The organism is Streptomyces sp. NPDC041124, assembly GCF_055592385.1.
In genome coordinates, this window is the sequence record NZ_JBVIYR010000003.1 from 45,911 (window position 1) to 101,408 (window position 55,498).

The 55,498-nt window shown below is 71.9% G+C and carries 51 protein-coding genes, 9 tRNA genes, 1 other RNA gene and 1 pseudogene; 31 read left to right on the forward strand and 31 right to left on the reverse strand.

What is annotated here, in order from left to right:
- The 3 genes from ACZ6A9_RS08380 to ACZ6A9_RS08390 all read right to left on the reverse strand — a co-directional run.
- A partial coding sequence (locus tag ACZ6A9_RS08380) for a DEAD/DEAH box helicase (protein ID WP_468980848.1) occupies window positions 1-1,811 on the reverse strand: 1,811 nt, incomplete at its 3' end.
- 248 nt (window positions 1,812-2,059) lie between these two features.
- Complete coding sequence (locus ACZ6A9_RS08385) at window positions 2,060-2,602, reverse strand: hypothetical protein (RefSeq protein ID WP_468980853.1); 543 nt, start codon at window positions 2,600-2,602, stop codon at window positions 2,060-2,062.
- 73 nt (window positions 2,603-2,675) lie between these two features.
- Window positions 2,676-3,026, reverse strand: coding sequence for a metallopeptidase family protein (locus ACZ6A9_RS08390; RefSeq protein ID WP_468980856.1), 351 nt, complete (start codon window positions 3,024-3,026; stop codon window positions 2,676-2,678).
- 84 nt (window positions 3,027-3,110) lie between these two features.
- Here ACZ6A9_RS08390 and ACZ6A9_RS08395 point away from each other — a divergent pair, with 84 nt between their 5' ends.
- From ACZ6A9_RS08395 to ACZ6A9_RS08425, 7 genes are all read left to right on the forward strand, one after another.
- Entirely contained in the window at window positions 3,111-4,748 is a 1,638-nt protein-coding gene (locus ACZ6A9_RS08395) for a metallophosphoesterase family protein (RefSeq protein WP_468980858.1), read from the forward strand.
- Between the two features lie 80 nt (window positions 4,749-4,828).
- A tRNA-Glu gene (locus tag ACZ6A9_RS08400) sits at window positions 4,829-4,901 on the forward strand.
- Window positions 4,902-4,938: 37 nt separating this feature from the next.
- Window positions 4,939-5,013 (forward strand) — tRNA-Asp (locus tag ACZ6A9_RS08405).
- 24 nt (window positions 5,014-5,037) lie between these two features.
- A tRNA-Phe gene (locus tag ACZ6A9_RS08410) sits at window positions 5,038-5,111 on the forward strand.
- A gap of 107 nt (window positions 5,112-5,218) precedes the next feature.
- Window positions 5,219-9,199 carry an ATP-dependent RNA helicase HrpA gene (hrpA, locus tag ACZ6A9_RS08415; RefSeq protein ID WP_468980860.1) on the forward strand — a complete coding sequence of 1,327 codons (3,981 nt, stop codon included), beginning with the start codon at window positions 5,219-5,221 and terminating at the stop codon, window positions 9,197-9,199.
- A 93-nt stretch (window positions 9,200-9,292) separates the two neighbouring features.
- Window positions 9,293-9,367 (forward strand) — tRNA-Asp (locus ACZ6A9_RS08420).
- 194 nt (window positions 9,368-9,561) lie between these two features.
- A complete protein-coding gene (locus tag ACZ6A9_RS08425) occupies window positions 9,562-9,750 on the forward strand; it encodes a DUF6274 family protein (protein WP_468980862.1) in 189 nt (62 codons plus the stop codon).
- 438 nt (window positions 9,751-10,188) lie between these two features.
- On the opposite strand, the gene bldC is transcribed toward ACZ6A9_RS08425, so the two are convergent.
- Both bldC and ACZ6A9_RS08435 read right to left on the reverse strand, forming a co-directional pair.
- Window positions 10,189-10,395: a developmental transcriptional regulator BldC gene (gene bldC / locus ACZ6A9_RS08430; protein WP_003949541.1), complete on the reverse strand. Its 207-nt coding sequence runs from the start codon at window positions 10,393-10,395 to the stop codon at window positions 10,189-10,191.
- A gap of 540 nt (window positions 10,396-10,935) precedes the next feature.
- Window positions 10,936-11,778, reverse strand: coding sequence for a DUF8083 family protein (locus tag ACZ6A9_RS08435; protein WP_468980866.1), 843 nt, complete (start codon window positions 11,776-11,778; stop codon window positions 10,936-10,938).
- A 219-nt stretch (window positions 11,779-11,997) separates the two neighbouring features.
- On the opposite strand from ACZ6A9_RS08435, the gene ACZ6A9_RS08440 reads away from it, so the two are divergent.
- Together ACZ6A9_RS08440 and ACZ6A9_RS08445 are read left to right on the forward strand one after the other, a co-directional pair.
- The gene (locus ACZ6A9_RS08440) at window positions 11,998-13,086 is read left to right on the forward strand and encodes a Leu/Phe/Val dehydrogenase (protein WP_468980868.1); all 1,089 of its coding nucleotides are present in this window, start codon (window positions 11,998-12,000) and stop codon (window positions 13,084-13,086) included.
- Window positions 13,087-13,404: 318 nt separating this feature from the next.
- On the forward strand, window positions 13,405-13,644 hold the full coding sequence (locus ACZ6A9_RS08445; protein WP_189598370.1) for a DUF3073 domain-containing protein: 240 nt from the start codon (window positions 13,405-13,407) through the stop codon (window positions 13,642-13,644).
- 132 nt (window positions 13,645-13,776) lie between these two features.
- On the opposite strand, the gene purM is transcribed toward ACZ6A9_RS08445, so the two are convergent.
- From purM to purS, 9 genes are all read right to left on the reverse strand, one after another.
- Window positions 13,777-14,844: a phosphoribosylformylglycinamidine cyclo-ligase gene (gene purM / locus ACZ6A9_RS08450; protein ID WP_468980872.1), complete on the reverse strand. Its 1,068-nt coding sequence runs from the start codon at window positions 14,842-14,844 to the stop codon at window positions 13,777-13,779.
- A 33-nt stretch (window positions 14,845-14,877) separates the two neighbouring features.
- Window positions 14,878-16,404, reverse strand: a complete 1,527-nt coding sequence (gene purF, locus ACZ6A9_RS08455; RefSeq protein ID WP_468980874.1) for an amidophosphoribosyltransferase — start codon at window positions 16,402-16,404, stop codon at window positions 14,878-14,880.
- Between the two features lie 62 nt (window positions 16,405-16,466).
- A complete protein-coding gene (locus ACZ6A9_RS08460; RefSeq protein WP_468980876.1) occupies window positions 16,467-17,252 on the reverse strand; it encodes an META domain-containing protein in 786 nt (261 codons plus the stop codon).
- Window positions 17,253-17,301: 49 nt separating this feature from the next.
- Window positions 17,302-18,099, reverse strand: coding sequence for a maleylpyruvate isomerase family mycothiol-dependent enzyme (locus ACZ6A9_RS08465; protein ID WP_468980880.1), 798 nt, complete (start codon window positions 18,097-18,099; stop codon window positions 17,302-17,304).
- A 9-nt stretch (window positions 18,100-18,108) separates the two neighbouring features.
- Complete coding sequence (locus ACZ6A9_RS08470) at window positions 18,109-18,945, reverse strand: M23 family metallopeptidase (protein WP_468980882.1); 837 nt, start codon at window positions 18,943-18,945, stop codon at window positions 18,109-18,111.
- A 72-nt stretch (window positions 18,946-19,017) separates the two neighbouring features.
- Entirely contained in the window at window positions 19,018-19,500 is a 483-nt protein-coding gene (locus ACZ6A9_RS08475; protein ID WP_468982830.1) for an ArsR/SmtB family transcription factor, read from the reverse strand.
- Between the two features lie 137 nt (window positions 19,501-19,637).
- Complete coding sequence (gene purL, locus ACZ6A9_RS08480; RefSeq protein WP_468980885.1) at window positions 19,638-21,896, reverse strand: phosphoribosylformylglycinamidine synthase subunit PurL; 2,259 nt, start codon at window positions 21,894-21,896, stop codon at window positions 19,638-19,640.
- Entirely contained in the window at window positions 21,893-22,597 is a 705-nt protein-coding gene (purQ, locus tag ACZ6A9_RS08485) for a phosphoribosylformylglycinamidine synthase subunit PurQ (RefSeq protein WP_468980888.1), read from the reverse strand. The genes purL and purQ overlap by 4 nt, the downstream gene beginning before the upstream one ends.
- The gene (purS, locus tag ACZ6A9_RS08490; RefSeq protein WP_006133353.1) at window positions 22,594-22,857 is read right to left on the reverse strand and encodes a phosphoribosylformylglycinamidine synthase subunit PurS; all 264 of its coding nucleotides are present in this window, start codon (window positions 22,855-22,857) and stop codon (window positions 22,594-22,596) included. The genes purQ and purS overlap by 4 nt, the downstream gene beginning before the upstream one ends.
- 353 nt (window positions 22,858-23,210) lie before the next feature.
- Between purS and ACZ6A9_RS08495 the strand changes: the two genes are divergently transcribed.
- The 8 genes from ACZ6A9_RS08495 (at window position 23,211) to ACZ6A9_RS08530 (ending at window position 27,822) form a co-directional block, all read left to right on the forward strand.
- Complete coding sequence (locus ACZ6A9_RS08495) at window positions 23,211-23,528, forward strand: histone-like nucleoid-structuring protein Lsr2 (protein ID WP_468980891.1); 318 nt, start codon at window positions 23,211-23,213, stop codon at window positions 23,526-23,528.
- Between the two features lie 226 nt (window positions 23,529-23,754).
- Window positions 23,755-23,826 (forward strand) — tRNA-Gly (locus tag ACZ6A9_RS08500).
- An 80-nt stretch (window positions 23,827-23,906) separates the two neighbouring features.
- A tRNA-Gly gene (locus ACZ6A9_RS08505) sits at window positions 23,907-23,979 on the forward strand.
- A 125-nt stretch (window positions 23,980-24,104) separates the two neighbouring features.
- Window positions 24,105-25,061, forward strand: a complete 957-nt coding sequence (locus ACZ6A9_RS08510; protein ID WP_468980893.1) for an ABC transporter ATP-binding protein — start codon at window positions 24,105-24,107, stop codon at window positions 25,059-25,061.
- The gene (locus ACZ6A9_RS08515; protein WP_468980896.1) at window positions 25,058-25,834 is read left to right on the forward strand and encodes an ABC transporter permease; all 777 of its coding nucleotides are present in this window, start codon (window positions 25,058-25,060) and stop codon (window positions 25,832-25,834) included. The genes ACZ6A9_RS08510 and ACZ6A9_RS08515 overlap by 4 nt, the downstream gene beginning before the upstream one ends.
- A 28-nt stretch (window positions 25,835-25,862) precedes the next feature.
- Complete coding sequence (locus ACZ6A9_RS08520) at window positions 25,863-27,110, forward strand: sensor histidine kinase (protein WP_468980899.1); 1,248 nt, start codon at window positions 25,863-25,865, stop codon at window positions 27,108-27,110.
- The gene (locus tag ACZ6A9_RS08525; RefSeq protein ID WP_468980902.1) at window positions 27,107-27,727 is read left to right on the forward strand and encodes a response regulator; all 621 of its coding nucleotides are present in this window, start codon (window positions 27,107-27,109) and stop codon (window positions 27,725-27,727) included. The genes ACZ6A9_RS08520 and ACZ6A9_RS08525 overlap by 4 nt, the downstream gene beginning before the upstream one ends.
- Before the next feature lie 22 nt (window positions 27,728-27,749).
- A tRNA-Gly gene (locus ACZ6A9_RS08530) sits at window positions 27,750-27,822 on the forward strand.
- A gap of 91 nt (window positions 27,823-27,913) precedes the next feature.
- Here the strand turns inward: ACZ6A9_RS08530 and ACZ6A9_RS08535 are convergent.
- The 6 genes from ACZ6A9_RS08535 to ffs form a co-directional block, all read right to left on the reverse strand.
- Window positions 27,914-28,813, reverse strand: coding sequence for a phosphoribosylaminoimidazolesuccinocarboxamide synthase (locus tag ACZ6A9_RS08535; RefSeq protein WP_468980906.1), 900 nt, complete (start codon window positions 28,811-28,813; stop codon window positions 27,914-27,916).
- A 68-nt stretch (window positions 28,814-28,881) separates the two neighbouring features.
- Window positions 28,882-30,405: a N,N-dimethylformamidase beta subunit family domain-containing protein gene (locus tag ACZ6A9_RS08540; protein ID WP_468980909.1), complete on the reverse strand. Its 1,524-nt coding sequence runs from the start codon at window positions 30,403-30,405 to the stop codon at window positions 28,882-28,884.
- A gap of 240 nt (window positions 30,406-30,645) precedes the next feature.
- On the reverse strand, window positions 30,646-32,487 hold the full coding sequence (locus tag ACZ6A9_RS08545; protein WP_468980913.1) for a M48 family metalloprotease: 1,842 nt from the start codon (window positions 32,485-32,487) through the stop codon (window positions 30,646-30,648).
- Between the two features lie 290 nt (window positions 32,488-32,777).
- Window positions 32,778-34,040, reverse strand: a complete 1,263-nt coding sequence (purD, locus tag ACZ6A9_RS08550) for a phosphoribosylamine--glycine ligase (protein ID WP_468980916.1) — start codon at window positions 34,038-34,040, stop codon at window positions 32,778-32,780.
- Window positions 34,041-34,186: 146 nt separating this feature from the next.
- Window positions 34,187-36,424, reverse strand: coding sequence for a DNA polymerase III subunit gamma and tau (locus ACZ6A9_RS08555; RefSeq protein WP_468980921.1), 2,238 nt, complete (start codon window positions 36,422-36,424; stop codon window positions 34,187-34,189).
- A 48-nt stretch (window positions 36,425-36,472) separates the two neighbouring features.
- Window positions 36,473-36,571: signal recognition particle sRNA small type (gene ffs, locus ACZ6A9_RS08560), an RNA gene on the reverse strand.
- Window positions 36,572-36,643: 72 nt separating this feature from the next.
- Here ffs and ACZ6A9_RS08565 point away from each other — a divergent pair.
- A tRNA-Ser gene (locus ACZ6A9_RS08565) sits at window positions 36,644-36,731 on the forward strand.
- A gap of 416 nt (window positions 36,732-37,147) precedes the next feature.
- On the opposite strand, the gene ACZ6A9_RS08570 is transcribed toward ACZ6A9_RS08565, so the two are convergent.
- From ACZ6A9_RS08570 to ACZ6A9_RS08580, 3 genes are all read right to left on the reverse strand, one after another.
- Window positions 37,148-38,326: an ice-binding family protein gene (locus ACZ6A9_RS08570; RefSeq protein WP_468980925.1), complete on the reverse strand. Its 1,179-nt coding sequence runs from the start codon at window positions 38,324-38,326 to the stop codon at window positions 37,148-37,150.
- 311 nt (window positions 38,327-38,637) lie between these two features.
- The gene (locus ACZ6A9_RS08575) at window positions 38,638-38,823 is read right to left on the reverse strand and encodes a hypothetical protein (protein ID WP_468980931.1); all 186 of its coding nucleotides are present in this window, start codon (window positions 38,821-38,823) and stop codon (window positions 38,638-38,640) included.
- A gap of 351 nt (window positions 38,824-39,174) precedes the next feature.
- On the reverse strand, window positions 39,175-40,161 hold the full coding sequence (locus ACZ6A9_RS08580) for an SMI1/KNR4 family protein (protein ID WP_468980937.1): 987 nt from the start codon (window positions 40,159-40,161) through the stop codon (window positions 39,175-39,177).
- 108 nt (window positions 40,162-40,269) lie between these two features.
- Between ACZ6A9_RS08580 and ACZ6A9_RS08585 the strand changes: the two are divergent.
- Window positions 40,270-40,437: pseudogene (locus ACZ6A9_RS08585) on the forward strand (maleylpyruvate isomerase family mycothiol-dependent enzyme); the annotation flags it as partial.
- Between the two features lie 15 nt (window positions 40,438-40,452).
- On the opposite strand, the gene ACZ6A9_RS08590 reads toward ACZ6A9_RS08585, so the two are convergent.
- The 6 genes from ACZ6A9_RS08590 to ACZ6A9_RS08615 form a co-directional block, all read right to left on the reverse strand.
- Entirely contained in the window at window positions 40,453-41,022 is a 570-nt protein-coding gene (locus tag ACZ6A9_RS08590) for a DM13 domain-containing protein (protein ID WP_468980942.1), read from the reverse strand.
- Window positions 41,023-41,149: 127 nt separating this feature from the next.
- Window positions 41,150-43,024 (reverse strand): copper resistance CopC/CopD family protein, encoded by a 1,875-nt coding sequence (locus ACZ6A9_RS08595; protein ID WP_468982833.1) that lies wholly within the window; start codon window positions 43,022-43,024, stop codon window positions 41,150-41,152.
- 145 nt (window positions 43,025-43,169) lie between these two features.
- Entirely contained in the window at window positions 43,170-43,937 is a 768-nt protein-coding gene (locus ACZ6A9_RS08600; protein WP_468980944.1) for an SDR family NAD(P)-dependent oxidoreductase, read from the reverse strand.
- A complete protein-coding gene (locus ACZ6A9_RS08605) occupies window positions 43,934-44,413 on the reverse strand; it encodes a cupin domain-containing protein (protein ID WP_468980947.1) in 480 nt (159 codons plus the stop codon). The genes ACZ6A9_RS08600 and ACZ6A9_RS08605 overlap by 4 nt, the downstream gene beginning before the upstream one ends.
- Window positions 44,410-45,018: a GNAT family N-acetyltransferase gene (locus ACZ6A9_RS08610; RefSeq protein WP_468980951.1), complete on the reverse strand. Its 609-nt coding sequence runs from the start codon at window positions 45,016-45,018 to the stop codon at window positions 44,410-44,412. Before ACZ6A9_RS08610 ends, ACZ6A9_RS08605 begins: the two co-directional genes overlap by 4 nt.
- A complete protein-coding gene (locus ACZ6A9_RS08615) occupies window positions 45,011-47,116 on the reverse strand; it encodes a penicillin acylase family protein (protein WP_468980957.1) in 2,106 nt (701 codons plus the stop codon). The genes ACZ6A9_RS08610 and ACZ6A9_RS08615 overlap by 8 nt, the downstream gene beginning before the upstream one ends.
- A 75-nt stretch (window positions 47,117-47,191) precedes the next feature.
- Here ACZ6A9_RS08615 and ACZ6A9_RS08620 point away from each other — a divergent pair, with 75 nt between their 5' ends.
- From ACZ6A9_RS08620 to ACZ6A9_RS08635, 4 genes are all read left to right on the forward strand, one after another.
- Complete coding sequence (locus ACZ6A9_RS08620) at window positions 47,192-47,914, forward strand: siderophore-interacting protein (protein ID WP_468982837.1); 723 nt, start codon at window positions 47,192-47,194, stop codon at window positions 47,912-47,914.
- Between the two features lie 25 nt (window positions 47,915-47,939).
- Window positions 47,940-48,551: an HhH-GPD-type base excision DNA repair protein gene (locus ACZ6A9_RS08625; protein WP_468980962.1), complete on the forward strand. Its 612-nt coding sequence runs from the start codon at window positions 47,940-47,942 to the stop codon at window positions 48,549-48,551.
- Between the two features lie 263 nt (window positions 48,552-48,814).
- A complete protein-coding gene (locus ACZ6A9_RS08630; RefSeq protein WP_003986294.1) occupies window positions 48,815-49,111 on the forward strand; it encodes a type II toxin-antitoxin system VapB family antitoxin in 297 nt (98 codons plus the stop codon).
- Window positions 49,112-49,258: 147 nt separating this feature from the next.
- Window positions 49,259-49,867 carry a LytR C-terminal domain-containing protein gene (locus ACZ6A9_RS08635; protein WP_468982840.1) on the forward strand — a complete coding sequence of 203 codons (609 nt, stop codon included), beginning with the start codon at window positions 49,259-49,261 and terminating at the stop codon, window positions 49,865-49,867.
- A gap of 27 nt (window positions 49,868-49,894) precedes the next feature.
- On the opposite strand, the gene upp is transcribed toward ACZ6A9_RS08635, so the two are convergent.
- Window positions 49,895-50,530 carry a uracil phosphoribosyltransferase gene (gene upp, locus ACZ6A9_RS08640; protein ID WP_228966470.1) on the reverse strand — a complete coding sequence of 212 codons (636 nt, stop codon included), beginning with the start codon at window positions 50,528-50,530 and terminating at the stop codon, window positions 49,895-49,897.
- Between the two features lie 138 nt (window positions 50,531-50,668).
- Between upp and ACZ6A9_RS08645 the strand changes: the two genes are divergently transcribed.
- The 8 genes from ACZ6A9_RS08645 (at window position 50,669) to ACZ6A9_RS08680 (ending at window position 55,142) form a co-directional block, all read left to right on the forward strand.
- Window positions 50,669-50,896 (forward strand): hypothetical protein, encoded by a 228-nt coding sequence (locus tag ACZ6A9_RS08645; protein ID WP_468980968.1) that lies wholly within the window; start codon window positions 50,669-50,671, stop codon window positions 50,894-50,896.
- Between the two features lie 321 nt (window positions 50,897-51,217).
- Entirely contained in the window at window positions 51,218-51,757 is a 540-nt protein-coding gene (locus tag ACZ6A9_RS08650) for a tRNA adenosine deaminase-associated protein (protein WP_468982845.1), read from the forward strand.
- A gap of 65 nt (window positions 51,758-51,822) precedes the next feature.
- Entirely contained in the window at window positions 51,823-52,254 is a 432-nt protein-coding gene (gene tadA, locus ACZ6A9_RS08655; protein WP_468982850.1) for a tRNA adenosine(34) deaminase TadA, read from the forward strand.
- Between the two features lie 45 nt (window positions 52,255-52,299).
- A tRNA-Ser gene (locus ACZ6A9_RS08660) sits at window positions 52,300-52,384 on the forward strand.
- Window positions 52,385-52,484: 100 nt separating this feature from the next.
- On the forward strand, window positions 52,485-52,661 hold the full coding sequence (locus tag ACZ6A9_RS08665) for a hypothetical protein (protein WP_468980971.1): 177 nt from the start codon (window positions 52,485-52,487) through the stop codon (window positions 52,659-52,661).
- Window positions 52,661-52,954, forward strand: coding sequence for a Dabb family protein (locus ACZ6A9_RS08670; protein ID WP_468980974.1), 294 nt, complete (start codon window positions 52,661-52,663; stop codon window positions 52,952-52,954). The genes ACZ6A9_RS08665 and ACZ6A9_RS08670 overlap by 1 nt, the downstream gene beginning before the upstream one ends.
- Before the next feature lie 175 nt (window positions 52,955-53,129).
- Window positions 53,130-53,966 carry an RNA polymerase sigma factor SigF gene (locus ACZ6A9_RS08675; protein WP_468982854.1) on the forward strand — a complete coding sequence of 279 codons (837 nt, stop codon included), beginning with the start codon at window positions 53,130-53,132 and terminating at the stop codon, window positions 53,964-53,966.
- 246 nt (window positions 53,967-54,212) lie between these two features.
- Window positions 54,213-55,142 (forward strand): RNA polymerase sigma factor SigF, encoded by a 930-nt coding sequence (locus ACZ6A9_RS08680; protein WP_468980976.1) that lies wholly within the window; start codon window positions 54,213-54,215, stop codon window positions 55,140-55,142.
- 111 nt (window positions 55,143-55,253) lie between these two features.
- On the opposite strand, the gene ACZ6A9_RS08685 is transcribed toward ACZ6A9_RS08680, so the two are convergent.
- Window positions 55,254-55,448 carry a hypothetical protein gene (locus ACZ6A9_RS08685; RefSeq protein ID WP_468980978.1) on the reverse strand — a complete coding sequence of 65 codons (195 nt, stop codon included), beginning with the start codon at window positions 55,446-55,448 and terminating at the stop codon, window positions 55,254-55,256.
- Window positions 55,449-55,498 lie beyond the last annotated feature (50 nt).

Genomic DNA, 55,498 nt, shown 5'->3' on the forward strand with positions numbered 1-55,498 from the left:
GAGCCGCCCCGGTCGTCACGGCGCTCGAAGGAACGCCCGCCACGGTCACCGTCACGACGCTCGTCACGACGGAAACCACCACGGTCACCGCGGTCGCCCCGGTCGTCACGGCGGAAGCCGCCACGGTCCCGGTCGCGGTTGAAGCCGCCCCGGTCGTCACGGCGCTCGAAGGAACGCCCGCCACGGTCACCGTCACGACGCTCGTCACGACGGAAACCACCACGGTCACCGCGGTCGTCACGGCGCTCGCGCCGCTCGTACGGCGCGGTGGTGGCCTCCGGGCGCTCCGCGCGCTCGGTCCGCTCGACGTCCTGCGCGGTCGGCTGCTCCGGCAGGGTCACCTCGGTCCCGGCATCGGCCGGCGCGACGGCGGCCGTCTCGGCGACCACCGTGTCGACGTCCTCGCCGCGCTCCCGGGCGACCCGGGCGACCAGGCGGTCGGCCTCGCCGCGCAGCTCCGAGGCGCGGCGCTGGGCCCGCTCCAGCTCCTTGGTGAGCTGGGCGACCTCGCGCTCGGCCTGCTGGGCCGCGTTGCCCGCCGACTCGGCCTGGACCTCGGTCATCGACCGGGCACCGGTGATCTCGGCGACCTCCGGCTCGAAGGCCGCGCCGCCCTGGATGATGTGGCGCGTGGCGTCGACGCCCGCGTCCTCCATCAGCCGGAAGATCTGGCGCCGCTGGTGCGGCAGGGACAGGGAGACGACGGTGCCGGTGCGGCCGGCCCGCGCCGTGCGGCCCGCGCGGTGCAGGTAGTCCTTGTGGTCGCCGGCCGGGTCCACGTTCAGGACCAGGTCGATGCCGTCGACGTGGATGCCGCGGGCGGCGACGTCGGTGGCGACCAGGACGTTGACGTAGCCGTCCTTGAAGTCCGCCAGCGTGCGCGTGCGGGCTCCCTGGGTCATGCCGCCGTGCAGGGCGTCCGCCTTCACCCCGGCGTCGCGCAGCTGCTCGGCGACGCGGTCGGCGCCCAGCTGGGTGCGGACGAAGATGATGGTGCGGCCCTTGCGGGAGGCGATGGCCGCGGTGACCGGCGCCTTGTCCTTGGGCTTCACGACGAGGATGTGGTGCGACATGGTCGTCACCGCGCCCTGCGCCGCGTCGACCTCATGGGTCGCCGGGGCGTTGAGGTAGCGGTCGACGAGGGTCTTGATCTCGTTCTCCATGGTCGCGGAGAACAGCATGCGCTGGCCGCCCGCCGGGACCTGGTCGAGCAGCTCGGTGACCTCGGGCAGGAAGCCCAGGTCGGACATCTGGTCGGCCTCGTCGAGGACGGTGATCTGCACGTTCTCCAGCGAGCAGGCGCCGCGGTTGATGATGTCGCGCAGACGGCCCGGGGTGGCGACCAGGATGTCGACGCCGCGCTCGAGGGCGTAGATCTGGTTGCCCATCGACGTGCCGCCGCAGACGACCTTCATCTTCAGGCCCATGACGTCGCCGTACGGCTGGAGCGCGTCGGCGACCTGCATGGCGAGCTCACGCGTGGGCGTCAGGATGACGGCGCGCGGCTTGTGCTTCTCGGTGCGGCCGCCGGCCAGCGTGGCCAGGGTCGGCAGACCGAAGGAGAGGGTCTTGCCGGAGCCGGTGCGGCCACGGCCGAGGATGTCCTTGCCGGCCAGGGCGTCCGGGATGGTCGCGGCCTGGATCGGGAAGGGGGTGGTCACGCCGTTCTGCGCGAGCTTGCGCACGACGCCCTCGGGCAGGCCGAGGGCGGCGAAGGTGTTCTCGGGGGCCGTCACCTCGGTGGTGACGGCGATGTCGGTGTCCTCGGTGTTCTCGGGCACGACGACGTGATCAGTACTGGCGATGGGCATACGAATGCGAAACCTTCCGGAGTCTCTTCGGCACGCGCCCGTCAACTCCGTGATTCGCGATTCGCAATAACGACCGCCTCGATGCGGTCCACCACGGTAAGGGAGAGTACGCGCCACACGGCGCGCTCTGCAGTGGCGCCGGGCAAATAGGATCAAACGATCTGCCACCATACGCACCTCGACCCCCCGGAAGCAAATCGGCAGGTGAGCGCGGGGTCGGGCAGGCAGGGGGAGCGGGACGGGAGATCTCAGGCGGGCGCCCCCGCTTCCGGTGCGGGCTCCCGCCGCTCCAGCTGGGTCCCGGGCGGCTCGTGCGCCGAGGAGGACGGCTCCGCCTGGGTCGGTTCCGGCTGCTGTGACGGCTCGGGCGGCGTCGGTGTGGGCTCCGGATCCGGGGTCCGGGTCGGCTCCGGCACGGCGGGGCCCTCGTCGGGGGCCGGTCCCGGAACGCCGCCGGGTGCGCCGTCGGCCGGTGCCGACCCGCTCGCCCCCGCGGACGGGGACGCCTCGGCCGACGCCCGCTTCCCCGCCCCGTCCTTCCCGTCCTCGCCCTCGCGCCCCCTGCCCCCGCCGCCGTCCGGGCGCTCGCCGTCGGCGGCCGCGGCGCCGTACCCGGACCCGTCGCCCGGACCGGCTCCGCCTCCGTCCGGCGCCCGATCGCCCGTCCTGCCCGCCGAGTGCGACGGCCCGGCGGCCCCTCCTCCGTCCTCACCCACGCTCACACAACCGGCGGCGGCCGCGACGGCGACGAGCGTGACGGCCAGGCGGACGGGTACGTACAAGCGGCGCACGGGGCCACCTCCGTTGGGAGTACAGGGTCAACAACCCCAACTCCCGCCACCCGCGAGAAGACACGCGTACGGCCTAGCCGTACCCGAGCGCGTGCAGCCGGGCGTCGTCGATCCCGAAGTGGTGCGCGATCTCGTGCACCACCGTGATCTCCGTCTCGGCGACCACGTCCTCGCTGGACTCGCACATGCGCAGCGTGGGCCCGCGGTAGATGGTGATGCGGTCCGGCAGCACCCCGGCGTACCACTCGCCCCGCTCCGTCAGGGGGGTTCCCTCATACAGCCCGAGCAGCTCCGGGTCGTCCGCCGGCGGCTCGTCCTCGACGAACACCGCGACGTTGTCCATCAGCCGCGTCAGCTCCGGCGGAATCCGGTCCAGCGCCTCGGAGACCAGCTCCTCGAACTTCTCCCGCGTCATCTCCAGCACAGAGCCATTGTCGGGTACGGGCCGTCCGTACGAGATGCGCGGGACACCCGCATATCCCGCCCGCGGCTTGGGCATACGGGACCAATGGCCCGCGTCCCCTCCGCCGTCACGAACGCCGTCCACCGCATCCGACGGGTCCCGCGGGCCCTCTCCCGCCGCCGCTCACGACGGCCCGCGCCCGCGGCCACGACGGTCGCCCTCGCCCCCGGGGCCCGTCCCTGGACGCGCGCCGCCGGTCTGGTCGCCGTGGTCGTCCTCGGCGCCTGGCTCGGACTCCTCGTCGTCGGCGACGTGCGCGTCCCCGTCGGCCCCATGAACACCACGATGACACTGCGCCCCTCCCTCACCGGCGGCACCAAGATCAACGTCTCCCCGCTGGGCGCGCTCCAGCTCGACAGCCACACCGCCCCCGTACGCCTCGACGTCAACGTCGACCAGCTCGACCCCGAGCGCTCCCAGGCCCTGGTCGACCGCCCCGAACGCCTCTCCGGCCTCCAGGACGAGGTCACCCGGGACATCGCCCACGGCACCGCGGACCTCGCCGTGCGCTCCTGCGTCGCCGTCGTCACCGGCGCCACGGCGCTCGGCCTGCTCGTCTACCGCCGTCCCCGCCGCGCCCTCGCCGCCGGCGGCCTCGCGCTCACCCTGCTGGCCGCCTCCGGCGGCACCGCCTACGCCACCTGGAACCCCGACTCCGTCCTGGAGCCGAGATTCTCCGGCCTGCTCTCCTCCGCCCCGTCCCTGGTCGGTGACGCGCGCAGCATCGTCACCGAGTTCGACGTGTACCAGAAGGAGCTGGCCCGCCTCGTCACCAACGTGACCAAGCTCTACGACGCCACCTCCACCCTCCCCGCCTACCAGCCCGACCCGACCACCCTCCGTGTCCTGCACGTCTCCGACATCCACCTCAACCCGGCGAGCTGGAAGATCATCGCCTCGCTGGTGGAGCAGTACCGGGTGGACGTGATCGTCGACACCGGCGACACCATGGACCACGGCACCGCCGCCGAGAACGGCTTCCTGGACCCCATCGAGGACCTCGGCGCCCCCTACGTCTGGGTCCGCGGCAACCACGACTCCCTCGTCACCCAGCGCTATCTGGAGGGCCTGAAGAACGTCCACGTCCTCGACGGCGGCAGGGCGAAGACCGTGGCCGGCCTGCGCTTCGCCGGGATCGGCGACCCGCAGTTCACCCCCGACCGCTCCACCAGGACCGGCGCCGAGCAGTCGCAGGAACTGGCGGGCGCCCGCCTCGCCTCCGCCCTGCGCGACCAGCGCGCCGCCGGCACCCCGGTGGACGTCGCCCTCGCCCACGAGCCGTCGGCCGCCCGCGAGGTCGACGGCACCGTGCCCCTGGTGCTGGCCGGGCACATCCACCGCGAGGAGACCGAGGTGATGCGGTACGGCACCCGGCTCCGCGTCGAGGGCTCCACCGGCGGCAGCGGCCTGCGCGCGATCGAGGGCACGTACCCCGACCCCATCGAGACGTCGATCCTCTACTTCGACCGCGACAGCCGCCGCCTCCAGGCCTGGGACTCGATCGAACTGGGCGGGCTCGGGCTGACCACGGCGGAGGTCAGCCGCCACCTGCCGGAGGAGAACCAGCCGGGCGCGAAGACCTCGCCCTCCCCCTCGGGCTCCCCCTCGTCCTCCCCCTCCGGCACCCCCGCGACCACCCCGCCGTCCCCCTCCCCCGGGAGCCGCTCGACGCCCACGCCGTAAACCGTTTTGGCGATCCCTCCCGCCATCCCATATGCTTCTCACGTCCCCGACGCGCTGAGAAGCGCCCAGGCGGGCCGATAGCCCTCATCGTCTAGCGGCCTAGGACGCCGCCCTTTCAAGGCGGTAGCACGGGTTCGAATCCCGTTGGGGGCACGCACCACCCTGTGCGACACTGTCGTACGACGCGCTAGGTCCTGTGGAGCAGTTTGGAGTGCTCGCCACCCTGTCAAGGTGGAGGCCGCGGGTTCAAATCCCGTCAGGACCGCTGGTGTTTCACGTGAAACACCACGGCTGGGTAGCTCAGTTGGTACGAGCGATCGCCTGAAAAGCGATAGGTCGCCGGTTCGACCCCGGCCCCAGCCACAGCAAAGGCCCCGATCATCGATCGGGGCCTTGTTGTGCGTCCCGACGACGTGCCCCGTCAAAATCGTTGGCCGCGAATTTTCGCGGGATGAGATCCTGGAGTCCGTATGTCTACGCACTCTGCCCCCGCTCTCGACTCCCTCGCCTCCCGCCTCACCGCACTCTCGCTGCGCGACGCGCACCGGCTCGGACGGCGGCTCGAGGGTGCCCGCACGATCCGTAAGCCGGAGGCCCGCGCCGCCGTGCTGACCGAGATCGGGGCGGAGATCGCCGCGGCCGAGGAGCGGATGACGGGCCGCCGCGCCCGGGTGCCGGAGGTGCGCTACCCGGAGCAGCTGCCCGTCAGCCAGAAGAAGGACGTGATCGCCGAGGCGATCCGTGATCACCAGGTCGTGATCGTCGCCGGCGAGACGGGCTCCGGCAAGACCACGCAGATCCCGAAGATCTGCATGGAGCTGGGCCGGGGCGTCCGAGGCATGATCGGGCACACCCAGCCCCGGCGTATCGCCGCCCGCACGGTGGCCGAGCGGGTCGCCGAGGAGCTGGACACGCCGCTCGGAGAGGCCGTCGGCTGGAAGGTCCGCTTCACCGACCAGGTGAACCCGGACGCCACGTTCGTCAAGCTGATGACCGACGGCATCCTGCTCGCGGAGATCCAGACCGACCGCGAGCTGCGCGCCTACGACACGATCATCATCGACGAGGCGCACGAGCGGTCGCTGAACATCGACTTCCTGCTCGGCTATCTCGCACAGCTGCTGCCGAAGCGCCCGGACCTCAAGGTCGTCATCACCTCGGCGACCATCGACCCGGAGCGTTTCTCCCGGCACTTCGGTGACGCGCCGATCATCGAGGTCAGCGGGCGGACGTATCCGGTGGAGGTCCGCTACCGGCCGCTGCTGGAAGAGGACTCCGACGACGCCGACCGGGACCAGATCACCGCGATCACCGACGCGGTCGAGGAGCTGATGGCGGAGGGCCCCGGCGACATCCTGGTGTTCCTCTCCGGTGAGCGGGAGATCCGCGACACGGCGGACGCGCTGACCAAGAAGCGGTACCGGTCGACCGAGGTCCTGCCGCTGTACGCCCGGCTGTCGCACGCCGAACAGCACCGGGTGTTCCAGCAGCACACCGGTCGCAGGATCGTCCTGGCGACCAACGTGGCCGAGACGTCCCTCACCGTGCCGGGCATCAAGTACGTCATCGACCCCGGCTTCGCCCGCGTCTCCCGCTACAGCCACCGCACCAAGGTGCAGCGACTGCCGATCGAACCGGTGTCGCAGGCCAGCGCCAACCAGCGCAAGGGCCGCTGCGGCCGTACCTCGGACGGCATCTGCATCCGGCTGTACTCCGAGGACGACTTCCTGACCCGTCCGGAGTTCACCGACGCGGAGATCCTGCGGACCAACCTCGCCTCGGTGATCCTCCAGATGACGGCGGCCGGCCTGGGCGAGATCGAGAAGTTCCCCTTCATCGACCCGCCGGACCACCGCAACATCCGCGACGGCGTCCAGCTGCTCCAGGAGCTGGGCGCACTGGACGCGGCGCAGAAGGACCCGCGCAAGCGGCTCACCCAGACCGGGCGGAAGCTGGCACAGCTGCCGGTCGACCCCCGGCTGGCGCGCATGGTGCTGGAGGCGGACCGCAACGGCTGCGCCCGCGAGGTCATGGTCATCGCGGCCGCGCTGTCGATCCAGGACCCGCGCGAGCGGCCGGCGGACAAACAGACGCAGGCCGATCAGCAGCACGCCCGTTTCCGGGACGAGTCCAGCGACTTCCTCGCCTTCCTCAACCTCTGGCGGTACGTCCGCGAGCAGCAGAAGGAGCGCGGCTCCTCGTCGTTCCGGCGGATGTGCAAGCAGGAGTACCTGAACTTCCTGCGGATCCGCGAGTGGCAGGACATCTACACGCAACTGCGGACCGTCGCCCGGCAGATGGGTATCCATCTGAACGAGGAGGACGCAGCCGAGGACCGCATCCACGTGTCGCTGCTGGCCGGTCTGCTCTCGCACATCGGCATGAAGGACGTGAAGGAGTCCAAGGACTCCGGTCAGGGCGGCGGCCGCAAGGACGGCGGCCGCAACGAGTACCTGGGCGCGCGCAACGCCAAGTTCGCCATCTTCCCGGGGTCGGCCCTGTTCAAGAAGCCGCCGCGGTTCGTGATGTCGGCCGAGCTGGTGGAGACGTCCCGGCTGTGGGCGCGGGTCAACGCCAAGATCGAGCCGGAGTGGGTGGAGCCGCTCGCCGGGCACCTGCTCAAGCGCACCTACAGCGAGCCGCACTGGGAGAAGGACCAGGCGGCCGTGATGGCGTACGAGAAGGTCACCCTGTACGGCGTGCCGATCGTGGCGCAGCGCAAGGTGAACTACGGGCGGATCGATCCGGAGGTCAGCCGCGAGCTGTTCATCCGCAACGCTCTGGTCGAGGGCGACTGGCGCACCCACCACAAGTTCTACGCCGACAACCGGAAGCTGCTCACCGAGGTCGAGGAGCTGGAGCACCGCGCCCGGCGCCGGGACATCATGGTCGACGACGAGACCCTGTTCGACTTCTACGAGCAGCGGATCCCCGAACACGTGGTGTCCGGGGCGCACTTCGACTCGTGGTGGAAGCACAAGCGGCACGAGCAGCCTGACTTCCTCGATTTCGAGCGCGAGATGCTGATCCGCGAGTCGGCGGAGGCGGTCACCAAGGCCGACTATCCCGACTCCTGGCGGCAGGGTCCGCTGAAGTTCCGGGTGACGTACCAGTTCGAGCCGGGCGCGGACGCCGACGGTGTGACCGTCCACATCCCGCTCCAGGTGCTGAACCAGGTGACGGACGAGGGCTTCGACTGGCAGATCCCGGGCCTGCGGGAGGACGTCGTCACGGAGCTGATCCGGTCGCTGCCCAAGCCGATCCGCCGCAACTACGTGCCGGCGCCGAACTTCGCGAAGGCGTTCCTGGAGCGGGCGGTGCCCCTGCAGGAGCCGCTGACGGTCACGATGGCCCGTGAGCTCAAGCGGATGGTCGGGGTGCCGTTCGAGGCGGAGGACTTCGACTGGGCGCGCGTACCCGACCACTTGAAGGTGACGTTCCGGATCGTCGACGAGCGGCGCCGCACCCTCGCCGAGGACAAGGACCTGGAGGCACTGAAGCTCCAACTGCGGCCCAAGGCGCGCAAGGCGCTCTCCCAGGCGGCCGCGGCGACGGCGCAGCGTCAGGGCGGGGAGTCGCTGGAGCGCAAGGGCCTGACGGACTGGACGATCGGTTCCCTCACCCGGGTGTTCGAGACCCGCCGGGCCGGCCAGCCGGTGAAGGCGTACCCGGCGCTGGTGGACGACGGCGGCTCGGTCTCCGTGCGGCTGTTCGACTCGGAGGCCGAGCAGGCGGAGGCGATGTGGAAGGGCACCCGGCGGCTGATCCTGCTCGGGATCCCGGTGAACCCCGCGAAGTTCGCTTCCGAGAAGCTGACCAACCCGCAGAAGCTGGCACTGTCGGCGAATCCGCACGGGTCCGTGCAGGCCTTGTTCGACGACTGCGCGACGGCCGCGGCGGACCAGCTGATCGCGGACTTCGGCGGACCGGTCTGGGACGAGGAGTCGTTCCGGAAGCTGTTCGACAAGGTCCGGGCGGAGATCGTCGACACGACGGTCCGCGCCGTCGGTCAGGTGCAGCAGGTGCTGGCCGCGTGGCAGGCCTGTGAGCGCCGTCTGAAGGGCCTACGCAGCCCCGCGCTGCTGGCGAACCTCCAGGATGTCCGGACGCAGCTGGACGGGCTCGTACGGCCCGGTTTCGTGACGGCGGCGGGGCTGCGGCGGCTGCCGGACCTGATGCGGTATCTGGTGGCCGCGGACCGCCGGCTGCAGCAGATGCCGGCGAACGCGCAGCGGGACACGACGCGGATGGCGAAGGTCCACGAGATGCGGGACGAGTACGCGTGGCTGCTGGAACAGATGCCGCAGGGGCGGCCCGTTCCGCGCGAGGTGCTGGACATCCGCTGGATGATCGAGGAGCTGCGGGTCAGCTATTTCGCCCACGCGCTCGGCACGGCGTACCCCGTGTCGGACAAGCGGATCGTGAAGGCGATCGACGCCGCGGCTCCGTGACCGCGCCCGCACACTGGGTGAGTTCGACCAGGGGGCTCCCCCTCCTGTACAGTCCTTCTCGCAGCGCAACGCACGAATGGCTCTGCGAAACCAGGTCCTGTGGAGCAGTTTGGAGTGCTCGCCACCCTGTCAAGGTGGAGGCCGCGGGTTCAAATCCCGTCAGGACCGCAGTGCAGAAGGCCCGCATCTCCCGGAGATGCGGGCCTTCTGCGTGCAGTGGCCCAGGTCTTCACGTCGGTGCCGCGCCGGGCCCGGGAAGCTCCGCGCGCCCTCTCCGGCGCTCCACGCCGTCTTGACGGGCCCGGCGCCCCTCGGTACTCCAGGAACAGGGCCCGACCCCGTGTGGCCCCTGGAGGTGGCACATGGCGGCAACGGCCAGGCACGAGACGCGGGCGCTGCTGCGCGCGCACCTGTCGGCCGCGTCGTCCTACCGGCATCTGACGCGCTACTGCCCCATCTGCCACCGCCTGTTGCGGCTGGCGCTGGACACCCCGCCCGACCCGTCGGAACGGACTGCGGAACAACCCGCTCCCCACGGGCGTTCCCTCTAGCGCATATGCCACGGGCTCAACAAGCCGACTGGTATGTGACGGGTGTCACCGCATGAGTTTCAGGAAGTGCGGTACTTACACCCGCCCTACAACCAGTCAATTTAATATGTGCAATTGCACTGCCCGGAGGGGTCCGCCCCGGCCGGCGCGCGGGCGATCCCCTCACCCGCCCCCCAGACTCCGACAGGCCCGCGCACCGGGCACCTCGGATCCCCGGCCCGGGCTGCGCCGGCCCACCAACAGCGCACAAAAAAGATCGCGCTGGACCCGGCGGAGTCCAGCGCGATCGACGACGCACCCGTATTCAGTTGCCTGGAAAGCTTCGATCGGCTTGGGCGAAGGGCCTGTTGGGGCAGTCCCCGCGTCGCTTGGAGCCTGTGTTCCCGGGCGTCTCGACCAGTGGGGGACCAGCCGGTGCCGCCCGGTTCATGCGGTGGTTCAGGCCTCGCTGCGCTGCTGCGGAATGCCCGCGAGCAGTGCGCGGACCTCGGCTTCGCGGTAGCGGCGGTGCCCGCCGAGCGTGCGGATCGACGTGAGCTTGCCTGCCTTCGCCCAGCGCGTGACCGTCTTGGGGTCGACGCGGAACATGGTGGCGACCTCAGCCGGGGTCAGCAGCGGCTCGGCATCAGGGGTGCGAGCGGTCATGAGCGGCCTCCTCGGGAGAACCGAACCTTCTCGGTTCATTCCTCTAAATTCTGCACCTTGACCCGCGTTGCCCGAAATGGCGGACGCGAGTCGAGTCGGTTATAGGACGAACGGCTTGTCCTCGGCACTACAACTACACCATCTGTCCAGCCACGTCGGCCAAACCGATGGAATTGCCCTCCCAGGTGTTCATCAGCCGCGGAAGCCGATGGACCATGCCATAGCGGACAGTCACGCCCCTGTGACGATCAGTCACAGCAGCGATCAGGAGTCACCACGACCCCCCAAAGCGTGCAATGCTGAGATTCCGCCCATAGTCGAGCACAGCAGGACGGAGGAGCCCTCCCCGGACTCCTTGTCCTATTTTGGCATGAGGGTGGGCAAGGGGCGCAAGGGCCGCGTAAGTGCGGTCCATCACGCTTGACACGCTTGGGGCATACGCCCGGATCGGCAGCTACGTCCGTTGCCGGGCTCGCGCTGACGGAATCTCAGGATCCCCAGGGCGAAGACAAAACCCCAAGAAGGGCGTTTGGTCAAACGTCAGTTCGCCGACCGCAGGTCGCGCACCGCCCGCCAGCGCTCCACGAGACGCCCGTAGGCGGCACCGGCACCCTCCTCGTCGCCGCGCCGCAGCGCCCCGATCCCCTCGGCCACGTCCGCCGCCGAGTGGTCGCCCTCCAACGAGCCGGCCGGCAGGGCGTGCACCAGTCCGCCGTAGTCCAGCTCGACCAGCGAGCGCGGGTGGAACTCCTCCAGCCAGCGTCCGACGTCCACGAGCCCGTCGATCAGCAGGCTCTCCTCCATGGCGTCCCGCAGCGCGCGCAGCCCGCGCGCCACCCGCCGGCGGGCCTGGACCATGGGGGTGCGGTAACGCAGGACGGGCGCCTCCCCCGCGGAGCCCTTGTCGTACTCCCGCTCCTCGTCCCCGAACAGCACGAACCAGTTGATCGGGACGTGCCAGGTCGCCGTGCGGATCCAGGGCCGGGCGTCGGGGTGGCCGGACAGCCAGCGTTCGTAGTCCCGGGTCGCCTGGTGCCGTACGACCGGAGGGAGCAGGGCGTCCAGGACCGGCAGCGGGAAGTCCTCGGCGAGCCCGCCCAGGGCCTGCCAGCCGCGCAGCCGGGTGCGCCAGGGGCAGACGCAGATCACGCCGTCCGCCTCCAGGACGAACGCGTCGTCGCTCTCGTGCACCGGCACCGGCACCGGCGGGGTGGGCGCCAGGTCCGCCAGCGACCGGCGCAGTTCGTCCTGGTAGGACGGACGGTCGGGGCGGCGGGCGTAACGGGCCCAGTGACCGCGTTCCGGCTCCGGGAAGGCGGCCAGCGGTTCGTACACGCGCAGGTACGTCGCGTAGGGGACGATCACCGAGGACACCTTGGGCACGCCTGCTCCCTCCCCCGCCGACCGCCGCGAAAACCTGCCGGGGCCCCGGCCGGACGGGTGGGAAACCCCGGCAAACCGCCGCACCCGGTACTCCGGACGGAGGTGATCTGGAACACGGTGCCGCCGTCGGACGCGGAAGGATCTACTCTCGTGCCACAGCCCCCGCCACCTTCACGGGAGCCGACCCCACCCGCCGCTTCTTACTCAGGAGTCACCACAGTGACCGACGTATCTGACGGCGTCCTGCACACCCTGTTCCACTCGGACCAGGGGGGCCACGAGCAAGTCGTGCTCTGTCAGGACCGCGCCAGTGGCCTCAAGGCCGTCATCGCTCTCCACTCCACCGCCCTGGGCCCCGCCCTCGGCGGTACGCGCTTCTACCCGTACGCCTCCGAGGAGGAGGCGGTCGCCGACGCGCTGAACCTCGCGCGCGGGATGTCGTACAAGAACGCCATGGCCGGTCTCGACCACGGCGGCGGCAAGGCCGTGATCATCGGCGACCCGGAGCAGATCAAGAGCGAGGAGCTGCTGCTGGCCTACGGCCGGTTCGTCGCCTCGCTCGGCGGCCGGTACGTCACCGCCTGCGACGTCGGCACCTACGTCGCCGACATGGACGTCGTGGCCCGCGAGTGCCGCTGGACCACCGGCCGCTCCCCCGAGAACGGCGGCGCGGGCGACTCCTCCGTGCTCACCTCCTACGGCGTCTACCAGGGCATGCGGGCCGCCGCCCAGCACCTGTGGGGCGACCCCTCGCTGCGCGACCGCAAGGTCGGCGTCGCGGGCGTCGGCAAGGTCGGCCACCACCTGGTGGAGCACCTGCGCGCCGAGGGCGCCGAGGTGGTGATCACCGACGTGCGCGAGGACGCCGTGCGGCGCATCCTCGACCGGCACCCCGAGGGCGTGTCGGCCGTCGCCGACACCGAGGCGCTGATCCGCACCGAGGGCCTGGACATCTACGCCCCGTGCGCGCTCGGCGGCGCACTGAACGACGACAGCGTGCCGGTGCTGACCGCCAGGATCGTCTGCGGCGCCGCCAACAACCAGCTCGCCCACGCGGGCGTGGAGAAGGACCTCGCCGACCGGGGGATCCTCTACGCGCCGGACTACGTGGTGAACGCCGGCGGTGTCATCCAGGTGGCCGACGAGCTGCACGGCTTCGACTTCGACCGGTGCAAGGCGAAGGCGTCGAAGATCTTCGACACCACGCTCGCCATATTCGCACGTGCGAAGGAGGACGGTATTCCGCCGGCCGCCGCGGCCGACCGGATCGCCGAGCAGCGGATGGCGGACGCACGCCGGACCCGTTGACACGTACGGGGGCGGCCCGCACCGGGCCGCCCCCGTACGTGTGAGCGGTACCCGCCGGGGGGCACTTGGAGAGAACTCTCACTTCTCCCGGCGGGTCGACCGCTGATAAGTGGTGAAAATCGCGTCTGACCAGCGAGGACAGGGTGCCTCGACGGCCCTGGTGAGGGCCACGTCACGCGGGCGACGTACCGTATGGCCGCAGGCTCAGGTACCGTGGGAGCCCTACGGACCGGTCTCTCCATGGAGAGCCCGTTCCGGACCATGAACGCGTGTCAAGACTCTGGGGCCGTCGAGCCCCGTCGTTGAGGGGGTCGAGCCATGGGGCGCGGCCGGGCCAAGGCCAAGCAGACGAAGGTCGCCCGCCAGCTGAAGTACAACAGCGGTGGGACTGACCTCTCACGCCTGGCTGAGGAGCTGGGTGCATCGCCGTCGAATCAGCCACCGAACGGTGAGCGTTTCGAGGACGATGAGCAAGACGACGACCTGTACGCACGGTACGCCGACCTCTATGAGGACGACGACGAGGACGGCCCGTCCTCTCAACGTCGCGGCGCTTGACCTTGCGCTGAGCTCGAGCCCGGTGGGTGACCTCGGTCACCGGCCGGGTTCAGTGCTGCCCGGGACGACCGGGCCGCACGCATCACCCGGAACGCTGCCCGCCCGGTCACCGCGCGGGCAGCGTCCTCGTGCTCAGTTCGCGTAGTCACCCACGAGTGCCGCGCCCGTGCCGTGCTCCCCGCGTTCGGTGATCTCACCGGCCACCCAGGCGTCCACGCCGCGGTCGGCCAGCGTGGTGAGCGCCACGTCGACGGACTCCTGCGGCACGATCGCGATCATGCCGACGCCCATGTTCAGCGTCTTCTCCAGCTCCAGCCGCTCGACCGAGCCGGTCCGTCCGACGAGGTCGAACACCGGGGCGGGCGTCCACGTGGAGCGGTCCACCGTCGCGTGCAGCGCGTCGGGGATCACACGGGCCAGGTTGGCCGCGAGTCCGCCGCCGGTGACGTGGCTGAAGGCGTGCACCTCGGTGGTGCGCATCAGCGCCAGGCAGTCCAGCGAGTAGATCTTGGTGGGCTCCAGCAGCTCCTCGCCGAGGGTGCGGCCCAGCTCGTCGATCCGGGCGTCCAGGGCGAGGCCCGCGCGGTCCAGCAGCACGTGCCGGACGAGCGAGTAGCCGTTGGAGTGAAGACCCGAGGCCGCCATGGCGATGACCGCGTCACCCGTACGGATGCGGTCGGGGCCGAGCAGCCGGTCGGCCTCCACGACGCCCGTACCGGCGCCGGCGACGTCGAAGTCGTCCGGACCCAGCAGACCGGGGTGTTCGGCCGTCTCACCGCCGACCAGGGCGCATCCGGCCAGCACGCAGCCTTCGGCGATGCCCTTGACGATGGCGGCGACCCGCTCGGGGTGGACCTTGCCGACGCAGATGTAGTCGGTCATGAAGAGCGGCTCGGCGCCGCACACCACGATGTCGTCCATCACCATGGCGACCAGGTCGTGGCCGATGGAGTCGTAGACGCCCATCTGCCGCGCGATGTCGACCTTGGTGCCGACGCCGTCCGTGGCGGAGGCGAGCAGGGGCCGCTCGTAGTTCTTCAGGGCGGAGGCGTCGAAGAGCCCGGCGAAGCCGCCGAGGCCGCCGAGGACCTCGGGGCGCCGGGTCTTCTTCACCCATTCCTTCATCAGCTCGACGGCGCGGTCGCCCGCTTCGATGTCGACGCCCGCCGCTGCGTAGCTGGCACCAGTGTTCTGGGACATGACTGTGAGAGCTTTCGTGTCGTCCGTCAGGGCTTACGGGCGGCGGATCGCGTCGACCGAGGCCGGGGCGGCGGTGCCGGCGGCCAGTTCGGTCTCCAGGAGCTGCTTGCCGAGGAGCTCGGGGTCGGGCAGCTCCATCGGGTACTCGCCGTCGAAGCAGGCGCGGCACAGGTTCGGCTTGGCGATGGTGGTCGCCTCGATCATGCCGTCTATGGAGATGTACGACAGGGAGTCGGCTCCGAGCGAGGTGCCGATCTCTTCGATGGTCATGCCGTTGGCGATGAGCTCGGCGCGGGTGGCGAAGTCGATGCCGAAGAAGCAGGGCCACTTCACGGGGGGCGAGGAGATCCGGATGTGGACCTCGGCGGCGCCCGCCTCGCGGAGCATGCGGACCAGGGCGCGCTGGGTGTTGCCGCGGACGATGGAGTCGTCGACCACGACCAGGCGCTTGCCCTTGATGACTTCCTTGAGCGGGTTCAGCTTCAGACGGATGCCGAGTTGGCGGATCGTCTGGGACGGCTGGATGAAGGTCCGTCCGACGTACGCGTTCTTGACCAGGCCGGCGCCGAAGGGGATGCCGGAGGCCTCCGCGTAGCCGATGGCGGCGGGGGTGCCGGATTCCGGGGTCGCTATGACGAGGTCGGCCTCGACCGGGGCTTCCTTAGCGAGCTTGCGGCCCATCTCGACGCGCGAGAGGTACACGTTCCGGCCGGCGATGTCGGTGTCCGGGCGGGCCAGGTACACGTACTCGAAGACACAGCCCTTGGGCTTCGCTTCCGCGAACCGGGAGGTACGCAGTCCGTTCTGGTCGATGGCGACGAACTCGCCGGGCTCGATCTCGCGCACGAAGCTGGCGCCGCAGATGTCGAGGGCGGCGGACTCGGAGGCGACGACCCAGCCGCGCTCCAGGCGGCCGAGGACCAGCGGGCGGATGCCCTGCGGGTCGCGGGCCGCGTAGAGGGTGTTCTCGTCCATGAAGACGAGGCTGAAGGCGCCCCTGACCTTGGGGAGGACCGCGTGTGCGGCCTGCTCCACGGTCACCGGCTCGCCGTCGGCGGCGCGCTGGCCGGCCAGCAGGGCGGTGATCAGGTCGGTGTCGTTGGTGGCCGCCACCTTGGGGGCGCGGCCGTTCTCCTTGGGGAGCTCGGCGACCATCTCGGCGAGCTGGGCGGTGTTGACCAGGTTGCCGTTGTGGCCGAGCGCGATGGAGCCGTGCGCGGTGGCACGGAACGTCGGCTGGGCGTTCTCCCACACGGAGGCGCCGGTGGTCGAGTAGCGGGCGTGTCCGACCGCGATATGACCCTGGAGCGAACCGAGAGAGGTCTCGTCGAAGACCTGGGAGACCAGGCCCATGTCCTTGAAGACGAGGATCTGGGAGCCGTTGCTGACCGCGATTCCCGCGGATTCCTGGCCCCGATGCTGGAGGGCGTAGAGCCCGAAGTACGTGAGCTTGGCGACCTCTTCGCCCGGCGCCCAGACTCCGAAGACGCCGCAAGCGTCCTGGGGGCCCTTCTCGCCGGGGAGCAGGTCGTGGTTGAGTCGTCCGTCACCACGTGGCACGCCACCGAGTGTAGGCGAGGTCGACCACTGGTCCGAATGCGGGACAGGGCCCCCGAGGTGGATCAGCGCTGGGCGACGGCCCGGACACTGGTGCCGTTCTCGCTGGTCAGCGTGAGGGTCTGGCCCTCGATGCCGTAGCTCACGGTTCCGTTGAACAGCTTCGTCAAGGCCTTCTCGCCGTCCATGAGTGAGTCTTCGCACACCATTCGGGTCATGCCCGGCGCGCCGAGCGTGATACTGCCGTCGCGCACGGTGGCGTCGGCGTTCACGCGGTTGCAGCCGAGGCTTCCGGCGACGGTCCCCTCCTTCTCGTCGAAGGTGAGGTGGGCGCGCGGGCCGGCGGCGGAGGAGGTGACGGTCCACTTCGTGCCGTACAGCGGACTGTTCCTGGTCTCGCTCAGCCGTACGGTGTCGCCGGAGGCGGTGGTGAGGGTGAGGCGGCCGTCGTGCGTCTCGGTCTTCAGGCCGCCGTCGCCGAGGGCGCGGGAGACGGCGCTCTCGACGTCCATGATCTTCTCGGAGCAGGCCTTCAGGGTGGTCTCCCGCTCCCCCAGCCGGATCCGGTCGCCGTCGTAGGTGACCCGGCCCTTGAACAGGTTGCATCCGTAGTTCCCGGTGGCCCGGCCGTCCTCGTCGAGGATGAGGTGTGCGCCGCCGGGGGCGTGGCGGGTGGTGCCGTCGACGGTGACGCTGTCGATGGTCCAGCGGATTCCGGTGACCGGTTCCGCGGCTTCGGCGGTGGCGCTGCCGGTGCCCGCCTTCTCACTGCCACAGGCGGCCGCTAGCGGGACGACGAGCACGGCGGCGGCCGTCAGGGTCATGCGCTGCTGGTGCTTCTGCCTGTACATGCCGATTCGACGGGGGCGGGGAGCGGGTGGTTCCCCTTCCGTCTCCGGCTCACCCGAGCAGCGGCAGGTACGGCCCCAGGTCCGCCCGCTCCCCGCTCGCGCTCACGTCGGCGCGGGCCACGGCGTCCTGCCAGTCCGTCCGCCCGGCGGCCAGCCGGATCCAGGTCAGCGGGTCGGTCTCGACCACGTTCGGCGGGGTGCCTCGGGTGTGCCGGGGTCCCTCGACGCACTGGACGACCGCGTACGGCGGGATCCGCACCTCCGTCGAGCCGCCGGGTGCCGTCGTGGCGAGGGCGTCGGCGAGCAGCCGGACACAGGTGGCGAGGGCCTGCCGGTCGTACGGGACGTCCAGGCCGGCAACGGCGGCGTTCAGGTCGTCGGTGTGGACGACGAGCTCCACGGCGCGGGTGACGACGTAGTCGGCCAGCGGCAGCGCGCCCGCGCCGGTGGGGAGCAGCCGGCTGCCGGGGTGGGTGTCGAGCCGGGCGGTGAAGCGCCGCTCGGCGTCGGCGAGGTGGGCGTCGGGGTCGGGGTGGTCCGCCGCGAGCCGCCGCGCGGTGGAGGCGATGGTGTCCGCGTCGGCGGCGATGGCGGACGGCCAGGCGAGCAGGTGCCCGTCCTGGCGCGCGGGCTCGGGCGCGTCGAGCAGCCGGTCCACGGCCGTCAGCGCCGTCCCGATGTGCGCCACCAGCTCCGCTACGGTCCAGTCGCCGAGCCGGGTGGGCCGGGCGAGCTGGTCCGGGGTGAGCGTGCGGACCGCCGCCCGTACGTTCCCGAACTGGGCCAGGACGGCGGCGCGGGTCTTCGCGGGATCGTAGGCGCGGGTGCGCTTCTTGGCCGGTGGCATGGCGGCAGCCTATGCGGGGCCGGCCGGTGCCGGTTCGGGGGAGTCGAACACCTCGCCGTTGCGGGGGACGCCTATGCCGTGCCAGGTGAACGGGATGCCGCGCGCGGTGTCCGGGTCGGGGCCGTCCATCAGCTGGAAGTGCAGGTGGGGCTCGCTGGAATTGCCGGAATTGCCGCAGGCGGCGATCACGTCCCCGGCGCGCACCAGGTCGCCCTCACGGACCGTGAGGGAGCCGCGCTTCAGGTGGGCGTAGGCGGCGTGGACGCCGTCACCGAGGTCCAGGACGAGGTGGTTGCCGAGGATCCGGTGGACTCCTGCCATCTCGCGCACCGAGCCCTCGATCAGCATCAGGTACAGCAGGGCGGGCAGCGAGGTGCGGCTGAGGTGGTCGCGCTGCCGGTCGTGCGCCCGTACGACCCGCGCGTCGGCCACGGCGCGCAACGGGGCGCCGTACGCCGGGAAACGGTCCGGGCGGCGGGCGGGCGGCCACAGCGCGGTGAAGCCCGGGCGGGCACCCGGCTCAGGTTCTGCCATGACGTCGATGGCGAAGGTCTGCCCGTAGGCGTGGATGCCGTGGCTCGGGGTGCGGTCGGCGGGGCTGTTCAGCGCGGACCAGCGGCCGGTGACGGGCGGGGCGGTCTCGACGGGCTCACGGGCGGCACCCGGGGCGTCCGGGGCTCCGCCCCACCTGTTCACCGTGATGACCACGGCGTACGCCAGGGCCAGCGGCAGCAGGTTCCACCACCAGCCGTGGTCCCAGCCGAAGGCGATGTGGGCGGCCACCAGCGCGATGAAGCCGAGCTGCAGACCCCGGAAGGCGGTCATGGCGATCTTGCGTGCGGACATGTTTCCCCCGTGTCCTCGTGTGTTCTCGCGCGTCCTGGTGTGTCCTCGCGCGTTCTCCATGGCGGGTGGTGGTCAGGGCCGCGCCGCCGACAGCGTCACCAGCAGGGGGACGACCCTGCCGGGCGGTACCTCGTAGCGGCCCCGGCTCGTGGTGTGCAACCAGCCGGCGCCGGTGAGCTGCCGTAGGTGGTGGTAGATCTGGCCGGTCGTGCCGATCCCCTCCAGCTCCGCCAGTTCGGCCGCGGTGCGCCGGCCGCCGGCTATCTCGCGCAGCAGCCGCAGGCGCACCGGATGTCCGAGCGCGGCGAGCGCCTCGGCGGCGTCCGGCCACTCGTAGGCCAGCAGCCCTTCGGTGAGCGCGCCGTGCTGCCACGCGTACTGCTCGCCGGTCGGCAGCCGGACCGAACCGGTGAACAGCACGCCCCCGTCGGCGGCTCTCAGCTCGGCGAGCTGCTGCTTGAGACCCTCCAGGGCCCAGAAGTCGCCCTCGCCGATGCTGGGGGCGGCGCGGTCGGCCGCCTCCAGTGCGGCGAGCCGGCGCTCCAGGTCGGTCATGCGCTCTTCGAGTTCCACGCGTTCGAGATTACGTAAGTACGTAATCTCACGCAAGGGGGAATCCGGTGTCCCCGCTCCACGACGAAGCCCCCGTCCGGCGGACCGGGCGGGGGCTTCGTGCGGACGGAGCGGAGGGATCAGGCCAGCAGCGCCGGGATCGTCCCCTCGTGGGCCTCGCGCAGCTCGGTCAGGGTGAGCGCGAACTCGCCCTGCACCTCGACCGTGTCGCCGTAGACGACGCCGACGCGGGTGGCCGGGAGGCCGCGCGCACCGCACATGTCGTTGAAGCGGACCTCCTCCGAGCGCGGCACCGCGACGATCGCGCGGCCGGCCGACTCGGAGAACAGGAAGGTGAAGGCGTCGAGCCCGTCCGGGACGACCAGACGCACACCCTTCCCGCCGAGCAGCGCCGACTCGACGACCGCCTGGACCAGACCGCCGTCCGACAGGTCGTGCGCGGAGTCGATCATGCCGTCGCGGGAGGCGGAGATCAGGATCTCGCCGAGCAGCCGCTCACGCTCCAGGTCGACCTCGGGCGGCAGGCCGCCGAGGTGGTCGTGGACCACCTGGGACCAGGCCGAGCCGCCGAACTCCTCGCGGGTGTCGCCGAGGAGGTAGACCAGCTGCCCCTCCTCCTGGAAGGCGACCGGCGTGCGGCGGGCCACGTCGTCGATGACGCCGAGCACCGCGACCACCGGGGTCGGGTGGATGGCGGCCTCACCCGTCTGGTTGTACAGGGAGACGTTGCCGCCGGTCACCGGAGTGCCGAGCTGCTGACAGCCGTCCGCCAGACCGCGCACGGCCTCGGCGAACTGCCACATGACCGCCGGGTCCTCCGGCGAGCCGAAGTTCAGGCAGTCGGAGACGGCCAGCGGCTTGGCGCCGGTCGTCGCCACGTTCCGGTACGCCTCGGCGAGGGCCAGCTGGGCGCCCGCGTACGGGTCGAGCTTGGCGTAGCGGCCGTTGCCGTCGGTGGCGATGGCGACGCCGAGGCCGGACGCCTCGTCGATGCGGATCATGCCGGAGTCCTCGGGCTGGGCGAGGACGGTGTTGCCCTGCACGAAGTGGTCGTACTGCTGGGTGATCCACCGCTTGGAGGCCTGGTTGGGCGAGCTGACCAGCTTCAGGACCTGGTCCTTCAGCTCCTCGCTCGTCTCCGGGCGCGGCAGCTTGTTCGCGTCGTCCGCCTGGAGTTCGTCCTGCCAGGACGGACGGGCGTAGGGGCGCTCGTAGACCGGGCCGTCGTGGGCGACCGTGCGCGGGTCGACGTCGACGATCTTGCCGCCGTGCCAGTAGATCTCCAGGCGGTCGCCGTCGGTCACCTCGCCGATGACGGTGGCGATGACGTCCCACTTGTCGCAGATCTCGAGGAAGCGGTCGACCTTCTCCGGTTCGACGACCGCGCACATGCGCTCCTGCGACTCGCTCATGAGGATCTCCTCGGGCGAGAGCGTGGAGTCGCGCAGGGGCACGTCGTCGAGGGTGACGCGCATGCCGCCGGAGCCGTTGGAGGCGAGCTCGGAGGTGGCGCAGGACAGGCCGGCCGCGCCGAGGTCCTGGATGCCGACGACCAGCTTCTCGGCGAACGCCTCCAGGGTGCACTCGATGAGGAGCTTCTCCTGGAAGGGGTCGCCGACCTGGACGGCGGGGCGCTTCGAGGGCTTGGCGTCGTCGAAGGTCTCGGAGGCCAGGATGGAGGCGCCGCCGATGCCGTCACCGCCGGTGCGGGCGCCGTACAGGATGACCTTGTTGCCCGCGCCGGACGCCTTGGCGAGGTGGATGTCCTCGTGCCGCATGACGCCGATGGCACCGGCGTTGACCAGCGGGTTGCCCTGGTAGCAGGAGTCGAAGACGACCTCGCCGCCGATGTTGGGCAGGCCCAGGCAGTTGCCGTAGCCGCCGATGCCGGCGACGACGCCCGGGAGGACGCGCTTGGTGTCGGGGTGGTCCGCGGCGCCGAAACGCAGCGGGTCCACGACGGCGACCGGGCGGGCGCCCATCGCGATGATGTCGCGGACGATGCCGCCGACGCCCGTGGCCGCGCCCTGGTAGGGCTCGACGTAGGAGGGGTGGTTGTGCGACTCGACCTTGAAGGTGACCGCGTAGCCCTGGCCGACGTCGACCACGCCGGCGTTCTCGCCGATGCCGACGAGGAGGGCGTCGGACTCGGGGGCCTTCTCGCCGAACTGGCGCAGGTGGACCTTGCTGCTCTTGTACGAGCAGTGCTCGGACCACATGACGGAGTACATGGCGAGCTCGGCGCCGGTCGGGCGGCGGCCGAGGATCTCCACGACCCGCTCGTACTCGTCCTTCTTCAGGCCCAGCTCGGCCCAGGGCAGCTCGGCGTCGGGGGTCGCGGCCGCGTGCTCGACCGTGTCCAAGGGCGTCCGGCTCATGCGGTGACCAGCTTCTTGAGGATCGACGTGAAGAACGGCAGGCCGTCGGTACGGCCCGTACCGATCAGCGACTCGACGGCGTGCTCGGGGTGCGGCATCAGGCCGACGACGTTGCCCTCGGCGTTGGTGACGCCGGCGATGTCGTTGAGCGAGCCGTTGGGGTTACCGCATCCATCAGCGGCTTCGCCGCGGACCACGTAGCGGAAGGCGACGCGGCCTTCGGCCTCCAGCTCGTCCAGCGTCCGCCGGTCGGCGACGTAGCGGCCGTCCATGTTCTTCAGCGGGATGCGGATCTCCTGGCCGGCCGTGTAGTCGGTGGTCCAGGCGGTGTCCGCGTTCTCCACCCGCAGCTTCTGGTCGCGGCAGATGAAGTGCAGGTGGTCGTTGCCCAGCATGCCTCCGGGGAGCAGGTGCGCCTCGGTGAGGATCTGGAAGCCGTTGCAGATGCCGAGCACCGGCATGCCCGCCCGGGCCTGGTCGATGACCGTGTCCATCACCGGCGAGAAGCGCGCGATGGCGCCGGCGCGCAGATAGTCGCCGTAACTGAAACCGCCGCAGAGCACCACGGCGTCGACCTGCTTGAGGTCCTTGTCCTTGTGCCAGAGGGCGACGGGTTCGGCGCCGGCGACACGGATCGCGCGCTGGGTGTCCCGGTCGTCGAGGCTGCCCGGGAAAGTGACGACGCCAATACGAGCGGTCACTTCGCGGCCTCCGCGACTTCCTCGACCCGAACGGTGAAGTCCTCGATCACGGTGTTGGCGAGGAAGGATTCCGCAAGATCGTGGATACGGGCGAGCGCGGCCTCGTCGACCGGCCCGTCAACTTCCAGTTCGAATCGCTTTCCCTGGCGGACGTCCGAGATCCCTTCGAAACCCAGTCGCGGCAGTGCGCGCTGCACCGCCTGGCCCTGGGGGTCGAGGATCTCCGGCTTGAGCATGACGTCGACTACGACGCGTGCCACTGGCACTCCCGGTGTGTGGTGCTGAGCAGGTTCCTTCAGACTACCCGCACAAAATTTCTACGCGGGTAGAGTTGTAGGAATCTACGTGAGCACGATCACGATTCGGCATCGCGGGGAGGCTCCCGGGAAAAGATCCGGGAAAGATCCGCCTTCCATCCCACATCTCTATTGCGCAGCGGACGCGCGGACAGATTTAGTCGGGCTTCACAATGCATTGCCGGGCACTGTACAAATGAATTGTCATTAGCAGATACTTTGCCCGATTACAGGCGGACAGCCGACATCTCGGCGACGTACCGGCACGTCATCACGGACGTACGGACCAGAGGTGTCGCACGAAGGGACCGATATTCGTGGCGCAGAAGGTCGTGGTCACTCTCTTTGACGACATCGACGGCTCGGAAGCGGCGGAAACGATCGCCTTCGGACTGGACGGCACGTCGTACGAGATCGACCTCAATGAGGCCAACGCAAGGAAACTGCGGAAGGCGCTCGAGCCCTACGTGGACGCCGGCCGCAAGCGGGCGCGCTCCGGCAAGGCCTACCGGCAGACGGAGGTCGCCCCCGACCCGGCCGCCGTGCGCGCCTGGGCACAGGCGAACCGGATGGACGTTCCCGCGCGGGGCCGGATCCCCAAGAAGGTGTACGAGGCGTTCGCCGCGGCGCGGTGAGTCCGGCCGCGTGCCCCCGGGACTCGATGGGGTGACGCCGGGCCCGGCGAGCTGACGCGACCAGGAGCCCGGTCGGGTGAGGGACCCGGGCCCGCCGGGGCGACCCGGCCGACGGCCGGTCACCCACCCCTCCCGGCAACCGACTTGCGCAACACCCCCGCTGATCAGCTAGAGTCTGGAGCACGCCGAGGGGCAAGGCCGAAAAGGCCCGGCCCACGGAGTACATGCGGGTGTAGTTCAGTAGTAGAACATCCCCCTTCCAGGGGGAAGGCGCAGTGTGCAATTCCTGTCACCCGCTCTGCATCGCCGTACCGATCATCCATGTCGATCAGGTAGGCTGGTGCCCGCGCCGATCGGTGAGAGCCGGTCGGAGGCAATGCGGACGTAGCTCAGTTGGTAGAGCGCAACCTTGCCAAGGTTGAGGTCGCGAGTTCGAGCCTCGTCGTCCGCTCAGGAATGAGACCCCGGTCCCATGGACCGGGGTCTTTCGCATGCCCGGACCCGTCTGACATTTGTCATGCCCGGTGATGACACCCCGCACTGCCCCTGCCCGGCGGTGACGGCGATGATCGAGGCATGGAAGCGAACGAACACGTGATTGAGGTCACCGACCTGCGACGTGTCTACGGGGGCGGGTTCGAGGCGGTGCGCGGCGTGGACTTCTCCGTGCGGCGCGGTGAGATCTTCGCGCTGCTGGGGACCAACGGAGCGGGCAAGACCTCCACCGTCGAACTGCTGGAAGGGCTCGCCGCCCCGGCCGGCGGGCGGATCCGGGTCCTCGGCCACGACCCGTACACCGAGCGCGCCGCCGTACGGCCCCGCACGGGCGTGATGCTCCAGGAGGGAGGCTTCCCCTCCGAGCTGACCGTCGCCGAGACCGCCCGGATGTGGGCCGGCTGCGTCAGCGGGGCCCGCCCCGAGCTGGAAGTGCTGACACTGGTCGGCCTGAAGACGAAGACCGGCGTCCGCGTGAAGCAGCTCTCCGGAGGGCAGCGGCGCCGCCTGGACCTCGCACTCGCCCTGCTCGGCGACCCCGAGGTGCTCTTCCTCGACGAGCCGACCACCGGACTCGACCCCGAAGGCCGCCGGGAGACCTGGGAGTTGGTGAGCGCCCTGCGCGACCGCGGCACGACCGTACTGCTCACCACGCACTACCTCGAGGAGGCCGAGTTCCTCGCCGACCGGCTCGCGATCATGCACGAGGGCCGCATCGCCGTCACCGGAACCCCGGCCGAGGTGACCGCCTCCGAACCGTCCCGGATCTCCTTCGAACTGCCCGAGGGCTACTTCGTGGGCGACCTGCCGCCCCTCGCCGAACTGGGCGTGAGCGACCACACGGTCGACGGCCGGACGGTCCGGCTGCGCACCCACGAGCTGCAGCGCGCCGCCACCGGGCTTCTGGTGTGGGCCGAACGCGCCGGAGTGGAACTGCACCGGCTGGACGTACGTTCGGCGTCCCTGGAGGAGGCGTTCCTCGGGATCGCCAAGGAGGCGTCCGCGGGGGCGGCGCCGACGAAGGAGTACGCGGCATGAGCACCACCGTGACCACCCCGACGAGCCGGATGACCGCGCTCGCCCGCGCCGAACTGACCCTGCTGGGACGGACCAAGGGGACCCTCTTCGCCGCACTGTTCGTGCCGCTGGTGCTGCCGGTCAGCGCGCGCGAGGCGGCCGGGGAGATGGATCTCGCCGAGGCCGGCCTCACCATCGGCATGGTCGTGCTGCCGGCCGCGATCGGCTTCTCCCTGCTGTTCGCGGTCTACTCGGCGCTCGTCGGCTCCCTCGTCGCCCGGCGCGAGGAACTCGTCCTCAAGCGGCTGCGCACCGGTGAGCTCCGGGACGGCGAGATCCTCGCCGGGTCCGCGCTGCCCGCGGCCGCGACCGGCCTGGTGCAGTCGCTCCTGCTGGCGGCCGGCTGCTTCGTGCTGCTCGACATGTCGGCCCCGCCGGCCGTGTACCTGTCGGTGCTGGGCCTGCTGCTGGGGCTGGTGATGTGCGTGGGACTCGCGGCCGTCACCGCGAGCTTCACCCGGACCAGCGAGAGCGCCCAGGTCACCCCGATCCCGCTGATGTTCCTGTCGGTGATGGCCTCCGGGATGATGGTCCCCCTGGAGATCCTCCCCGACAAGGTCGCCGCCGTCTGCGAGTTCCTCCCGCTGACCCCCGTCATGACCCTGGTGCGCGGCGGCTTCACCGGCGACCTGTCGGCAGGCGAGGTGCTGGGCGCCGTCGCGGTGGCGGTGGCCTGGACCGCCTTCACGGTGTTTGCTGTACGGCGCTGGTTCCGCTGGGAGCCGAGGCGCTGACGTACGGGGAGACGGGGAGCGCGAGGAGATGAGCAGGCCGGGCGGCTGGTGGGGACGCAAGAGCACACCCGCGAAGTTCGAGACGTACACCCGGTGGTCGTTCCACTTCATCGCGCTGACCGAGCTCTCGGTGGTCGCCGGGCCGCTGCTCGGCCCGGTGGGATCGGGACCGGCCGCGCTGCTGGCGCTCCTGGTGGTCGTGCACGGCGTGGTCTGCGGTGTGACCACCTCGCGTGCCCTCGACTGGCGGCTCGGTCAGCGGGACCGGCCGGTGCGGACCCTGTGGGCGTTCGGCGTCACCACCGCGGTGGTGGCCGTCACCGCGCTCGTCGTCGCCCGGCACGACCGGGGCGGTGACGACACCACGGCCGCCGCCGCGGCCTTCTCCACCGTCATGATCTTCGGTGCCGGCGCGACCGCCGTCGTCCTGCGCGGGCGGCGGCGGGTGTTCGTCATGGTGGTCGCCGTCGCGGTGACGGCCGGGCTGATGTACCTGCTCATCGGACTCCCCTGGCTCTCCGCGCTGGTGGTGACCCCGCTGGTGTTCCTCATCGGGGGCTTCTTCGCCTTCACCTACTCCTTCTCCGTCTGGCTGGTCAGCGCCGTCTACGAACTGGACGAGGCCCGCGAGACCCGCGCCCGGCTCGCCGTCGCCGAGGAACGGCTGCGGTTCGGGCGGGACCTGCACGACGTGATGGGGCGCAACCTCGCGGTGATCGCGCTGAAGAGCGAGCTGGCGGTCCAGCTGGCCCAGCGGGAACGGCCGGAGGCGGTGACCCAGATGGTCGAGGTGCAGCGCCTCGCGCACGAGGCGCAGCGGGAGGTGCGCGAGGTGGTCCGCGGCTACCGCGAGGCCGATCTCGGCAGCGAGCTGGCGGGCGCACAGGGCGTGCTGACCGCCGCCGGAATCGACTGCACGGTCACCGGGCCGGTGACCGGATACCCCGCGCCGGTCCAGTCCGCGCTCGGGTGGGTGGTGCGGGAGGCCGCCACGAACGTGCTGCGGCACGGTGACGCGCGACGGTGCGCGATGGAACTGCGGGTGCGGGAGGGGCGTGTGGTGCTGACGGTGGAGAACGACGGGGTGCCGGAGTCCGGCGGCCCGGGCCGCGGGGCCGGACTCGTCGGGCTGCGCGAGCGGCTCGCGGAGATCGGCGGGACGCTGCGGGCCGGACCGGCCGGCGAGGGACGGTTCCTGCTGACCGCCGAGGTCCCGCTGCTCACGCGCTCCGGCGAGACGGCCGCTCCCCCACGTGTGAGTGAGGCGACCCCGTGACCGCCCCCCGGCCCGTGCGGCTGCTGCTGGCCGACGACGAACACCTGATCCGGGGCGCGCTGGCCGCACTGCTCTCCCTCGAGGACGATCTGACGGTCGTCGCCGAGGCCGCCTCCGGGCCGGAGGCGCTGGCGATGGCCCGGGCGCACGCACCCGATGTGGCCGTACTCGACCTGCAGATGCCCGGCGCGGACGGTGTGAAGGTCGCCACATCGCTGCGGGCCGAACTGCCCGGCTGCCGGGTGCTGATCGTGACCAGTCACGGACGTCCGGGACATCTGAAGCGGGCGCTTGCGGCGGGTGTGCGCGGGTTCGTCCCCAAGACCGTCAGCGCGCAGCGCCTCGCGGAGATCATCCGCACGGTGCACGCGGGAAACCGTTACGTCGACCCCGAGTTGGCCGCCGACGCGATCGCCGCCGGCGACTCGCCGCTGACCGTGCGCGAGGCCGAGGTGCTGGAGCTGGCGGCGGACGGCGCACCGGTCGCGGAGATCGCGGAGCGGGCCGCGCTGTCCCCGGGGACCGTGCGGAACTACCTCTCCTCGGCCGTCTCGAAACTCGGCGCCGAGAACCGTCATGCCGCGGTGCGCCTCGCACGGGAGCGAGGTTGGGTATAGTGGGTCTCGCGCCACGGCGCATGCGAACGTAGCTCAGTTGGTAGAGCGCAACCTTGCCAAGGTTGAGGTCGCGAGTTCGAACCTCGTCGTTCGCTCAGGATCAAGGGCCCCGGTCATCGACCGGGGCCCTTGTCGTGCACCCCTGCCGTGGCTGGCCGGGCCCCACAGGGCCCGGCCGCCGTGCGGTCAGCTCCAGGCGGTGCCGGTCAACCGCTCGTACGCCTCCACGTACTTGGCCCGGGTCGCGTCCACCACGTGCTGCGGCAGCGCCGGCGGGGGCTGCTCGCTCCGGCGGTCCCAGCCCGACTCGGCCGACGTGAGCCAGTCCCGTACGAACTGCTTGTCGTAGGAGGGCTGGGCGTGGCCCGGCTCCCACTGCTCGGCCGGCCAGAAGCGGGAGGAGTCGGGGGTGAGCACCTCGTCGGCGATGACGAGCCTCTCTCCGTCGAAGCCGAACTCGAACTTGGTGTCCGCGAGGATGATGCCCCGCTCGCGGGCGATGTCCCGGGCGCGGGAGTAGGCGGCGAGGGTCGCCTGGCGCAGCTGGGCGGCGGTCTCCGCGCCGACCTGGCGGGCGACCTCCTCGTAGGGGACGTTCTCGTCGTGCTCGCCGACGGCGGCCTTGGTGGCCGGGGTGAAGATCGGGGCGGGCAGTTCCGAGCCGTCGACCAGGCCCTCGGGGAGGGCGAGGCCGCACACCGTGCGGGACTCGGTGTACTCGGCCAGTCCGGACCCGGTGAGGTAGCCGCGGGCCACGCACTCCACGGGGACCATGTTCAGCGACTTGCAGACGAGGGTGCGGCCGGCCCAGTCGGCGGGGGCGCCGGCCGGGGGCTCGGTGCTCAGCACGTGGTGCGGCAGCAGGTCGGCGAGCTGGTCGAACCACCACAGGGACAGCTGGGTGAGGACCCGGCCCTTGTCGGGGATCTCGGTGGGCAGCACCCAGTCGTAGGCGGAGATGCGGTCACTGGCGACCATCACGAGGTCGCCCGTCTCAGTCCGGTACAGCTCGCGCACCTTGCCGGTGTGCAGGTGCACCAGGCCCGGAACCTGGATCGGTTCGGGCTTCTCGACGAATCCGGACACGGTTCCTCCCCGTGGTGTGGTCCAATTCCTCGATTCTCCCGCACGGGGCGGACGGCCGCGGTCGCGGGTCAGTCGCGTTTGCAGATGCGGTCCAGCAGGTTGGCGGTGGCGCGCTGGACGCGGGGGTCGACGTGGCCCGGGCGGTCCAGGGCCGGTGACCAGGCGAAGGTCCCGGCGGCGAAGACCCAGGCGCCGGAGGGGGCGCGGTAGAGGGAGGTCTCCTGGTGGCGCCGGGCGCCCGCCCGGTCGGTGTAGGGGGAGTGCGCGAGCAGGACGCGCTCCTCGTGCTCGGGCAGCGGCGTGCGCGGGTAGTAGCGGTCCGCCTCGCCCGCGACCAGGCCCTCGATGCCGTCCCCCTCGTGGGCGCCGGTCGCCTCCCACATCCAGTGGTCCGCGTTGCGCACGATCAGCGGGTGCGGGTGCGGGACGCTCCCGGCGTACTGGATGCCGAGCAGGTGCTGTTCCGCGCGGTCGATCTCCCGCCACAGCACCGGTTTGCCCGGGCCCTGGCGCTTGCGGCAGGTCAGCAGGCGGTCGGGGCCGGCCGGGGAGGGCGCGAGCTCCACCTGCCAGTACAGGGTGTTGGCGGAGAGGAAGACCAGGGAGGTGCCGTGCGCGCGGGCCCGTTCCACCGCGGTGCGCATGGGCACCGACCAGTACTCGTCGTGGCCGGGGAAGACCAGGCCCCGGTAGCGGGTGGGGTCCACCCGGCCGGCGTGCAGGTCGCGGGCGTTCGCGTAGGCGAGGTCGTAGCCGTAGCGCTCGGCCCAGCGGATGACGTCGTAGGCGTGCCCGACGTGCAGCGGCAGGCCGGCGCCCGCGTAGGGGCGGTCGAAGGAGACGGTGGTGGCGGCGTCGGCCTCGCCGAGCAGCCTGCCCTGCTCGTCCCAGGCGTGGTAGAGGCTCGCGCCGGTGCGGCCGTCCTCCGGATAGAGGTTGTACGCCTGCCAGGTGACGTCGGGCAGGACGAGGAGGAGGTCGGCGGGGCGGTCGTCGCGGACGGTGAACGGGATGTGGGAGCGGTAGCCGTCGGCGGTGGTGAGCACGGCCACGTACGCGCCGACGCTCCAGTACGACGGAACGGGTAACCGCCAGGACAGCCACCAGTGGTGGCAGGAGACGGTGCGGTCGGCGGTGAGCGGAGAGGGCTGCACGATGCCGGACAGGCGAGGGCTCGAGGTGATCTTGATGGCGCCGTCGCCGTTGTAGTGGCCGATGCGGTAGACGTCGACGCCGAACTCCTGGGGCGGGTCGACGGTGACGTGGAAGTCGATGGACTCGCCGGGGGCGACGGCGCCGGCCGAGGCGAAGCCCTTGATCTGGCGGCGCACGTCGTCGGCGGCGCGGGGGCCGACGGAGGAGCGGGGGGCGGGGACCCGGGGACCACCCTGCCGGGGCAGGCGGGCCGCCGCCCGGTCGGTGTGCGGTACCGGGTCCGAGTCCGGGTCCACGTACCAGGGGACGACCTGGCCGGTGTCGCCGAAGTACGTCTCGCTGCCGCGCAGCCACGGGAGCGGCCCCTGCCCGAAGGGGTCGTTCACGGCGTGCGCCAGTGCTCCCGACTCCCAGCGGCGAATCTGCTCCGAGCCCATGATCGCTCCCCTCCCTCGTGCCCCGGTTGCGATGCGGTGCGTGGTGCTGACCGGCAGTCGCCGGACGGGTGAGGCCTGGCGCCAGTTATGTGTTTGTCGTATGTCGCTTGCTCTTGCCAGCGAACGCGAACGGTCCAAGCACATCACATAACGCGCGCAGTACGTCACCGTTCGTTTCGAATTGACCGAAAGCGGAGGGGTGGGCTCCAGAGGGTGGGGAGGCCGGCGGGGCCGCCGGGCTCAGACGAGCCGTACCGGTTTCTCGGGGCGTATGCCGTGCCGGGTCAGCCACAGGCGGAGGTCGGCGGGGTCGCCGTCCTCGATCAGGGCCAGGACCTGGGGCGACAGGTCCGCCGCCCGCACACCGCCCAGGAGCAGCGTCGGCCCGTCGAGCCAGTCGAGCCCGGGGACGGCTCCCGCGGTGTCCATCGCCGCGCAGCAGACCATCGCCGTGATGTGGTCGGCGAGCAGCTCACGCGTGGTGCGCGGCGACTGGAGCGGGAACAGGGGGAGCGCCCGGTCGTCCCGGAAGGGGGCGGCCGGATCCGGGCCGGCGGAGGGGAGGGCGCCCTCCTGACCCGCGGAGGACGAGCGGGCGGCGGAGGCCGCGACCGTCTCCTCGCGGGCGAGCTCGGTACTCAGCCGGGCCGCCAGTGCGGCACTTCGGACGGTGGTGCCGGACAGGTCGTCCTCCTCGCCGTCGTCCGCGCCGGGCGGCGCCGTGGCCTCGCCGTCGTCCGGGGCGCAGGTGAGGGCGGGGCCGGGGGACGGCACGGGCGGTTCCGCGGGCGCCTCCCGGGTGGTCAGGTGGACCAGCACGCGGGTCAGGGTCGGGCCGTCCGGGGCGGGAGGGTCGCCGGGGGCCGGGGGGACGTGGAGGGCGTCCAGGACGCGGTGGAGGCGGGCGGCGTCGGTGCGCCACTTGCGGTCGACGACCTCCTCCGGGTAGTCGCCCCAGTGGACCGGGGACCAGTCGGGCCCCGTTTCCGCCGGCCCCCCGTGGAAGAGGCGGGCGGCGAGCAGCGAGACGGCCTCGTCCACGGCGCCGGGCTCTTCGAGCAGGTCGCAGGCGGGACGCTCGCCGAGGCGGGAGGCGAAACCCTCCGCCAGCCGGTCCCGGCGGGAGAGCTCGGTGAGGGCCGCGACCACGCCCGCGTTGAGCCGCGAGGGCCAGCGGCCCATCCGCCAGGCGGGCAGCGCGACCCGGGTGAGCAGCCGGTCCCAGCCCGCGTACGCCAGGCCCACCTGCTCCTGGGCGACGATCCGCAGCCCGTAGTCCACGGCCTGTGCACGGTCGGCCGCCGCTGCCGCGACCCCGCGCTCCATCTCGGCCGCGTGCCCCCGGCACCCGCGCAGCAGCAGCCGGGCCACCCAGCCGGCGCCCGCGAACACGCCGCGCGCCACCGGCCCGCGCCGCGGCGCGGAGGCCACGGCCACCGCGGCGTCCAGCCCCTGCACGAAACGCCGGGCGGCGGCTATGTCCGGGTGCGCCGACGGCCCCGTACCGGCGACGACCGGGGCGAGGACCGCACGCAGCTCGCCCACACGCATCCACCACAGGAACGGCGAACCGATCACCAGCACGGGCGCGGCGGGGGCTCCGCGCGGGGGCCGCCCCACGCCCGCCATGTCGCGGTGCTCCTCGGCCGGCGGCGGACCGTGGGCCGGGTGGGTGCGGTCCTCCAGCCAGCTGTCGCAGTCCGGGGTGAGCGCTATCGCGGACGGAGCCGGGACGTCGAGGCGGTCCGCCAGGTCACGCACCATCCGGTACAGATCGGGTGCCGCCTCCTCGGCGACCGGCACCGTGGGACTCATGGCCGGCCGGGCCCGGGCGACGACCAGGGCGACTCCGGCGGCGAGAAGCAGGACGAGCAGCGCGACGGGGGTGAGGATCCGGCGGGCGAGATCCCAGCCGGCGCCCGCGAGATGACCGGTGGACCCGCCGACGAGCAGGATCACGGAGAAGGCGGCCGGCAACAGTGCGACGGCCAGCGCCCGGCTGCGCACCCGCAGCACGGCCAGCGCCCGGGACCGCGCGCCCGGTCCCCCCGACTCGCCTGCTCCCATGCGGCTTCCGTTCATCGCTCGACGTCACCCCCTCCCGGCTCCGGACCCTGTCCTGGCATTGGCCATGCCCCCCACTGTGGCACCCGTCACTGACATCGCAATGCCGATGGGCCAAGTGCCGGAACAAGGGCCGGAACGCTTGCGCGGCACCCTAGTTGGGCCCCCGGGTCACGTCAGCCGGATGGCGTATCGCTCACTCGATGGAATGGCTTTGGGGAGAGGTGGACGACGGACGGCAAGGGTCAGGCCCCGGATCCTGAGACGGATCCGGGGCCTGCGGGGTTCATCGGTGTACGGCCGGCGCGCTAGGCGTCCCGCGCGTCCCGTGCCGCTTTCGCCGCGATGTCCGTGCGGTGCTGCGAGCCGTCGAGGCCGATCCGGGACACCGCGCGGTAGGCGCGGTCGCGGGCCTCGGTGAGGTCCTTGCCGGTCGCCGTGACGGACAGCACGCGCCCGCCCGCGCTGACGACCGCGTCGCCCTCGCGCCGCGTCCCGGCGTGCAGGACGTAGGCGTGCGGGGCGTCCTGGGCGGCGACCTCGTCCAGGCCGGTGATCGGGTCGCCGGTGCGCGGGGTGCCGGGGTAGTTGTGCGAGGCGATGACCACGGTGACCGCGGCCTCGCCGCTCCAGCGCGTCGGCTCCAGGTGGGCGAGACCGCCGGTGGCCGCGGCCATCAGGAGGCCGCCCAGCGGGGTCTTCAGGCGGGCCAGGACCACCTGGGTCTCGGGGTCGCCGAAGCGGGCGTTGAACTCGATCACGCGGACACCGCGCGAGGTGATCGCCAGACCGGCGTAGAGCAGGCCCGAGAACGGGGTGCCGCGGCGCCGCATCTCGTCGACGGTCGGCTGCAGGACCGTCTCCACGACCTCGTCGACCAGTTGGGGATCCGCCCACGGGAGCGGGGAGTAGGCCCCCATGCCGCCGGTGTTCGGGCCCTCGTCGCCGTCCAGCGCGCGCTTGAAGTCCTGGGCGGGCTGGAGGGGCACGACGGTCTCGCCGTCGGTGATGGCGAAGAGGGAGACCTCGGGGCCGTCGAGGAACTCCTCGATGACCACGCGCTCACACCCGGCGGCGTGGGCGCGGGCCGCCTCGATGTCGGCGGTGACGACGACACCCTTGCCGGCCGCGAGCCCGTCGTCCTTGACGACGTACGGGGCACCGAACGCCTTGAGGGCGGCGTCGGTCTCCTCGGGCGTCGCGCACACGTAGGAGCGGGCGGTGGGCACGCCGGCCGCCGCCATGACGTCCTTGGCGAAAGCCTTGGAGCCCTCGAGCTGCGCGGCCTCCTTGGAGGGGCCGAAGACCGGGATGCCCGCGTCGCGCACGGCGTCGGCGACACCGGCGACCAGGGGCGCCTCCGGGCCGACCACCACGAGGTCCGCGCCGAGCCGCCCGGCCAGCGCGGACACGGCGGCGCCGTCGAGGGCGTCGACCTGGTGCAGCTCGGCGACCTCGGCGATGCCGGCGTTGCCGGGCGCGCAGTGCAGCGCGGTGACATGGGGGTCGAGGGACAGGGAGTGGCACAGGGCGTGTTCGCGGGCGCCGCTGCCGATGACGAGGACCTTCACGGGGGTCAGCCTAACGGCAGACGGCGGTTCCTCTTTGTGCGGGCTTCCGAAGGCACGGGCGGAGCCGGTTCGTGGTTTCCTCCAGACACGACCGCGGAACTGCCCGCGGATCGGGCCGCCCTCGGCCCGTCACGGCTCCTTTGGGGCTACTCGTTGGTGATCTCCTCGACGACCGTCGCCCCCAGCTCCCGCACGAGCAGTTCCTTCCCGGAGAGGGCGGACTCGTCCAGGTCCGGGTCGTCGTCCTCGGGGATGTCGTCCTCGGGTGACACCGGGGCGGGCTCCGGGGCGGGCGGCCGGGCGGCCGGGGCGGGGGCGGCGGCCGCCGGACCGGGCGGGCCCGCCGGGTGGGCGGGCGCCGGCGGCTGGCTCGGCCGGGGCGCGGACGGACGCGAGCCGGCGTCGGAGGAGCCCCCGTAGCCGCCGCCACCGCCGTAGCCGCCACTCCCGTAGCCACCGGACGGCCCGGCCGGGGCGGGGGCCGCCGCGCCGCCACCGGAGGGATCGACGACCGCCTCGATCTTCCACTGCACGTGGAACTGCTCGGCCAGCGCCTGGCGCAGGACGTCCTCACTGCCGCTGCTGAGGAAGTTGTCCCGCGCGCCCGCGTTGACGAAGCCGATCTGGAGGGTCGTGCCGTCGAAGCCGGTCACCTGGGCGTTCTGGCTGAGCAGGATCCAGGTGAAGCGACGGCGGTTCTTGACCGTCTCCAGGATGTTCGGCCAGAGCGTGCGGGGGTCGGGACCACCGCCGCCACCGGCCGGGGGTGTGGGCGCGGGAGCCGACGGTGCTGCCGACCGGCCCGCCGGAGCGGGGGCGCTCGGCGCCGGTGTCGGTGTCGGGGCGGGCGGACGCCCGCCGCCACCCGTCGGGGCGGCCGTGGGCCAGCCGCCGGGCCGACGGCCGCCCGCGCCACCGGCGGAGGCCGCGGTGGGCCAGGCGCCGGGCGCCCCGGCCGGTGCGGCAGGACTCTCGGCGGCCGGGGCGGGGGCGGCGGCCGGGGGCTGGGACGGCGGGGCGGCCTGGGCCGGAGCCGGAGCCGGAGCGGGTTGCTCGGGTGGGGGCGAGGCCGGTCCCGGACCGCGTACGGCGGCCCGGGCGGCGGCGGGACCGCCTCCCGGCTCGACGGAGCCCTGCCCGGGCGCTCCCGCCCCGTGCGCCTGCGGTCCGGGCACGTACCCGGCCGCGGGCCCCCCGGCGGTGCCGGCCGCCCCCGCCGAGAAGTTCACCCCGCGTTCGATCCGGTCCAGCCGTGCCATGACCGAGCGCTCGTCGCCGTACGCCGCGGGCAGCATCACGCGCGCGCAGATCAGCTCGAGCTGGAGTCGCGGCGAGGTGGCGCCGCGCATCTCGGTGAGCCCCGCGTTGACGATGTCGGCGGCACGGGTCAGCTCGGCGGGGCCGAAGGTGCCGGCCTGGGCCTGCATCCGTTCGATGACGTCGGCGGGGGCGTCGATGAGCCCCTTCTCGGCGGCGTCGGGCACCGCGGCGAGGATGACGAGGTCCCGCAGCCGCTCCAGCAGGTCGGCGACGAACCGGCGCGGGTCGTTGCCCCCCTCGATCACCCGGTCGACGACCTCGAAGGCGGCGGCCCCGTCACCGGTCGCGAAGGCCTCGACGACGGAGTCGAGCAGCGAGCCTTCGGTGTAGCCGAGCAGGGAGGTCGCCATGGCATACGTCACACCCTGCTCGCCGGCGCCGGCGAGCAGCTGGTCCATGACGGACATCGAGTCACGCACGGATCCGGCACCGGCCCGCACGACAAGCGGCAGCACACCCTCCTCGACCGGGATGTCCTCCTTGCCGCACACCTCTCCGAGGTAGTCCCGCAGGGTGCCGGGCGGCACGAGCCGGAACGGGTAGTGGTGCGTGCGGGACCGGATGGTCCCGATGACCTTCTCGGGCTCCGTGGTCGCGAAGATGAACTTCAGGTGCTCCGGGGGCTCCTCGACGACCTTGAGCAGCGCGTTGAAACCGGCCGACGTGACCATGTGGGCCTCGTCGATGATGTAGATCTTGTAGCGGCTGCCGGCGGGCCCGAAGAACGCCTTCTCTCGCAGGTCACGGGCGTCGTCCACACCACCGTGGGAAGCGGCGTCGATCTCGATGACGTCGATCGAACCCGGCCCGTTGCGCGCGAGGTCGCGGCAGGACTGGCACGCGCCGCAGGGCGTGGGCGTCGGCCCCTGCTCGCAGTTCAGGCACCGGGCGAGGATGCGGGCGCTGGTCGTCTTGCCGCAGCCGCGCGGACCGCTGAACAGGTACGCGTGATTGACCCGGTTGTTCCGCAGCGCCTGCTGCAGCGGGTCGGTGACATGCTCCTGCCCGATGACCTCGGCGAACGACTCCGGGCGATAGCGGCGGTACAACGCGAGAGACGACACGCATACGAGGTTATAGGCGCCCACCGACAACCGGACCGGCCGCTCACACACGCAAGCGCCCCCCACGCACCCGCCAGAGCCGACCTACCCTTGCTGCCTTCCGGCCCTGGGGGAGTTCAGTCAGATAGCGCCGCGTGAGGGGCTACGCAGAGGCTACCCCATGTCGGGGGCCGGGAACGAGTTCGCGAGCACGCCTCTCGGTCATGTAATGTTCCCAGCGGAGGATTCGCCTAGAGGCCTAGGGCGCACGCTTGGAAAGCGTGTTGGGGGCAACCCCTCACGAGTTCGAATCTCGTATCCTCCGCCAGTGCCTCACCGGGCACGATGTCGAAGGGCCCCCTGGAAACAGGGGGCCCTTCGACATGGTCCCTGGATGGCGTGCTCGATCTTCCTGGCCGCCTCCTCGAGCATGGGATCGGTCACGTGCGGGTACCGCGCCCGCATCCGGGCGGCGCCGCCCGGCTCCCCACCCATGATCCGGCCCACGGTGTGCCGCGCATCGTGTAGGCACCCGTCCCGGACGCCGGCGTCTTCCAGCAGCCGCTTCCCGCCAGGAGAGGAGCTCGCTGGCGCAGGCCGTGCCGTGACCGCGCGACGGGCTGACCAGGCCTGGCGGTCGATACCGAGGCCCCTGAGTGCGGGACCGGAACGGCCGGCATCAGCGGCTCGATCCGGTCCCGGGACATGCTCCAGTGAGGGCTTGCCGTGGCTACGGCTGTTCACTCACTCCCACGGCCACTTGTACTCACCGTCTTTGTGGTGGCCGTGGTCACCGGGCTTCTTGTCGTCGTCGTGCTTGTGGTGGCCGTGGTCACCGGGTTTCTTGTCATGGTCGTGCTTGTGGTGGCCGTGGTCACCCGGCTTTCTGCCGTCGTGGTCACCACCGTCCGTGGGGGTGGCCGTGCCGGTGGGGGTCGCGGTGTCCGTGGGGGTGGCCGTGCCCGTGGGGGTCGCGGTGCCCGTGGGGGTCGCCGTACCCGTGGGGGTCGCGGTGCCCGTGGGGGTCGCCGTACCCGTGGGGGTCGCGGTACCCGTGGGAGTCGCGGTACCCGTGGGGGTCGCCGTGCCGGTGGGGGTCGCGGTACCCGTGGGAGTCGCGGTACCCGTGGGAGTCGCGGTACCCGTGGGAGTCGCCGTGCCGGTCGGGGCGGTGCCGCACTCACCCTGGAAGATCGTGTTGGAGTCCAGCGTCACGGCGCCGTTGCGGGCCAGCAGCCGGCCGTTGACGGTCGTCCCCGTGTTGGCGCTGATCGAGGTCAGGGCCAGGACGTTGCCGACGAACGTGGTGCCGGTACCGAGAGTGGCTGAGCTGCCGATCTGCCAGTACACGTTGCACGGGTTGGCGCCATTGGTGAAAAGTACGCTGCTGTTGGACGCCGTCGTCAGCGTCGAACCGACCTGGAACACCCAGACGGCATTGGGGTCACCTTGGCCGTTCAGGGTGAGGGTGCCGGTGAGCTGGGCGCTGACGGGCACCCTGTAGACGCCCGGAGTCAGCGTCTGACCGCCGAGCTCCACGGGGTCCCCGGTGTAGGTGACGTCCGGTGCCTGTCCGGCCGCCTGGTTGTACGCGGTGGTCAGATCGTTCTGAGCCTGCAGAGCGACGGCGTTGCCGGCGTGGATGGTGCCGGGCGGCAGCACTGCACCGGGTGGGAAACCCACGACCGCGCTACCGGGACTCACCCCGACGCTGCGCTCGACCGTCGTCGGGCCGGTGTTGGTGACCGTCGACCCGGCCAGCACTCCGAAATCTGCTGCCGTACCCAGCGGCACAGCCGTGGCAACGGCACTTGCACGCGTCGGTGACATCGCGATTACGGCAGCGGCGATCACGGCGGTTACTACCGCTGCGATCAAAAGCGACAAGGTGCGTCGTGGTGCACCAAGGATATTCAGCGACATCGAGGGCCAACTCCTGTGAGTGGGTGGCGCCTAATTGGCGGCTCTGATGGCTGCATATTATTCGAGGAAGGGAATCAATTCACGGCTGATTTGAGCGGTTTCGCTTGAATTGACCAACCCGTCGCGCCATGGATAAAGATGCTTATTGGGCCGGATGGCGCTGACTGCCCGCTCCGGGTGGGCGCCCACGGGTGATTGCCCGGCGGGCGTCCCGTCAGGTGCGTCCCGGCACGTGCGGTGGTCCTGGACGTCGGTGAGCCCGCCGGAGTCGAGCTGTGGGTGCCCCCGACGGCGTCAGGGGCACCCGCCTGTCAATGCTGCGTCAGGAGCTCGATGTTGGCGTTCTCCAGAGCATGGGTGTTGTTCAGGAGGTAAGCGTTGTCCGCCTTGACGGGAATCAGTCCGAGGACTCTGTGGTCGTCGTCGGCAATGGCCGGGGAGGCGAGGGCAGCGACAAGGGCCGCCGATGTGATCAGTACGCTGGTGATGCGACGCATTTACGTCTCCTTGGCGAGAGGGGCGTCGATTGGCTCGACGAAGCTTGGCAGTCTCATGCTTCCCCTTTCGGTGCAGACTCTTACGCTTATCACCCGAATGCCCCCAGCGACATCGTGCGGTTCTCTGCTTGCGCGCTCGCGCAAACAGTGATCAGGCCTACGAAAGGCCGTACCGGGTGACTGTGCGCGTTGTCGTATTGCCGCTGTTCGTGGGTGCGGAGGGCTGTGTCCTCAAGCGGGGTCCGGGAGGAGGCCGAGGTGGGGGACGAGGCGCTCGCGCAGGAGCAGGTACTCGTCCCAGCGTTCGCGGGTCAGGTCGAGTTCGTTGCGAGCGTCATGGAGACGGCCGCCTCATGCCCGGGAGGGGGGCCTGAACGTCGCGCCGAGGTCGTACCGCGCGATCCCGAACGGTTGGAAATCGGCGTCGGCAAGGACGCGGTAGAGGAACTCGGAGGTGGACATGTCGTACCGGTACCACGGGCCGCCGTCATGGGACCTCGCGAGGACGGGGTGATCGCCTGGCCGCTCGGCATCGATCAGCCAGCAGTACTCGTCGGCCCATTCGGTGGAGCCCCATCCGACCAGTCCCCTGCCGCCCGGCGTGTAGACCGCGTAGGGATCGGCGGCGGAGACGCCTGCGAGCTCCTGGTCGGCCGACAGGCTGGCCCGCCACTGTGTCAGGAAGTCGAACGAGACACCCTCGTCGCGCCCCAGGAAGTAGACGGAGTCACTGAAGGAGCCGCCGCCGAACGCCTCGTAGAGCTCCTTGTAGTCCGCCGGCAGCGGCACCCCCAGCTCTCCCTCGATCGCCGCCCAGTCGACGGAGATCCCGAGCGGTTCCCACCCGGCCAGTCCGATCACTCGCCGAACCCACGGGCAAGGACCTCCGGGCGGTTCGGTCGTCGTGTCCGTTTCCCTCACCACCCGGGGCCGCACGGTGTCCCGACCGGTGACGAACGGTGCTTCCGTCGCCGGCGCGGCCCGTTCCGCCACGAGCACCACCGGCTGTTCGCCGTCCCCGGCACGGACCACACCGCAGCCGATCCACCGACTGCCGGCCGCCCATCCGCGCATCTCGATCACCTCCCCGGCGTAAGGAGCGAGGAGCGGCAGCCCGGTCCGCTCGGTCACCGTCGGATCGACGAAACCGCCCATGGCGAGGTTGCGCAGCTGCCCGTACCCGCGGCTGAACTCCTTGAGGAGGGTGGACAGGTCGATCGCGTCGGACACCGCCAGGCACACATGCCCGGCCGGGTGCCCGGACCGGCCGCACACCAGCTCCCGCCCGCCCGCCCGAACCAAGGAGGCGACGGCTTCGAGAAGTTCCCGTTCGTCCATGGCCAGGGAGTGAAACACATGTCACGGACAATGATCCGGGACTGCGCTTCAGCCCTTCGACCGCTTCCGGCGTGTCGTCACGAGCACCGCCGAGCCCCCGCTGCCCGCCTTCGGCCGGCGGCGGACGGCGGTCCGTTCACGGCCGGGTCCGGACCGCTCGTGTCCTACCCGGCCGTGGCCCTGATCATGGCCATGACCGAACGGAAGGTCTACTGCGACGACCTCGAGGGCGACGGGGTGGAGATCCTCCGCAGCCGCTGCGCGAGCCGCCGGTGACGGGGGCCCCCGGCGTCAGACGGCGGCCAGTTCCGCCGCTCCGAAGGACACGTCGAAACGGTCGCACCAGATGCTGACGCTGGTGTAGCGGGACGGGTCGACGTCCTCGGGGACGGTGTAGTTCTGGCTGCCCTTGTTGCCCTTGAGCTTGCCGAGGCTGACGTACGCGCCGTCGTCGAAGACGTGCCAGCCGGCACGGCCCTCCTTCACCGGCGCGTCGGTCAGCCACACGTGCAGGTCGGGGCCGTTGCTGGTGTCGAGCCCCTCCAGGCGCACCACATGGCTGCCGTCGGCCAGCCGCACGAACCGCACCGTCCCGGACGTCGGGTGCTCGTGGCTGATCAGCTCGCCGCTCGCCAGCGTCGTCGGGCCGGGCGGGGGCGGGGTGGCGCTCGCGCCGGGAGCCGGGTCGGCGGGCGGTGTCGAGGCGGGGGCCGTGACCTCGGGCAGCGCCTCCCGCACCGTCTCGTCCTGCCACAGTTTCCACGGCTGGAACCAGTACAGGCCGAACGCTCCCGCGATCACCACCATCACCAGCACCACGGCCGTCCAGGGTCTCCACAGTGCGCTCCGCATCCGTCCCATGGGTCACTCGCCTCTCCGCGCGTCAGCAGTTGCGGTTCACATTCAACGGGCCCCGGCCGTCCGTGCGGAACAGCTTGCGGATGACGGAATTCTTACGCCCCGCACGACCTCGGGTCCGGCGCGGTGGTCAGCGGGTGATCTCCACCTGGCGGGTCTCCGTGACCTGGTCCAGATCGGAGACGCGGATCGTCAGTCTCATCGTCCAGGTGCCTTCGAGGGGGAGGGTGAGGTCGCTGGTGGCCCAGTAGCCGCCGCGGTCGGTGACCCCGGCGTCGATGGGGCCGATGTCCTCGGCGGCGAGGCTGAAGGAGATGCGCAGTTCCGGGACGAAGGTGAGGGCGTCGCGCGGACCGAAGACCACGGCCTGGAGGCCGTTCTCGCCCACCCGGCCCGGGTCCATCTGGATCTGCACCGTGCCACGGCCCTCGGGTGTGCCGACGTCGTAGGGGATGGTGAACGCCTCCGCCCCGGGCAGCCCGGCCACCTGCGGGCGGGGCGCCCCGGCGGCCTCGGCCTCCGCGCGGGCCGGGAGGGTGCCGGTCAGCACGGTGGTGATCAGCAGGACGACGACGGCCACCATCACCTCGGCCAGCACGGAACGGCGCAGGGCGCGGCGGTAGTGGTCGGCGGTCGGCGGCGGGGGTGTGCCGGGCACGCCCGGTTCGTCCCGCACCGGCTCCCCCACCGGCTCCTCGGACCCCGTCCCACCCGGTGCTCCGACCGGCTCCTCGGACCCCGTCCCACCCGGTGCTCCGACCGGCCCCTCGGACCCCGTCCCACCCGGTGCTCCGACCGGCTCCGGCACCCGTGCCTCCGCCGGCGCCTCCACCGGCGCGGGCGCCCTCGTCGCCAGGAGGGTCGTCCAGCGGCGGGAGAGGCCCGCCGCCGCCAGCAGGAAGACGGCCGCCGCGAGTTTGGCGGTCAGGGTGCGGCCGTACGCCGACTCGGTGAGCGCCGACCAGGAGCCGAGGCCCCGCCAGGACTGGTAGAGGCCGGTGACGACCAGGACGGTCACCGAGAGGAAGGCCAGGCGGGAGAAGCGGGCGACCGTGTCCGGCGGAGGCGGGGTCCTGGCGCGGTACAGGGTGAGGAGCAGGGCCGTGAGACCGCCGAGCCAGCAGGCGGTCGCCAGCAGGTGGAGGACGGACGACGTCATCGCCGCCGGGACCTGGATGCCCGCGGAGGCGTGTTCGGCGGCGGCCCAGGTGAGGGCGAGGGCGACGGAGACGGTGGCGCCGGTCGCCAGGCGGGTCCGGGGGCCGCCGCGCCGGGCGAGCGGGAGCAGGACCGCCGCCGTCAGCAGGAGCAGCGCCAGCCGGGTCAGCAGGGCGAGTCCCGGGCGGCCGGTGAGGGTGCCGGTGAACGCCCGGAGGTCGAGGGCGGTCGTGGGGGCCGTGCCGTTCTCGTAGGGGGCGCGCAGTACGAGCAGGGCGGACGTGGCGATCAGCAGGGTCCACCAGCCGGTGAGCAGCGGCAGCCGCAGCGGGGCCGTGTCGGGCGGCCGGCACAGGGCGGCGAACGCCGCCGTGCCGATCAGCAGGGCGGCGGCGATGTAGGCGAGGTAGCGGCCGGTGTCGTAGAGGCTCTTGGTGACCGGGTGTTCGGCGTGGTCCGCAGGGGCGGGGGGCGGGGTCGGTGAGGGTGCGCCGAGGGAGAAGGTGAAGGCACCGGAGACCGGATGGCTGTCGGCGGAGACCACCCGCCAGGCCACGGTGTAGGTGCCGTCGGCGAGGCCGGTGGGCAGTGCGGCGCGGGCGGTGTCGGAGGCGCCGTCCGCGTGCTGCGGTTCGCCCAGTTCGACGCGGTGGTTGTCGGGGCTGTAGACGCGGAAGGAGTCGTCGAGCAGTCCGACGGACTCGGTGAAGGTGAGGGTGATGTGCCGGGGCGCGGTCTCGACGACGCTTCCGGCCCCGGGGTCGCTGGAACGGAGGGCTGCGTGGGCGCTCGCCGGGGCGGCGCTGCCGAGGACGAGCAGCACCAGCACGGTGCCCAGCAGCGCCAGTCCTGCGAGCCGCCGGGTTCCGCGGCCGCCGGGGCCCCCGCCCCGTCCTGCGGCGTCCGCCGCCCCGTCGCGCCGTCGCTCCACGTCGTACCCGCCTCCCGGCCGTCCTGCTTCACGGTAGGTACGGACGGGAGGCCCGGAGTGCTCACCAGGTGGGCCGGGCGGTGACTCCCCCGTCCACCACCAGGTCGTGGCCGGTGATCCAGGAGGCTAGCCGGGAGGCCAGGAACACGCAGGCGTCGCCGATGTCCTCCGGGCGGCCGATCCGGCCCACGGCGGACGCCTCGCGCCACCGGCGTACGCCCTCCGGCCAGGCGTCGGCCAGGCCCTCCCGGTCGATCAGGCCGGGCGAGACGGTGTTGACCCGGACACCCCACGGGCCGTACTCCTGGGCCGCCGCGCGGGCGTGCGCCACCACCGCCGCCTTGGAGGCGCCGTAGTGGGCGTGGCCGGGGGGCGGGTGGCGGGCCTCGACCGAGGCGATGTGGGTGACGGTGCCGCCGGTGTCCCGCATCAGCTCCGCCGCGGCCCGGGTGCAGGCGAAGACGCTGGTGAGGTTGGTGTCCACGACCGCGCGCCACTCGGCGGCCGTCATCCCGGGGAGTTCCCGCACGGGCTGGACGCCGGCGTTGTTGACCAGCGCGGTCAGCCGTCCGCCGAACCGTTCGGCCGCCTCGGTCACCACGCGGTGGCAGGCGTCCTCGTCGGTGAGGTCGCCCCGCAGGACGACGGCGGCGCCGCCCGCCTCCCGGATGCGGTCGGCGGTGTCCTGCGCCGAGTCGCGCGCGGTCCGGCAGTGCAGGGCGACGGCCGCGCCCTCCTCGGCGAACCGCCGTGCGATGCCCCGGCCGATGCCGCCGCCCGCGCCGGTGATCAGGGCGGCCTGGCCGTCGAGGAGACCCGGCCGGCTCACGGGCGGCACAGTTCCCTGATGAGCGTCGCCCGTTCGGGGTGTCGCGCCGTCAGTTCCCCTGCTTCGCCGTGCTCGTAGCCCTCGTAGGTGAAGCCGGGCGCCATCGTGCAGCCGAAGAGCGTCCAGGCGCCGCCCGCGGCGACCCGTGCGCCCATCCAGGTGCCGGCGGGCACGGTGAGCTGGACGTGCTGGCCGCCGAGGACGTCCGGGCCGAGGACGGGGGTGCGGGAGGTGCCGTCGGGGGCGAGGAGGAGCAGTTGGAGCGGGTCGCCGAGGTAGTGGTGCCAGATCTCGTCGGCGGGCAGGCGGTGCAGGGCGGAGAAGTCGCCGGGGGCGTCGGTGAGCAGGGCGACGATGGCGGTGCCCTCGGGCCTGCCGTCCGGGCGCGGCGGCCCGGCCCAGGTCTGCCGGAACCGCCCGCCCTCGCGGGGCAGCGGCTCGAGATCGTAGTGGGCGACGAGCTCGTCGGGGGTCACCCGCCGAACGCTACCTCGCGGGTGAGGAAAGCGAGCTGCGCCCGCTTCTCCGGGAGGTACACGTCCGGCAGGTCGACCTCCGGCAGGACGACCACGGGTCCGGTGGTGAACCCCTGCCGCGCGAAGCGGGCGATCGCCTTCTCGTTGGCGACGTCCGGGTCGACCACCACCCGCCGGCGGTCCAGCACCCGCAGCACGTAGGTGACGATGGCGGCCGCCAGCCCGCCGGTCCAGCCGGATCGGGCCTCGCCGGGTACGGCGGGGGCGAGGAGCAGGTGGATGCCGATGTCGCCGGGTCGGACGGGGTAGCAGGCGCCGACGCGGTCGGCGTCCGGGTCGTACGTCTGGAGCAGCGCGGCCGGTGTGCCGTCCTTGAGGACCAGGTACGCGTGATGGGTGTCGAGGGTGTCCATGTGGGCGTAGATCTCGGCCACCCGCTCCTCGGTCAGGCCGTTCATGCCCCAGAAGGCGGCGCGTTCCCCGCTCACCCAGCGGTGCAGCAGGGGTGCGTCGGCGGCCGGGTCCAGCGGCAGGACGCGCACGGTGCCGAAGCCGTCGACCTCCTGCTCGTGGACGGCCGTGCGGGCGGCGTACGGGTCAGACATCGGTCTCCTTCGTCAGCTGCGCCCAGTCGGTGAGGACCGGGGCCAGGTCGCCGGCGAGCCACAGGGGCTGCTGGTCGCGGTGGTGGGGTGAGCCGGGCACGCCACTGGCGCCGTGCGGCACCACCCAGCGGCTGTCCTCGCGCCGGGCCAGGTCCCAGACGTAGCGGGCGGCGGGACCGCGCGCGGCGAGGTCGGTGAGACCGGGCACCGGGGAGGTGCACAGCACGCAGTCGTGGTCGCCGGAGAGGCGGGGTTCGTCGTCCGGCGTCCCCGGCGGCGGCAGGGCCCGCCAGGGCGCGAGGCGGTGGGTGTCGCCCCAGGCCCCGGCGGGCGGCTCGGCGGCGACCTCCTCCAGTGCCGCGCGGACGGCCGCCGGGCGGTCGATGCCGAACAGGTCCTCGGCCGCGAGCAGGTGTTCGAGGGCGTACCCCACCCGGGGGAGCAGGGCGAGCCAGGGGAGGAAGATCTCGGGGTACGGGGGTGGCGTGGCCGCCGCCGCGAGGGCGGGGTGGGCGGCGAGCCGGCGTATGAGCGCGGTGCGCACGGCCGCGAAGGCGGCCGCGTCGGCACTGTCCGCGTCCATGCGGCGGTCCCAGTGCAGCAGGCGGCCGCGCAGTGCGGCGGCGGGCGCGGTGAGGTCCTCGGTGCCGAGCGCGGCGAGGTGGTCCAGGAGGGGGGCGGCGGAGGCGAGGTGGGTGTCCGTGTGGATCGCGGCCATGTCGGCGGCGGACCAGCGGGACCGCCGGCCCAGCAGGGTGGCGATGCGCTCCGCGCGGTGCGGCGGCGCGAACTCGACGCCGAGGGGGGCGGACGGACCGCGCTGGTTCGCCATGACGGCGACGCCGTCGGTCAGGCCGTCGCGCGGGGGCTCGTGCCAGCCCTGCCAGGCGTACTCCGGCTCCCAGGCGGGGACCAGCCGGGTCCGGTTGGCCCCGGCGCGGACGGGGACGCGGCCGGCCACCCGGTGCAGGGTGTCGCCGTCGGTGTCGGCGGCCATGATCACGTTGACCGGCTCGGCCCAGCGGTCGGCGGCCCGGTCCACGTCGGCGGCCCGGCGGGCCCGCAGCAGGGGCAGCAGGGCGCCGAAGCCCAGGTCGGCGGTGACGCGGGGCGGGTAGCGCAGGGCGACGGCGAGCGGGGGCCCGCCGGGCTCGGTGACGCCGCCGTCGAGGCCCTCGGGGCCGCCGATGACGACGGGGCCGCGGTCGGTCTCGACGACCTCGACCTCGACGGGTTCCTCTCCCGCCACCTCGATGGTCTCCGTGTGCCGGGCGGCCCGCCGCCAGGTGCCGTCCGGGCCGAGCGCCTCCACGCCGGCGCCGGTGCGCCGCAGCCGCTCGCGGTAGAGGTCCTGGTAGTCGGCCATGGCGTTGGTGATGGCCCAGGCGACGGTGCCGGTGTGGCCGAAGTGGGCGATGCCGGGGACGCCGGGCACGGCGAGGCCGACGACGTCGAACTCGGGGCAGCTGAGACGGATCTGCTGGTACACGCCCGGGTCCTCGATGAACCGGTGCGGGTCTCCGGCGATCACCGCGTGACCGGTGACCGTGCGCTCCCCGGCCACCAGCCAGCCGTTGCTGCCGGAGGTGCCGGGCCCGTCGGCGGCGAACAGGCCGACGGCGCCGGCCCCGAGCCGGGTGGTGATGTGTTCGCGCCACAGCTTGGCGGGGAACCCGGCGAAGAGGATGTGCGCGCCGAGCCAGACCGCGAGCGGCGTCCAGGGCTCCCAGCGGCCGGGGGAGAGCCCGGCCCGCCCGAACTCGGGGGCGGTCGCGGTGCCGGCGGACTCCAGGACCTCGTTGACCCCCGTCACGTACGCCCGGACCCACTCGGCCGTCTCGGTGTCCTGCCGCTCCAGCGCGGTGAAGCAGCGGCGGGCGGTGTCGGTCAGGCGGGCGCGGCGGGCGAAGCGGTCCCAGGGCAGCGCCTCCGGGCCGAGGAAGGCGGCCGAGGTGCCCTGGGCGCGGTGGCGTTCGACCTCGATCTGCCAGGCCCGGTCGCGGGCGGTGACCCGGCCCTGGAGGCGGGCGAGTCCGATCGCGTCGTCCGCGCGCAGATGCGGGATGCCCCAGGGATCGCGAAAGATCTCGCCGGTCACTGTGCCCTCATTTCCCTTTAGGTTAGGCTCCCCTAAGTAATCGTGGCGAAATCGTACGCGAAGGGTGAGGGCGCGATGGGGCAGGGGCGGGGTTGGGAGGGCGCGGTCCTCAGATTGCTGCGCGCGAAGGACTTCACGTTCACCGTGACGGGGAGCGAGGACGTCACCGCCGACTACCGGCGGGTGCGCTTCACCGACGGCGGACTGCTGGCGGCGGCAGGCGTCCACCCGACGATGTGGGTACGGCTGTGGTTCGACAACGCGGGCAAGCCGCACCAGCGCGCGTACACGCTGGTCGACCCGGACCCGGCGGCCGGCACCTTCACCCTGGAGTTCGCGCTGCACGAGGGGTGCGCCAGCGACTGGGCCCGGACGGCGCAGCCCGGTGACACCATCGAGGCGACCGTGCAGGGCACGGGGTTCGAACACCCCTCCCCCGCCCCCTCCCACGTCTTCGTCGTGGGCGACCCGGCCTCGCTCCCGGCCATCAACTCCCTGCTCGGCGCACTGGGCGACGCCCCGGCGACCATCTGGTTCGAGGGCACGCTCGACGGGCTGCCCTGCCTGGCCGACCCCGGCCGGCACGAGGTGCGCGAGGTCCCCCGCCGGGACGCGGGCGCGGCACTGGTCGAGCGCGTTCGGGCCGAGCTGCCCGCACTGCTGCGGGCCGACCCCGACCCGTACGTCTGGGTCGCCTGCGACACCGCCACCACCCGCACCCTCTCGGCGTTCCTGCGCAAGGAGCTGGGGGTGCCCAAGCACCGGATGCAGGCGCTGGGGTACTGGCGCGCGAGCTGAGCCGCGAGGCGCGAGGATCGGAGGCATGGACGTCACTCTTCACCTCGCCCAGGACCCCGAGGCCGACCGGCTGCTGGGCCGCAGCCCGCTCGCCGCGCTGACCGGGATGCTGCTGGACCAGCAGATCCCGATGGAGTGGGCGTTCAAGGGTCCGGCGACGATCGCCCGGCGGCTCGGCGCGGACGACCTGGACGCGCACGAGATCGCCGCGTACGACCCCGAGGCGTTCGCTGCGGTGCTCTCCGACAAGCCGGCCGTGCACCGCTACCCGGGCTCGATGGCGGGCCGCATCCAGCAGCTGTGCCGGTACCTCGTCGAGCACTACGACGGTGACGCCGAGGCCGTGTGGCGGGACGTCGGCGACGGCGGGGAACTGCTGAAGCGGCTGGAGGACCTGCCCGGGTTCGGCCGGCAGAAGGCGCAGATCTTCCTCGCGCTGCTGGGCAAGCAGCTCGGGGTCAGGCCCACCGGCTGGCGCGAGGCCGCGGGCGCCTACGGCGAGGAGAAGTCCTTCCGCTCCGTCGCCGACATCACCGGCCCGGAGTCACTGTCGAAGGTGCGGGCGCACAAGCAGGAGCTGAAGGCGGCGGCGAAGGCCGCCAAGGCCACGAAGGCCGCCAACAAGCCGGGTTCCTAGTTCTACCCGCCCGCCCCCGGGTCGCGGGCCGGGGGTCCGAAACGTGGTTGCCGTGTCGACAGGGCCGTGCGGTGGGGACACTTTCGGGGGAATCGGGCGTGCGGGAGGGCGGGATGCGGGTCGCAGCACCTCGCACGGGCCGCCGAACAGCGGGCGCACCTCACCCGGGAAGCCCTGCTGCTCCCTCTTCGCCCCGCTTTTTCCGGTGTCGCACTGCGTCGCCATGGCTGCGCCCGGAACGCCTTGACCGGTAGGCTTTCCGTGTGATCTTCAAGCGCATCGGAAACGGCCGGCCGTACCCCGACCACGGCCGGGAAAGCACCCGGCAGTGGGCGGACGTCGCGCCGCGCCCGGTCCGCCTCGATCAGCTCGTGACGACCAAGCAGCAGCTGGACCTCGAGACGCTCCTCGCCGAGGACTCGACCTTCTACGGCGATCTCTTCGCGCACGTCGTGAAGTGGCAGGGCGACCTGTACCTGGAGGACGGGCTGCACCGGGCCGTGCGCGCGGCGCTCCAGCAGCGCCAGGTGCTGCACGCCCGCGTGCTCGAGCTCGGCTGACGTCCGTCCCGCGCCCCTCCCTCGGACGGGTTTTCGCCCTTTCGGGTTGGACTGCACCAGCACTGCACCCAGTCGAATGATCATCTAGTAGGCATTGCAGCCCGGGCGCACTACGCTGCGCTCATGAGCATGCTCACTCCACCTGGCATGGGCGGCCAGTACCGGATCACGGGTGACCGATACCCGCGGATGCGCCGGCCCCGGCGGCGCGGGAGGCTCGTCGCGCTGGCCGTCGCCTCCGCAGCCGTGCTGGGCGTGGGCGGCTGGGGCACCCTGCAGCTCATCGACGTGTTCACCGACGGCGACTCCGCCTCCGCGGTCGGCACGAAGGCGGCCTGCGCCACCAAGGCGACTGACGCGACCGCCCCGAAGACGTTCCCCGTGCCCGGCACGATCACCGTCAACGTCCTCAACGCCACCACCAAGGGCGGCCTCGCCCAGAAGACCGCCGACGAGCTGAAGAAACGCGGCTTCCGGATCGGCGAGGTCGCCAACGCGCCCCAGGAGTACGACAAGAAGGTGAAGGGCGCCGGAGTCCTGCTCGGTCCCGCCACCGCCCTCGACACCGCGCTCCCCGTGCTCGGCACCCAGCTCGCCGGCGCCGAACGCCGCACCGACCCCGCCCGCAAGGGCACCGAGATCGACCTCATCATCGGTGACGGGTTCCGGGAGCTGACGAAGAAGGCGGACGCCGACCGGGCGCTGACCGCACTGGCCGCCCCCAAGCCGGCGCCCGCCTCGAAGAAGAACTGCTGAGAACGCGGGACCGGAGAAGGCCGCCGCCTACTCGGCCGCCCCGTACATCCGGTCCCCCGCGTCGCCGAGACCCGGCACGATGTAGCCGTGCTCGTTGAGCCGCTCGTCGACCGACGCCGTCACCACGGTCACCGGCGTGCCGGCCAGCTCCCGCTCCATGACCTCCACGCCCTCCGGCGCGGCCAGCAGCACCACGGCGGTCACATCGTCGGCGCCGCGCTTGATCAGCTCCTGGATCGCCGCGACCAGCGTGCCGCCGGTGGCGAGCATCGGGTCCAGGACGTACACCTGACGCCCGGAGAGGTCCTCCGGCATCCGGGTGGCGTACGTCGAGGCCTGCAGCGTCTCCTCGTTGCGGATCATGCCGAGGAAGCCCACCTCGGCGGTCGGCAGCAGCCGGACCATGCCGTCCAGCATGCCGAGCCCGGCGCGCAGGATCGGCACCACCAGCGGGCGCGGGTGGGAGAGCTTGACGCCCGTGGTCGGCTCCACCGGCGTGCGGATGTCGACCTGCTCGGTGCGCACGTCGCGCGTGGCCTCGTAGGCGAGCAGGGTGACCAGTTCGTCGGCGAGACGGCGGAAGGTCGCGGAGTCGGTGCGCCGGTCGCGCAGAGTGGTGAGCTTGTGGGCGACCAGGGGGTGGTCGACGACGTGGAGACGCATGCCGTCAACAGTAACCGGGCCCCGAGGGCGCGGCGTCCCCGCGGCACGGCAAGCACTCCTGGCCCCCGCCACGGGTTCGCTGGCGTCAAACGGCCCGTCCGGGGGAAGGTGGGAGGGACGGACGGGAGTGATGAGCCGATGCCTGACCAGGAACACCGAGACGATCCGTCACCGCGCGAAACGCCCGCCCTCTTCCACGACAGGGGCGGCACGGAGGGCGAGACGGAGACCGAGCGACGACGGCGCCGCGCCCGGTTCCTGCGCGAACTCGCCGAGGCCCGCGCGCTGCGCGACCGGGTCCAGCCGCGCCGCGCCAAGGCCGCCCGGCTGCGCCACGCGATGCGCATGCGCACCTTCCGCTGGTAGCACCGATCCCGTTCACCCCTCAGCCACTGTTCCATCCGTGGAACTTCCCGTTCCGAGCGGCGCGCGTCCCCGGCCGTCCCGGCCGCGTACGATCCGCACGTGGCAGCGACAGCGGCAGCGCGTGCGCCGGTGGGTCCCCCTGGGGACGCACCCGGCCCACTGCGATCAAAACCGCCGGACACAGGGAGCCGAAGACGTCCCCCGACGGCCTTGTTTCTGCCACGATTCCGAGAGGGCGGGGCCGGCGTCACCGACTCCCGCCCACAACCTCCGCCGGGGGGATTCCCAACCGGCACGCCTATGACCAGTGGGAGAGTCACGGTGTACTTCGCCGCACTGCTCGCGCGCACCGAAGACGGGTGGGAAGCGAGCGACACGGAGCTCGACGATGTGGAAACCCTGTCCGATCTGGCGGACCTGGCCCGGGAGGCCTCTCCGGACGACGACACGGTGCTCGTGCTGATCGAGCAGGAGGAGGGCTGGTTCGGCGTCGTCCGCGTGGACGGCGAGGAGGACCCCCGGGTCTACGTCTCCGACGCCGCCGCGGCCGCCCGCAGCAGCTACGGCGAGATCCTGCTCACCGACGAACTGCTCGGCCGCGCCCCCGGGGACGACGGCACCGACCTGGACGACCTCGACCTCGACGGCACGGAGGACGGCGAACCGGACGACGGGGACCCCGACGGCGTCCCCGCGGCCGCCGGTTCCGACGACGCCGTACCGCACGGGCCGGTCGGCGACGCGCGGGTCCTGGAGGACCTGGGCGTCACCGAGAAGGAGTTGCGCTCCCTGGCCGGGGACGCCGTCAACGAGATCGCCGACGCCCTCGGCGCCTCGGAAGTGCTGGAGACCGTCCGCTGACCGTGCCGACCACCACCACCGCGTCCCCGCCGCCGGATCCGGTACGCGACCGCTGGCGGGCGGCGATGCGACTCGCCCTGGACGAGGCCGCACGGGCCGTCCGGGGCGGGGACGTGCCCGTCGGCGCCGTCGTACTGGCCCCGGACGGCGCCACCGTGCTGGCCGCCGCCCACAACGAACGCGAAGCCGCCGGCGACCCCACGGCCCACGCGGAGGTCCTCGCCGTCCGGCGGGCCGCCGCGCGGCTCGGGGAGTGGCGGCTGACCGGCTGCACCCTGGTGGTGACGCTGGAGCCGTGCACGATGTGCGCGGGAGCCCTCCAGCAGTCCCGGGTCGACCGCGTCGTCTACGGCGCCCGGGACGAGAAGGCCGGCGCGGCCGGTTCCCTGTGGGACCTCGTCCGCGACCGCCGGCTCAACCACCGGCCCGAAGTGATCGGCGGGGTGCTCGCCGAGGAGTGCTCCCGGCTGCTCACGGAGTTCTTCCGGGACCGCTGATTATCGATTTCGAAGCACCCCGCACCTTGCTGTAAGGTCTCCCTCGGTAGCGTGTCCGAGCGGCCGAAGGAGCTCGCCTCGAAAGCGAGTGTGGCGCAAGTCACCGAGGGTTCAAATCCCTCCGCTACCGCTGGTGAAGGGCCCCGTCGTCAGACGGGGCCCTTCGTGCGATCATGGGCCCGCGCGACGCATGTGACACCGGTGCACAGCAGTGACAGGGGAGGGCCGCGATGGCGGTGAACGCGAAGAAGGCCGTCGTCTACGTCCTCGTGGTCTTCGTGCTGTACCTGATCATCACGGATCCCGAGACGGCCGGCGACTACGTCACGGTCGGGTTCGAGGGCATCTCCGACGCCGCGAAGGCCGTCGGGGACTTCATGACCTGGCTCGCCAACGGAGGCAAGTGATGATCCGCCACCTGGTGCTCTTCCGGCTGAACGAGGGCGTCGAGCGCGACGACCCGAGGGTCGTCAGGGGTGAGGAGGCCTTCCGTTCGCTCGACGGCAGGATCCCGGAGATCCGCTTCTGGGAGTGCGCCTGGAACATCAGCGACCGCCCCATCGCCTACGACTTCGCCATCAACTCGGCCTTCGACGACGCGGACGCGCTGCGCCGGTACGTGGAGCACCCGGAGCACCAGGCGGGCGTGGGACTGTGGCGCGAGTTCGCCACGTGGGTGATCGCCGACTACGAGTTCTGACGCTCCGTGCGCCCGTGCCCCTCGCCGTGACGGCGGGGGGTTTTCCCATGTCTCGTCACGCGGCCGCCCCTCAACACGGAATATGCGGTGCTTGCACACAGTGAGGCAGTCTTGTGATGCTATGACCGCTTTTGACGGATGAGTTGACGGACATGAGAGCGATGACGAGGTGGCGTTGACCGTGCCGGCCAGTACTGCGCCGCCCCAGGACGACGTGTCCCCCGACGCGGTCCAGACCCCCGCCAAGCGGCGGGGCGCCGACACCCGGGCCCTGACCCAGCTGCTCTTCGGTCAGCTCAAGGAACTCGAACCGGGCACGCCGGAGCACACCCGCGTGCGCGCGGCGCTCATCGAGGCCAATCTCCCGCTCGTGCGCTACGCGGCCGCCCGCTTCCGCTCCCGCAACGAGCCGATGGAGGACGTGGTCCAGGTCGGCACCATCGGGCTCATCAACGCCATCGACCGCTTCGATCCGGAGCGGGGCGTGCAGTTCCCGACGTTCGCCATGCCGACGGTGGTCGGCGAGATCAAGCGCTACTTCCGCGACAACGTCCGCACGGTCCACGTACCGCGCCGGCTGCACGAGCTGTGGGTGCAGGTCAACAGCGCGACGGAGGACCTCACGACCGCCTTCGGACGGCTCCCCACGACCGCCGAGATCGCCGAACGGCTGCGCATCTCCGAGGAGGAGGTGCTGTCCTGCATCGAGGCCGGACGGTCGTACCACGCCACCTCCCTGGAGGCCGCGCAGGAGGGCGACGGGATGCCGGGACTGCTGGACCGGCTCGGCTACGAGGACCCCGCCCTCGACGGCGTCGAGCACCGCGACCTCGTCCGGCACCTCCTCGTCCAGCTGCCGGAGCGGGAGCAGCGCATCCTGCTGCTGCGTTACTACAGCAATCTGACCCAGTCCCAGATCAGTGCGGAGCTCGGCGTCTCGCAGATGCACGTGTCCCGTCTGCTGGCGCGCAGCTTCCAGCGACTGAGGTCCGCAAACAGGATCGACGCGTAACCGGAACGAGCGAATCGTCCGGAAGTGCCGTTCTGCGTTTTTCCGAGCCGAAAGTCCGTCAGACCCCTTGTTTGCAGGGCTGATTCGCATCTTGGATGTCGACATGTCACTACAGCGCGTTGCCGACATGTGACATTCTGCCGGAAGCGCGTTTGCCGGAGCTTCGGCGCCGGTATTCAGGTGAAGGCTGCGTTCCTCAGATCGGGAACGTCCGCCGCGACCGTCCCGCGACCCAAAGGGGGTGGCATGTCCGCAGAACAGGGCAGCTCGAAGGTGCTCACGCTCGCGGAGAGCGAAACAGCTCCCCATGCTCTCGACGCACTCGGCCCCATCGACCAAGGCCCGGCCACACCGGCTCCGGAGCTCCCGGACCAGGCGCGGCTCCCGGAGACGGCGGAACTGCCGGACACGGCGGCCCTCGACACCCGCACCCTGTCCCGCTCCCTGTTCCTGCGGCTCGCCGTGCTCGACGAGAACAGCCCGGAGCGTGCCTACGTCCGGGACACGCTGATCGAGCTCAACCTCCCCCTGGTGCGCTACGCGGCGGCGCGCTTCCGCTCGCGCAACGAGCCGATGGAGGACATCGTCCAGGTCGGCACCATCGGGCTGATCAAGGCGATCGACCGTTTCGACTGCGAACGGGGCGTGGAGTTCCCGACGTTCGCGATGCCGACGGTGGTCGGCGAGATCAAGCGGTTCTTCCGCGACACGTCGTGGTCGGTGCGGGTGCCGCGCCGGCTGCAGGAGCTCCGTCTGGCGCTGACCAAGGCCGGCGACGAGCTCTCCCAGAAGCTGGACCGCTCGCCGACGGTCGCCGAACTCGCCGCCGTACTGGGCGTGTCGGAGGAGGACGTGGTCGACGGGCTCGCCGTCGGCAACGCGTACACGGCGTCCTCGCTCGACTCCCCCGCCCCCGAGGACGACGGCGGCGAGGGCTCGCTCGCGGACCGCCTCGGCTACGAGGACACGGCGCTGGAGGGCGTGGAGTACCGGGAGTCGCTCAAGCCGCTGCTGGCCAAGCTGCCGCCCCGGGAGCGGCGGATCATCATGCTGCGCTTCTTCGCCAACATGACCCAGTCGCAGATCGGCGAGGAGGTCGGCATCTCCCAGATGCACGTCTCGCGGCTGCTCACCCGGACCCTCGCCCAGTTGCGCGAGGGCCTCATCTCGGACTGAGAACCCACACCCCCGGAGCGAGCGGCTCCGCGGGGTGGAATCGGACGCGTGGCCGCCGGGCGCCTGTCGAGGGCGCGACGGCGGCCCGCCGCGTTTCTCCGGCCGCCCGCGCTACTTCAGCGCCAGCCAGGCCACCGCGGCGACGACCGCCACGGCGACGACGATGCCGATGATCAGACCGACGCGGGGTCCGCCGCCCGTGGACACGGTCTGCCGGCTCTGAGGAGCCTCGTCGACGAACGCGCGGAACATCTGGGTGCTGCCGGCGGGGTCGTGATTGCCCTGCGGGCCCTGGGTGTTAGCCATGTCACGAGACCCTAGCGAATGCCCGACGGACGGCCCAAGCGGGGAGGGGC

Bases quoted from the DNA above. Each gene is read 5' to 3' on its own strand.
- ACZ6A9_RS08520 (WP_468980899.1), top strand. From the start codon at position 25,863: ATGAGCAGGCCGGGCGGCTGGTGGGGACGCAAGAGCACACCCGCGAAG.
- tadA (WP_468982850.1), top strand. From the start codon at position 51,823: ATGCGACTCGCCCTGGACGAGGCCGCACGGGCCGTCCGGGGCGGGGAC.
- ACZ6A9_RS08460 (WP_468980876.1), bottom strand. From the start codon at position 17,252: ATGTACAGGCAGAAGCACCAGCAGCGCATGACCCTGACGGCCGCCGCC.
- ACZ6A9_RS08540 (WP_468980909.1), bottom strand. From the start codon at position 30,405: ATGGGCTCGGAGCAGATTCGCCGCTGGGAGTCGGGAGCACTGGCGCAC.
- ACZ6A9_RS08395 (WP_468980858.1), top strand. From the start codon at position 3,111: ATGGCCCGCGTCCCCTCCGCCGTCACGAACGCCGTCCACCGCATCCGA.
- purM (WP_468980872.1), bottom strand. From the start codon at position 14,844: ATGTCCCAGAACACTGGTGCCAGCTACGCAGCGGCGGGCGTCGACATC.
- ACZ6A9_RS08570 (WP_468980925.1), bottom strand. From the start codon at position 38,326: ATGTCGCTGAATATCCTTGGTGCACCACGACGCACCTTGTCGCTTTTG.
- purL (WP_468980885.1), bottom strand. From the start codon at position 21,896: ATGAGCCGGACGCCCTTGGACACGGTCGAGCACGCGGCCGCGACCCCC.
- ACZ6A9_RS08635 (WP_468982840.1), top strand. From the start codon at position 49,259: ATGGGCGGCCAGTACCGGATCACGGGTGACCGATACCCGCGGATGCGC.
- ACZ6A9_RS08425 (WP_468980862.1), top strand. From the start codon at position 9,562: ATGGCGGCAACGGCCAGGCACGAGACGCGGGCGCTGCTGCGCGCGCAC.
- ACZ6A9_RS08670 (WP_468980974.1), top strand. From the start codon at position 52,661: ATGATCCGCCACCTGGTGCTCTTCCGGCTGAACGAGGGCGTCGAGCGC.
- ACZ6A9_RS08685 (WP_468980978.1), bottom strand. From the start codon at position 55,448: ATGGCTAACACCCAGGGCCCGCAGGGCAATCACGACCCCGCCGGCAGC.
- ACZ6A9_RS08680 (WP_468980976.1), top strand. From the start codon at position 54,213: ATGTCCGCAGAACAGGGCAGCTCGAAGGTGCTCACGCTCGCGGAGAGC.
- ACZ6A9_RS08610 (WP_468980951.1), bottom strand. From the start codon at position 45,018: ATGTCTGACCCGTACGCCGCCCGCACGGCCGTCCACGAGCAGGAGGTC.
- ACZ6A9_RS08515 (WP_468980896.1), top strand. From the start codon at position 25,058: ATGAGCACCACCGTGACCACCCCGACGAGCCGGATGACCGCGCTCGCC.
- ACZ6A9_RS08620 (WP_468982837.1), top strand. From the start codon at position 47,192: ATGGGGCAGGGGCGGGGTTGGGAGGGCGCGGTCCTCAGATTGCTGCGC.
- ACZ6A9_RS08545 (WP_468980913.1), bottom strand. From the start codon at position 32,487: ATGAACGGAAGCCGCATGGGAGCAGGCGAGTCGGGGGGACCGGGCGCG.
- bldC (WP_003949541.1), bottom strand. From the start codon at position 10,395: ATGACCGCTCGCACCCCTGATGCCGAGCCGCTGCTGACCCCGGCTGAG.
- hrpA (WP_468980860.1), top strand. From the start codon at position 5,219: ATGTCTACGCACTCTGCCCCCGCTCTCGACTCCCTCGCCTCCCGCCTC.
- ACZ6A9_RS08580 (WP_468980937.1), bottom strand. From the start codon at position 40,161: ATGGACGAACGGGAACTTCTCGAAGCCGTCGCCTCCTTGGTTCGGGCG.
- ACZ6A9_RS08665 (WP_468980971.1), top strand. From the start codon at position 52,485: ATGGCGGTGAACGCGAAGAAGGCCGTCGTCTACGTCCTCGTGGTCTTC.
- ACZ6A9_RS08475 (WP_468982830.1), bottom strand. From the start codon at position 19,500: ATGACCGACCTGGAGCGCCGGCTCGCCGCACTGGAGGCGGCCGACCGC.
- ACZ6A9_RS08645 (WP_468980968.1), top strand. From the start codon at position 50,669: ATGCCTGACCAGGAACACCGAGACGATCCGTCACCGCGCGAAACGCCC.
- ACZ6A9_RS08625 (WP_468980962.1), top strand. From the start codon at position 47,940: ATGGACGTCACTCTTCACCTCGCCCAGGACCCCGAGGCCGACCGGCTG.
- ACZ6A9_RS08510 (WP_468980893.1), top strand. From the start codon at position 24,105: ATGGAAGCGAACGAACACGTGATTGAGGTCACCGACCTGCGACGTGTC.
- ACZ6A9_RS08575 (WP_468980931.1), bottom strand. From the start codon at position 38,823: ATGCGTCGCATCACCAGCGTACTGATCACATCGGCGGCCCTTGTCGCT.
- upp (WP_228966470.1), bottom strand. From the start codon at position 50,530: ATGCGTCTCCACGTCGTCGACCACCCCCTGGTCGCCCACAAGCTCACC.
- ACZ6A9_RS08445 (WP_189598370.1), top strand. From the start codon at position 13,405: ATGGGGCGCGGCCGGGCCAAGGCCAAGCAGACGAAGGTCGCCCGCCAG.
- ACZ6A9_RS08590 (WP_468980942.1), bottom strand. From the start codon at position 41,022: ATGGGACGGATGCGGAGCGCACTGTGGAGACCCTGGACGGCCGTGGTG.
- ACZ6A9_RS08470 (WP_468980882.1), bottom strand. From the start codon at position 18,945: ATGTCCGCACGCAAGATCGCCATGACCGCCTTCCGGGGTCTGCAGCTC.
- ACZ6A9_RS08465 (WP_468980880.1), bottom strand. From the start codon at position 18,099: ATGCCACCGGCCAAGAAGCGCACCCGCGCCTACGATCCCGCGAAGACC.